Origin of the sequence: Streptomyces sp. CB01373 (assembly GCF_002803075.1) — a bacterium.
Lineage (GTDB): Bacteria > Actinomycetota > Actinomycetes > Streptomycetales > Streptomycetaceae > Streptomyces.
Window position 1 is genome coordinate 273,969 of sequence record NZ_NNBK01000005.1, and the last position, 55,595, is coordinate 329,563.

The 55,595-nt window shown below is 71.5% G+C and carries 57 protein-coding genes (2 of these 57 cut by a window edge); 23 read left to right on the top strand and 34 right to left on the bottom strand.

Annotation, left to right across the window (positions count from 1 at the left end):
• On the top strand, positions 1–736 hold the 3' portion of the coding sequence (locus CG719_RS10130; protein ID WP_199836584.1) for an alpha/beta fold hydrolase. The gene continues 152 nt to the left of window position 1, outside the view; 736 of the gene's 888 nt are visible here — the last part of the coding sequence; its start codon lies off the left edge, out of view; its stop codon occupies positions 734–736.
• Here CG719_RS10130 and CG719_RS10135 read toward each other — a convergent pair.
• Positions 733–1,629: an NYN domain-containing protein gene (locus CG719_RS10135; RefSeq protein WP_100568198.1), complete on the bottom strand. Its 897-nt coding sequence runs from the start codon at positions 1,627–1,629 to the stop codon at positions 733–735. The genes CG719_RS10130 and CG719_RS10135 overlap by 4 nt on opposite strands.
• A 196-nt stretch (positions 1,630–1,825) precedes the next feature.
• Between CG719_RS10135 and CG719_RS10140 the strand changes: the two genes are divergently transcribed.
• Complete coding sequence (locus CG719_RS10140) at positions 1,826–1,978, top strand: hypothetical protein (RefSeq protein ID WP_100568199.1); 153 nt, start codon at positions 1,826–1,828, stop codon at positions 1,976–1,978.
• A 73-nt stretch (positions 1,979–2,051) separates the two neighbouring features.
• On the opposite strand, the gene CG719_RS10145 is transcribed toward CG719_RS10140, so the two are convergent.
• From CG719_RS10145 to CG719_RS10155, 3 genes are all read right to left on the bottom strand, one after another.
• The gene (locus CG719_RS10145) at positions 2,052–2,657 is read right to left on the bottom strand and encodes a MarC family protein (RefSeq protein WP_100568200.1); all 606 of its coding nucleotides are present in this window, start codon (positions 2,655–2,657) and stop codon (positions 2,052–2,054) included.
• A gap of 52 nt (positions 2,658–2,709) precedes the next feature.
• Positions 2,710–3,567: a PHP domain-containing protein gene (locus CG719_RS10150; RefSeq protein ID WP_100568201.1), complete on the bottom strand. Its 858-nt coding sequence runs from the start codon at positions 3,565–3,567 to the stop codon at positions 2,710–2,712.
• Between the two features lie 172 nt (positions 3,568–3,739).
• Positions 3,740–4,381: a DUF6758 family protein gene (locus tag CG719_RS10155; RefSeq protein WP_100568202.1), complete on the bottom strand. Its 642-nt coding sequence runs from the start codon at positions 4,379–4,381 to the stop codon at positions 3,740–3,742.
• 149 nt (positions 4,382–4,530) lie between these two features.
• On the opposite strand from CG719_RS10155, the gene CG719_RS10160 reads away from it, so the two are divergent.
• Positions 4,531–5,787, top strand: a complete 1,257-nt coding sequence (locus CG719_RS10160; protein WP_100568203.1) for an MFS transporter — start codon at positions 4,531–4,533, stop codon at positions 5,785–5,787.
• 40 nt (positions 5,788–5,827) lie between these two features.
• Here CG719_RS10160 and CG719_RS10165 read toward each other — a convergent pair whose 3' ends face one another.
• Positions 5,828–6,412 carry a suppressor of fused domain protein gene (locus CG719_RS10165; RefSeq protein WP_100568204.1) on the bottom strand — a complete coding sequence of 195 codons (585 nt, stop codon included), beginning with the start codon at positions 6,410–6,412 and terminating at the stop codon, positions 5,828–5,830.
• Positions 6,413–6,899: 487 nt separating this feature from the next.
• Here CG719_RS10165 and CG719_RS10170 point away from each other — a divergent pair, with 487 nt between their 5' ends.
• On the top strand, positions 6,900–8,015 hold the full coding sequence (locus tag CG719_RS10170) for a magnesium and cobalt transport protein CorA (RefSeq protein WP_100568205.1): 1,116 nt from the start codon (positions 6,900–6,902) through the stop codon (positions 8,013–8,015).
• Positions 8,016–8,037: 22 nt separating this feature from the next.
• A complete protein-coding gene (locus tag CG719_RS10175) occupies positions 8,038–8,550 on the top strand; it encodes a hypothetical protein (protein WP_100568206.1) in 513 nt (170 codons plus the stop codon).
• A gap of 23 nt (positions 8,551–8,573) precedes the next feature.
• Here CG719_RS10175 and CG719_RS10180 read toward each other — a convergent pair whose 3' ends face one another.
• Positions 8,574–9,317, bottom strand: a complete 744-nt coding sequence (locus tag CG719_RS10180; protein ID WP_199836585.1) for a hypothetical protein — start codon at positions 9,315–9,317, stop codon at positions 8,574–8,576.
• A gap of 220 nt (positions 9,318–9,537) precedes the next feature.
• On the opposite strand from CG719_RS10180, the gene CG719_RS10185 reads away from it, so the two are divergent.
• Genes CG719_RS10185 through CG719_RS10195 form a run of 3 tightly spaced genes read left to right on the top strand, consistent with a single transcriptional unit; the run spans position 9,538 to position 12,585 of the window.
• A complete protein-coding gene (locus CG719_RS10185) occupies positions 9,538–10,821 on the top strand; it encodes a magnesium transporter MgtE N-terminal domain-containing protein (RefSeq protein ID WP_100568207.1) in 1,284 nt (427 codons plus the stop codon).
• Positions 10,811–11,410, top strand: coding sequence for a DUF1003 domain-containing protein (locus tag CG719_RS10190; protein ID WP_100568208.1), 600 nt, complete (start codon positions 10,811–10,813; stop codon positions 11,408–11,410). Before CG719_RS10185 ends, CG719_RS10190 begins: the two co-directional genes overlap by 11 nt.
• A 41-nt stretch (positions 11,411–11,451) precedes the next feature.
• Entirely contained in the window at positions 11,452–12,585 is a 1,134-nt protein-coding gene (locus CG719_RS10195; protein WP_100568209.1) for an Mrp/NBP35 family ATP-binding protein, read from the top strand.
• Positions 12,586–12,690: 105 nt separating this feature from the next.
• Here the strand turns inward: CG719_RS10195 and CG719_RS10200 are convergent, their stop codons facing one another.
• The 5 genes from CG719_RS10200 to sigE form a co-directional block, all read right to left on the bottom strand.
• Positions 12,691–13,362: a hypothetical protein gene (locus CG719_RS10200; protein WP_100568210.1), complete on the bottom strand. Its 672-nt coding sequence runs from the start codon at positions 13,360–13,362 to the stop codon at positions 12,691–12,693.
• A gap of 204 nt (positions 13,363–13,566) precedes the next feature.
• Positions 13,567–14,034, bottom strand: a complete 468-nt coding sequence (locus tag CG719_RS10205) for a sec-independent translocase (RefSeq protein ID WP_100568211.1) — start codon at positions 14,032–14,034, stop codon at positions 13,567–13,569.
• A 177-nt stretch (positions 14,035–14,211) separates the two neighbouring features.
• Complete coding sequence (locus CG719_RS10210; RefSeq protein ID WP_100568212.1) at positions 14,212–16,509, bottom strand: trypsin-like peptidase domain-containing protein; 2,298 nt, start codon at positions 16,507–16,509, stop codon at positions 14,212–14,214.
• Between the two features lie 111 nt (positions 16,510–16,620).
• Positions 16,621–17,568 (bottom strand): anti-sigma factor family protein, encoded by a 948-nt coding sequence (locus CG719_RS10215; protein WP_100568213.1) that lies wholly within the window; start codon positions 17,566–17,568, stop codon positions 16,621–16,623.
• Positions 17,565–18,338 (bottom strand): RNA polymerase sigma factor SigE, encoded by a 774-nt coding sequence (gene sigE, locus CG719_RS10220; protein ID WP_199836586.1) that lies wholly within the window; start codon positions 18,336–18,338, stop codon positions 17,565–17,567. The genes CG719_RS10215 and sigE overlap by 4 nt, the downstream gene beginning before the upstream one ends.
• 176 nt (positions 18,339–18,514) lie before the next feature.
• Here sigE and CG719_RS10225 point away from each other — a divergent pair, with 176 nt between their 5' ends.
• A complete protein-coding gene (locus tag CG719_RS10225) occupies positions 18,515–19,210 on the top strand; it encodes an O-methyltransferase (RefSeq protein WP_100568287.1) in 696 nt (231 codons plus the stop codon).
• Between the two features lie 99 nt (positions 19,211–19,309).
• On the opposite strand, the gene CG719_RS10230 is transcribed toward CG719_RS10225, so the two are convergent.
• Entirely contained in the window at positions 19,310–19,477 is a 168-nt protein-coding gene (locus CG719_RS10230) for a DUF3117 domain-containing protein (RefSeq protein WP_003966491.1), read from the bottom strand.
• Between the two features lie 401 nt (positions 19,478–19,878).
• On the opposite strand from CG719_RS10230, the gene CG719_RS10235 reads away from it, so the two are divergent.
• Positions 19,879–20,682 (top strand): enoyl-CoA hydratase/isomerase family protein, encoded by an 804-nt coding sequence (locus CG719_RS10235; protein ID WP_100568215.1) that lies wholly within the window; start codon positions 19,879–19,881, stop codon positions 20,680–20,682.
• A 36-nt stretch (positions 20,683–20,718) separates the two neighbouring features.
• On the opposite strand, the gene CG719_RS10240 is transcribed toward CG719_RS10235, so the two are convergent.
• Positions 20,719–21,303: a DNA-3-methyladenine glycosylase I gene (locus tag CG719_RS10240; RefSeq protein ID WP_100568288.1), complete on the bottom strand. Its 585-nt coding sequence runs from the start codon at positions 21,301–21,303 to the stop codon at positions 20,719–20,721.
• Positions 21,304–21,314: 11 nt separating this feature from the next.
• Complete coding sequence (locus tag CG719_RS10245; protein ID WP_100568216.1) at positions 21,315–21,671, bottom strand: DivIVA domain-containing protein; 357 nt, start codon at positions 21,669–21,671, stop codon at positions 21,315–21,317.
• Positions 21,672–21,816: 145 nt separating this feature from the next.
• Between CG719_RS10245 and folP the strand changes: the two genes are divergently transcribed.
• On the top strand, positions 21,817–22,677 hold the full coding sequence (folP, locus tag CG719_RS10250) for a dihydropteroate synthase (protein ID WP_100568217.1): 861 nt from the start codon (positions 21,817–21,819) through the stop codon (positions 22,675–22,677).
• A gap of 518 nt (positions 22,678–23,195) precedes the next feature.
• Here folP and CG719_RS10255 read toward each other — a convergent pair.
• Both CG719_RS10255 and dapE read right to left on the bottom strand, forming a co-directional pair.
• Positions 23,196–23,954: a TIGR00730 family Rossman fold protein gene (locus tag CG719_RS10255; RefSeq protein ID WP_100568218.1), complete on the bottom strand. Its 759-nt coding sequence runs from the start codon at positions 23,952–23,954 to the stop codon at positions 23,196–23,198.
• A gap of 86 nt (positions 23,955–24,040) precedes the next feature.
• A complete protein-coding gene (gene dapE, locus CG719_RS10260) occupies positions 24,041–25,120 on the bottom strand; it encodes a succinyl-diaminopimelate desuccinylase (protein WP_100568219.1) in 1,080 nt (359 codons plus the stop codon).
• Between the two features lie 94 nt (positions 25,121–25,214).
• Between dapE and CG719_RS10265 the strand changes: the two genes are divergently transcribed.
• Together CG719_RS10265 and CG719_RS10270 are read left to right on the top strand one after the other, a co-directional pair.
• Positions 25,215–26,198 (top strand): heavy metal transporter, encoded by a 984-nt coding sequence (locus tag CG719_RS10265; protein ID WP_100568220.1) that lies wholly within the window; start codon positions 25,215–25,217, stop codon positions 26,196–26,198.
• A 147-nt stretch (positions 26,199–26,345) separates the two neighbouring features.
• Positions 26,346–26,717 carry an ATP-binding protein gene (locus tag CG719_RS10270; RefSeq protein WP_100568221.1) on the top strand — a complete coding sequence of 124 codons (372 nt, stop codon included), beginning with the start codon at positions 26,346–26,348 and terminating at the stop codon, positions 26,715–26,717.
• A 102-nt stretch (positions 26,718–26,819) separates the two neighbouring features.
• Here CG719_RS10270 and CG719_RS10275 read toward each other — a convergent pair whose 3' ends face one another.
• On the bottom strand, positions 26,820–27,941 hold the full coding sequence (locus CG719_RS10275; protein ID WP_100568289.1) for a bifunctional succinyldiaminopimelate transaminase/glutamate-prephenate aminotransferase: 1,122 nt from the start codon (positions 27,939–27,941) through the stop codon (positions 26,820–26,822).
• A gap of 113 nt (positions 27,942–28,054) precedes the next feature.
• The gene (gene fdxA, locus CG719_RS10280; protein WP_100568222.1) at positions 28,055–28,375 is read right to left on the bottom strand and encodes a ferredoxin; all 321 of its coding nucleotides are present in this window, start codon (positions 28,373–28,375) and stop codon (positions 28,055–28,057) included.
• A 140-nt stretch (positions 28,376–28,515) separates the two neighbouring features.
• Between fdxA and CG719_RS10285 the strand changes: the two genes are divergently transcribed.
• The gene (locus tag CG719_RS10285; RefSeq protein WP_100568223.1) at positions 28,516–29,589 is read left to right on the top strand and encodes a GNAT family N-acetyltransferase; all 1,074 of its coding nucleotides are present in this window, start codon (positions 28,516–28,518) and stop codon (positions 29,587–29,589) included.
• Between the two features lie 29 nt (positions 29,590–29,618).
• On the top strand, positions 29,619–30,470 hold the full coding sequence (locus tag CG719_RS10290; RefSeq protein WP_100568224.1) for a transglutaminase-like domain-containing protein: 852 nt from the start codon (positions 29,619–29,621) through the stop codon (positions 30,468–30,470).
• 46 nt (positions 30,471–30,516) lie between these two features.
• On the opposite strand, the gene CG719_RS10295 is transcribed toward CG719_RS10290, so the two are convergent.
• From CG719_RS10295 to CG719_RS10345, 10 genes are all read right to left on the bottom strand, one after another.
• Complete coding sequence (locus tag CG719_RS10295; protein WP_100568225.1) at positions 30,517–31,131, bottom strand: response regulator transcription factor; 615 nt, start codon at positions 31,129–31,131, stop codon at positions 30,517–30,519.
• Positions 31,128–32,330, bottom strand: a complete 1,203-nt coding sequence (locus CG719_RS10300; RefSeq protein WP_100568290.1) for a sensor histidine kinase — start codon at positions 32,328–32,330, stop codon at positions 31,128–31,130. Before CG719_RS10300 ends, CG719_RS10295 begins: the two co-directional genes overlap by 4 nt.
• Before the next feature lie 5 nt (positions 32,331–32,335).
• On the bottom strand, positions 32,336–33,076 hold the full coding sequence (locus CG719_RS10305; protein WP_100568226.1) for an ABC transporter permease: 741 nt from the start codon (positions 33,074–33,076) through the stop codon (positions 32,336–32,338).
• Positions 33,073–34,002 carry an ABC transporter ATP-binding protein gene (locus CG719_RS10310; protein ID WP_199836587.1) on the bottom strand — a complete coding sequence of 310 codons (930 nt, stop codon included), beginning with the start codon at positions 34,000–34,002 and terminating at the stop codon, positions 33,073–33,075. The genes CG719_RS10305 and CG719_RS10310 overlap by 4 nt, the downstream gene beginning before the upstream one ends.
• A 173-nt stretch (positions 34,003–34,175) precedes the next feature.
• The gene (locus CG719_RS10315; protein ID WP_199836588.1) at positions 34,176–36,314 is read right to left on the bottom strand and encodes a hypothetical protein; all 2,139 of its coding nucleotides are present in this window, start codon (positions 36,312–36,314) and stop codon (positions 34,176–34,178) included.
• A 159-nt stretch (positions 36,315–36,473) separates the two neighbouring features.
• A complete protein-coding gene (locus CG719_RS10325) occupies positions 36,474–36,890 on the bottom strand; it encodes a DUF6113 family protein (protein WP_100568229.1) in 417 nt (138 codons plus the stop codon).
• The gene (gene mshB, locus CG719_RS10330) at positions 36,887–37,783 is read right to left on the bottom strand and encodes an N-acetyl-1-D-myo-inositol-2-amino-2-deoxy-alpha-D-glucopyranoside deacetylase (protein WP_100568230.1); all 897 of its coding nucleotides are present in this window, start codon (positions 37,781–37,783) and stop codon (positions 36,887–36,889) included. The genes CG719_RS10325 and mshB overlap by 4 nt, the downstream gene beginning before the upstream one ends.
• Positions 37,784–37,868: 85 nt before the next feature.
• Complete coding sequence (locus tag CG719_RS10335; protein WP_100568231.1) at positions 37,869–38,486, bottom strand: Uma2 family endonuclease; 618 nt, start codon at positions 38,484–38,486, stop codon at positions 37,869–37,871.
• 52 nt (positions 38,487–38,538) lie between these two features.
• Positions 38,539–39,507, bottom strand: coding sequence for a helix-turn-helix domain-containing protein (locus tag CG719_RS10340; RefSeq protein WP_199836589.1), 969 nt, complete (start codon positions 39,505–39,507; stop codon positions 38,539–38,541).
• 227 nt (positions 39,508–39,734) lie between these two features.
• On the bottom strand, positions 39,735–40,202 hold the full coding sequence (locus tag CG719_RS10345) for an ATP-binding protein (RefSeq protein ID WP_100568233.1): 468 nt from the start codon (positions 40,200–40,202) through the stop codon (positions 39,735–39,737).
• A gap of 142 nt (positions 40,203–40,344) precedes the next feature.
• On the opposite strand from CG719_RS10345, the gene CG719_RS10350 reads away from it, so the two are divergent.
• Positions 40,345–41,229, top strand: coding sequence for a helix-turn-helix domain-containing protein (locus CG719_RS10350; RefSeq protein ID WP_100568234.1), 885 nt, complete (start codon positions 40,345–40,347; stop codon positions 41,227–41,229).
• The gene (locus CG719_RS10355) at positions 41,226–41,435 is read left to right on the top strand and encodes a DUF397 domain-containing protein (RefSeq protein WP_100568235.1); all 210 of its coding nucleotides are present in this window, start codon (positions 41,226–41,228) and stop codon (positions 41,433–41,435) included. Before CG719_RS10350 ends, CG719_RS10355 begins: the two co-directional genes overlap by 4 nt.
• A 64-nt stretch (positions 41,436–41,499) precedes the next feature.
• Here the strand turns inward: CG719_RS10355 and CG719_RS10360 are convergent, their stop codons facing one another.
• Positions 41,500–41,694: a hypothetical protein gene (locus CG719_RS10360; protein ID WP_100568236.1), complete on the bottom strand. Its 195-nt coding sequence runs from the start codon at positions 41,692–41,694 to the stop codon at positions 41,500–41,502.
• A gap of 197 nt (positions 41,695–41,891) precedes the next feature.
• On the opposite strand from CG719_RS10360, the gene CG719_RS10365 reads away from it, so the two are divergent.
• Complete coding sequence (locus CG719_RS10365; RefSeq protein WP_100568237.1) at positions 41,892–44,021, top strand: S9 family peptidase; 2,130 nt, start codon at positions 41,892–41,894, stop codon at positions 44,019–44,021.
• A gap of 53 nt (positions 44,022–44,074) precedes the next feature.
• Here the strand turns inward: CG719_RS10365 and CG719_RS10370 are convergent, their stop codons facing one another.
• From CG719_RS10370 to CG719_RS10390, 5 genes are read right to left on the bottom strand one after another with little or no spacing between them, the layout of a single operon-like run.
• A complete protein-coding gene (locus CG719_RS10370; RefSeq protein ID WP_100568238.1) occupies positions 44,075–45,169 on the bottom strand; it encodes an ABC transporter ATP-binding protein in 1,095 nt (364 codons plus the stop codon).
• Complete coding sequence (locus CG719_RS10375; protein ID WP_100568239.1) at positions 45,150–46,136, bottom strand: ABC transporter ATP-binding protein; 987 nt, start codon at positions 46,134–46,136, stop codon at positions 45,150–45,152. The genes CG719_RS10370 and CG719_RS10375 overlap by 20 nt, the downstream gene beginning before the upstream one ends.
• A gap of 7 nt (positions 46,137–46,143) precedes the next feature.
• Positions 46,144–47,136 (bottom strand): ABC transporter permease, encoded by a 993-nt coding sequence (locus CG719_RS10380; RefSeq protein WP_100568240.1) that lies wholly within the window; start codon positions 47,134–47,136, stop codon positions 46,144–46,146.
• The gene (locus CG719_RS10385; RefSeq protein WP_100568241.1) at positions 47,129–48,052 is read right to left on the bottom strand and encodes an ABC transporter permease; all 924 of its coding nucleotides are present in this window, start codon (positions 48,050–48,052) and stop codon (positions 47,129–47,131) included. The genes CG719_RS10380 and CG719_RS10385 overlap by 8 nt, the downstream gene beginning before the upstream one ends.
• Before the next feature lie 5 nt (positions 48,053–48,057).
• Positions 48,058–49,677, bottom strand: coding sequence for a peptide ABC transporter substrate-binding protein (locus CG719_RS10390; RefSeq protein WP_100568242.1), 1,620 nt, complete (start codon positions 49,675–49,677; stop codon positions 48,058–48,060).
• Between the two features lie 352 nt (positions 49,678–50,029).
• On the opposite strand from CG719_RS10390, the gene CG719_RS10395 reads away from it, so the two are divergent.
• The 5 genes from CG719_RS10395 to CG719_RS10415 form a co-directional block, all read left to right on the top strand.
• Entirely contained in the window at positions 50,030–51,052 is a 1,023-nt protein-coding gene (locus CG719_RS10395; RefSeq protein WP_100568243.1) for an ABC transporter permease, read from the top strand.
• Between the two features lie 64 nt (positions 51,053–51,116).
• Complete coding sequence (locus tag CG719_RS10400) at positions 51,117–52,901, top strand: ABC transporter substrate-binding protein (protein WP_100568244.1); 1,785 nt, start codon at positions 51,117–51,119, stop codon at positions 52,899–52,901.
• A gap of 84 nt (positions 52,902–52,985) precedes the next feature.
• Positions 52,986–53,966: an ABC transporter permease gene (locus CG719_RS10405; RefSeq protein WP_100568245.1), complete on the top strand. Its 981-nt coding sequence runs from the start codon at positions 52,986–52,988 to the stop codon at positions 53,964–53,966.
• A 9-nt stretch (positions 53,967–53,975) separates the two neighbouring features.
• On the top strand, positions 53,976–55,007 hold the full coding sequence (locus CG719_RS10410; protein ID WP_100568246.1) for an ABC transporter ATP-binding protein: 1,032 nt from the start codon (positions 53,976–53,978) through the stop codon (positions 55,005–55,007).
• 26 nt (positions 55,008–55,033) lie between these two features.
• Positions 55,034–55,595: the 5' portion of an ABC transporter ATP-binding protein gene (locus CG719_RS10415; protein WP_100568247.1), read on the top strand. It continues 449 nt past the right edge of the window; only the first 562 of its 1,011 coding nucleotides appear in the window; the start codon lies at positions 55,034–55,036; its stop codon lies off the right edge, out of view.

Sequence of the window (55,595 nt, forward strand, 5' to 3'; positions counted from 1 at the left end):
CAAGGAGGACTTCAACCCGCTGCACGAGCCGCTCGCGGCGCGCGGGTACCGCACCGTGGCCGTGGACGGCCGCGGGCAGTTCGAGTCGGACGGACCGGTGGACGACGAGTCCGCGTACGCGCAGGAAGAACTCGCGCGGGACGTCCTCGCGCAGGCGGACGCGCTCGGCACGCCGGTGCATCTGCTGGGGCACTCGCTCGGCGGGCAGATCGCCCGCGCGGCCGTGCTCCTCGACCACTCCCCCTTCGCCTCGCTCACCCTGATGGCCTCCGGCCCGGCGCAGATCTCCGTCTCCCAGCAGCAGCGGGTGAAACTGCTGCGGGACGCGCTCGGCGTGATGTCGATGGCCGAGGTGTGGGAGGTCATCCAGGCGACGGAACCGCCCGAGGAGACCGACACCGGCGCCGGACTCGACGCGGGCCTCGCCGACCAGGCGGACCTGCGCCACCGCTGGCTGGGCCACAAGCCCGCACAACTCCTCGCAACGGGGCTCCAGTTGTGCACCGAGCCGGACCGCGTCGCCGAACTCGCCGCCAGGCCGCTGCCGTTCCACGTGCTCTCCGGCGCGCGGGACGACACCTGGCCCGTGCCCCTCCTGGACGACATGGCCCGGCAACTGGGCGCCCTGCGTACGGTCGTCGAAGGGGCCGAGCACTCCCCCAACTGCGACCAGCCGCTCGCCACCGCCCGTGCCCTCGCCGCCTTCTGGGACAGCCCCACCGGGGCGGCCGGCTAGAACTGCGCCTGAAGGTGCTCCCAGAAGCCGTCGCGCAGCGAGCGCCGCAGGTCGGCCTGGCCGCGCAGGGAGTACTGGAGGATGCCCTCGGCCTCGACCAGCAGGTCCTGGTCCACCGAACCGGGCAGATACGGATGGCCGGGGAGCAGTTCCCCCACGGATTCACGGCCGCGCGCCGCCAGCCACTTGGCGGCGATCTGCGCGCCCACGAAGCGGACGTTCTCGCGGGTCGGGCGGGCCGTCTGGGCGGGGTCGTAGGCGGGGGCGGTGCGCCGGGAGACGTACGGCTTGAAGAACTCCAGCTCGAGGGTGCGCTGGCTGTCGACCTCCCAGAGCAGCGGCTCGGCCTGGTTGCGGGCCTCGGGGGCCTCGATGCCCCACAGGTGCACCCGGGCGCCGTAGCCCTGGGCGGCCTCCACCGCCGAGACCAGGTCCTCGTCGCCGCCGAGCAGCGCCGCGTCGCTGATGGCGCGGTGCCGGGCCAGTGACTCCAGATCCGTGCGGATGAGGGAGTCGACGCCCTTCTGCTGGTTGTTGGCGTTGAGGTTGCCCAGGCGGACCTTGACGTCCGGCAGCTCGGCGATGGACTGCTGCTCCGCGGTGTGGATGCGGCGGCGGGCGCCGTCGTACCAGTAGACGCGCAGCAGCCGGCTGTCGGCGAAGGCCGTACGCGCCCGGTCGATGAGCGCGTCGATCAGCCCCTCGGCGTCCAGGTCGAAGGCGCGGCGGTCCTCCGTCCCGGCCACCAGCCGCCCCGCCGCCGCGTAGAGGTACCCGGCGTCCACGAAGATCGCGTGGGTAGAGGGCGTCTTCGCCACCTCGGCGAGCATGCGTTGCAGCAACTCGTTGGTGCGGTCGATGCGGGCGCTCAGCGCCCCGAGGTCACCGTTCATCGTCCTCCATTGTCCCGGCGGTCACGCTGTGAACACAACCGGTCCCAGTCGGTCAATTGAAGCTGCCTTACCGGTCACTCATTAGACACTCGAAAAATTTCTTTAGCGTAGGGAATGTTTGCACCGTGCAGTCCGTTGTACCCGAGTGAAGCCAAGTAGTTCTCCTCAGGAGGATGACCAGACGAAGGGAGAGGCAATGCGCTTCGAAATCATGCGACTCGACGAGGTCGACGGTACGCCCGTGGACTGCACTGTCGTGGACGCCGCCTCCGTCAACCGGATCGTTCAGCAGGCCGCCGCTGTGGGACAGCGGCTGTGGATCCGCCCGGCCGAGACCACGGCCTCATAACAGGAACGGATCACCGCGGAAACTTCGAAGCCCCCGTACGGCAGCCGTACGGGGGCTTCGCGCATGCGCGCGGTCAGGCGCCCCGGATCACCTGCGTGACCCCGTTGATGATCTGCTGCACGGCGATCGCGGAGAGCATCATGCCCGCGAGCCGCGTCACCAGGACCACGCCGCCGTCCTTGATGACCCGGATGATCAGCAGCGAGTAGCGCATGACCAGCCACAGCACCACGTGGATGGCGAGGATCGCCGACCACACCGATATCTGGCCCGCCACGCCGCCGGCCTTCTGCACGGCGAGGATGACGGACACGATCGCGCCGGGACCGGCGAGCAGCGGCATGCCGAGCGGGACCAGCGCGACGTTGACGTCCTTGGTCTGCTTGGGTTCGTCCGTCTTGCCGGTGAGCAGGTCGAGCGCGATCAGAAGCAGGAGCAGTCCGCCGGCGATCATCAGCGCCGGGACGGACACGTGCAGGTAACCCAGGATCTGGTTGCCGAGCACACCGAAGACGGCTATGACCCCGCCGGCCACGCAGACGGCCTGGAAGGCCATCCGCTTCTGCGTCTTGGCGGGTCGTCCGGCGGTCAGCGCGAGGAAGATCGGGGTGATCCCGGGGGGATCCATGATGACAAAAAGGGTGAGGAACAGGGAGCCGAAAACGGCAGCGTCGAACATCGGTGAGAGGCCTTGCGGAAGAGAAGTGACGTGAGAGCGGGAGAGGCGGGCCTCAGACCCCGCCGGCCCCCGGCACCGGGAACGCCCCGGTGGCCCGCCGCGTGATCTCCCCGTACACGTCGGGATGCGTCGTGAACTCACCGAGCGAGACGGTCTTGCGGCTGCCGTGGTAGTCGCTGGAGCCGGTCGTGAGCAGCCCCAGTTCGCCGGCCAGGCCGCGCAGCCGTGTCCGGGTGTCGGGGTCGTGGTCCATGTGGTCGACCTCGATGCCGTCCAGCCCGGCCGCGGCCAGCTCCGCGATACGGGACTCCGGCACCGTACGGCCGCGCTTGACCGCAGCCGGGTGGGCGAAGACGCACACTCCGCCCGCGCCCTTGACCAGCCGGATCGCCTCGAAGGGGTCCGTCTCGTGCTTCGCGACCCAGGCGCGGCCGCTGTCGGCCAGCCACTCCTGGGTGAAGGCGTCGCTCACGGTGGGTACGAGGCCGAGCTCGACCAGCGCGGTCGCGATGTGCGGCCGACCGACCGAACCGTCGCCCGCGATCCGTGCGACCTGCTCCCAGGTGACCGGCACGCCCAGCGCGTTCAGCTTGGCGATCATGGCCTTGGCCCGGGGCACCCGGTCGTCGCGGACCAGCTCGCGCTCGGCGAGCAGCGCGGGCTCCGCGGGGTCGAAGAGGTAGGCCAGCAGATGCATGCTGATGCCGTCGACCCGGCAGGAGAGTTCGGCGCCGGTGACCAGGGTGAGCCCCTCGGGGAGCGCGGCGATCGCCTCGGCGTGCCCGCGGGTGGTGTCGTGGTCGGTCAGGGCGACGACGTCCAGACCCGCCGCGGCGGCATTGCGCACCAGCTCGGCCGGGGTGTCCGTGCCGTCGGACGCGCTGGAGTGGGTGTGCAGGTCGATGCGCACGACACGGACTCCAGGCTCTGACGGGACGGAAGGGGACACCCCAGGATAACGGGCGCCGACGGGTGTCCTGTCACACCCGCGACCGCCGAGCGCCCCCTACGGCTCGCGCAGCCCGCGCGGCTCGCTCTCCCCACGGAGTCCCGCGCGGCCCCCACGGCGCCCCGCGCACGCCCTACGGATGCAGCAGTCGCGGCGACAGGGCCCCGCACGGGACCAGTTCGAGTTCGGGGCCCGCGTCCCGCAGGTCGGCCAGCACCAGTTCGTCGTACATCAGCAGCCCGGACTGCTCGGGCCACACCACCGCCCACAGCCACAGCCCGAGCGCCTCGCCGGCGAAGACGGCCCGGTCGTCCGGGGCGCCGGAGACGTGCCACAGCGGGGTGGGGCGGCCGCCGGCCAGGAGCTTGGCGTCGGGCGGCTTCTCCACATCCAGATAGGTGCCGGGGTCCGGGCCGTCGATGCCTGCGTAGCGCGCGCCGAGGCCGACGCCGAGTTCCTCGGCGACCAGGATGAGTTCGCCCATGCCGCCGAGCGGCCCGGGCCCCGAACAGGCCACCGCGGTGGCACGGCCGCCGCTGCGCTCGTCCCCGGCGTAGGTCACGCCGGTGAACAGCCAGCCGACAGGCAGCGGCCACGGCATCCACACCGGCACCTGGGTCCGCTGCACCACGACACCGAGGGCTTCGACGCTGGGCGGGATCACGGGCTGCAGCGGATACACGGTCCCGTGCACATCGCACTGCCAGGAATCGCTGAATAGTCCGGGAGCCCTGACCCGGCCACCGCACTTCGGGCAACTGGGTTCGCCCCTCATAGGGCCCCACGGTCCTACCCCGGCAGCGCCACGTCAAGGACGATCACCCGTCCGGCCCGGCCGCCCGGCCACGACGAACTAGATGCATGTTGCACCAATTAGGGTGGCTAACTTATTGTGTGTAAATAGCAACGATCGGAGGAGGCGGCATGCACAGCAGCACAGGGGGTCCCGCGGAGGGCGACGACCCGTTCGACGCGGGCGCGGGAAGCATCCTGCGGCAGCCCAGGGCGGTCTGGGCGACGGCCGGCGCGTCCGTCGTCGCCTTCATGGGCATCGGGCTCGTCGACCCGATCCTGCCCTCCATCGCCAAGGGCCTGAACGCCACCGCGAGCCAGGTCTCCCTGCTCTTCACCTCGTACTTCCTGATCACCGCCGTCGCGATGCTGGTGACCGGCTTCGTCTCCAGCCGCATCGGCGGCCGCAAGACCCTGCTGCTCGGCCTCGCCCTCGTGGTGGTCTTCGCCGGACTCGCCGGCACCTCGGGCTCCGTCGCCCAGCTCGTCGGCTTCCGGGCCGGCTGGGGCCTCGGCAACGCGCTCTTCGTCTCTACCGCCCTCGCGGTCATCGTCGGAGCTGCGGCAGGCGGCAGCGCGGCGGCGATCCTGCTCTACGAGTCGGCGCTCGGCCTCGGCATGGCCTGTGGCCCACTGGTCGGCGCGCTGCTCGGCAACGCGAGCTGGCGCTATCCGTTCTTCGGCACCGCGTTCCTGATGGCCGTCGGCTTCCTGTGCATCACGGCCTTCCTGAAGGAGCAGCCGAGGCCCGCCCGCAAGACCTCCCTGCTGGACCCGGTCAGGGCGCTCGGCCACGGCGGTCTCGCCTCGGCGGCGGTCTCGGCGTTCTTCTACAACTACACGTTCTTCACGGTGCTGGCCTTCACGCCGTTCGTGCTGAACATGACCCCGTACAAGTCGGGTGCGGTGTTCTTCGCCTGGGGTGTTCTGCTCGCGCTGTTCTCGGTGGTGGTGGCGCCGCGCATGCAGGCGCGGTTCGGCTCGCTGAAGGTGCTCGGCGGCTCGCTGGTGCTGCTGGCCGCCGACGTCGTCGTGCTCGGCTACGGCGACCACACCACCGCCGTCGTCTGCACCATCCTGTCGGGCGCGTTCATCGGCGTGAACAACACCGTCTACACCGAGCTGGCCCTCGGGGTGTCGGACGCCCCCCGTCCGGTGGCGAGCGCGGGCTACAACTTCGTGCGCTGGTTCGCCGCGGCCGCCGCACCCTTCCTCGCGCCGAAGATCGCGGAGTGGACCGACCTCCGCGTGCCGTTCGCGGTCGCGGGGGCGACCGCGGTGGCGGGCGCGCTGGTGGTCGCCGTCCGGCGCCGGGCCCTCACCTCCGACGCGGAGGAGCTGCAGCCGCGGCACGCCACCGAGGACAGCGTCACGATCTTCGCCAACTGACGTGGGCCGACGGCCTGTTGGTGAGCTTGCTCACTCCGGCTCACTCCAGCGGGACGGAACCGCGGGCCGGGTCCCGCAGGTCCGTCCCATGGCTCAGCCAGCGCTCCCGCAGGGCCTGCGCGCCGTGTACCCGCTTCCAGGCGGCCTCGTTCGGGGTCATCGGCAGCAGCGGCAGGAACCGTACGGGGTCCCGCGGCTCGTCGAGTTCCAGGTCCTCCACCAGGCCGCCCGGCTCGGCCACCAGGACCGAGGTGAAGGGCGCGCCGGGCCACAGCGGCTCGCCCACGTCGAGCGAGGCGTCCGGCGCCACGACCACGCCCTCGACCTGCGGAGACGCCCCCAGTACGGCGAGCGGGCGGAGCACCTTGTCGGTGTCGGCGAGGCCGGCGCGGACGGAGAGGACCAGCTCGGCGCGCGGCCCCTCGACCGGATCCGCGACCAGCGCGGTGGGATCGGTCATGGGCCGGGCGGACATGCCGAGGGTGGCGTACCGGACGATGTCCCCCTCGTGGAAGCGCAGCACCTCGAGCCGGTCCGTGCCGAGGAAGGTGACCGCGGCGCGGGCGTCCGGTTCGCCCAGCGCGGAACGCAACCGGGCCTCGACCAGAGGAAGAACATCAGCCATGCGGCGAGCATAGAACTCGTCAGCGGCAGGCAAAGCGGCGCCTTGACACACCGGGCTGCTGATACTCTTGGCCGGTCGTCCGGGGCAGCGCGCAACGAGGTGCCCCCCAGGTGTTCAACCCTGGGGAGGCCCTGATCCGGCCACGACGCCGATGGGACTCCCTTACGAGGGACCGGCCGGAGGAGGTGGGGCTGTCATGGATCGAAGTCGACCGTGCAGTAGCACCCGCTCTTCCCGCCGCTGATGTCGTCGCTCTGACTCCGGTCGGTCGCCACCTCTCGCGTTCGTGCCTTCGCGCACGTCATACGGAAGAGCACTTCGTTTCGTTTTGATCTGTCTGATCTGTCAGTGACGAAGCTCGCCACCGTGACGGTGCGGTGCTCCCCGCTTTGTGGACGTGCCAAACATCCCTGAGGCCACCACGTCCTCATTCCGGGCAGTTCCGACCGCCCTCGGCCGCTCGTCGCTCGCTGCGAAGGAGCCCGCCATGTCGATGATCCGCGACCTGCGTTCCGTGGTCCGCACCTCCCGCCCGGCCCCGCGCCGGGACGACGGGGCGTACGACACCACGCGCGACCCGGCGGCCCCCTCGGCCATCGTGGACTGCGCCGTCTACCGCGACGGCTCCCGGGTCCCGACCGACCGGCCGCTCACCCCTCCGGAGGCGATGCGCCAGGTGCGGCGCGACGGGGGCTTCGTGTGGATCGGCCTGCACGAGCCGAACGAAGCCGAATTCGCCGGTATCGCCGCGGAGTTCGGGCTGCACCCGCTGGCCGTGGAGGACGCGGTCACGGCCCACCAGCGGCCCAAGCTGGAGCGCTACGACGACACGCTCTTCACGGTGTTCAAGACCATCCACTACGTCGACCACGACGAGCTCACGCCCAACAGCGAGATCGTGGAGACCGGCGAGGTGATGTGCTTCACCGGCCGGGACTTCTTCATCACCGTCCGGCACGGCGGCCAGGGCTCCCTGCGCGCGCTGCGGCACCGTCTGCAGGACGACCCCGAGCTGCTGGCCAAGGGCCCCTCCGCGGTGCTGCACGCCATCGCGGACCACGTCGTCGACGGGTACATGGCGGTCGCGGACGCGTTGCAGGAGGACGTCGACGAGGTCGAGACGGAGGTGTTCTCGCCGGGCCGTGGCGGCACCCCGCGCGGCACCGACGCCGGCCGGATCTACCAACTCAAGCGCGAGGTACTGGCGTTCAAGCGGGCGGTGTCGCCGCTGCTGCGGCCCATGCAGCTGCTGAGCGAGCGTCCGATGCGGCTGATCGACCCGGACATCCAGAAGTACTTCCGGGACGTGGCCGACCACGTGGCCCGCGTACAGGAGCAGGTCGTCGGCTTCGACGAGCTGCTCAACTCCATCCTCCAGGCCAACCTGGCGCAGGCGTCCGTCGCACAGAACGAGGACATGCGGAAGATCACGGCCTGGGCCGCGATCATCGCCGTGCCGACGATGGTCTGCGGTGTGTACGGCATGAACTTCAAGTACATGCCCGAGCTGCACCTGAAGTACGGCTACCCGCTGATCCTGGGGCTCACGGCCGTGATCTGCCTGGGCATCCACCGCACGCTCAAGCGCAACGGCTGGCTGTGAGCGGGCTCGTTACTCTTCTGCCATGAACACCGAGCTGCTCGACCAGGCCCTCGTCGAGGAGGCCACCAAGAAGTCCGGCCTCGTCTGGGTCAAGGGCCCCGGCGTCCCGGCCCGCGCCCTGTGGCACGTCTGGCACGAGGGCGCGGCATGCGTGGTGGGCGACGGGCCCGGCGAGCAGCCGCTGCCCGGGCTGGCCGACGGAGCCGGCGCCGAGGTGACGGTCCGCAGCAAGGACAAGGGCGGCCGCCTGGTCACCTGGGCCGCGCGGGTCGTCGAGGTCGCGCCGGACTCCCCGCGGTGGCAGGAGGCGGTGGCCGAGCTGAAGGGGAAGCGGCTCAACGCACCCGACGGCGAGGCGATGACCGCGCGCTGGGCCCGCGAGTGCCGGGTGCTGCGCCTGGAGCCCACCGGGACGACCGCGCCGCTGCCGGAGGACTCGCTGGCCGAGGCACCGCTGCCCACCCCGGCGACGACCCGTCGGCCGGCCCCGGAGGGGCTGCCGCGGCTGCTGGTGAAGCGGAAGCGGCGGAAGTAGCCCCCCTTTCCGGGGAGCGGGAGTCAGGACGTCGGCAGCTTGCCGTAGTCGACCGTCTCGCTCTTCTCCGGCTGGGCCAGCGCGAAGTCCTTGCCCCAGTCCGAGAAGCTCAGCGTTCCCGCGTCGCCCGCGCGCACCAGGCGCAGCGGGTAGGGGGTGCCCTCCAGGGAGACGTCCAGGGTGCCGCCGGAGCCCTTGCCGCCGGTGATGCGGATCGTGCGGACGCCCGCCTGCTCGTGGTGCCCGTCGGTCGCCAGCGTGCCGTGCAGCGTCAGCAGCCCGTCGAGGAGGACCTCCTTGTCCGTGAAGCCGCTGAACCGCTGGTACGAGGGATCGCCCTGCGGCACCTTCACATATTTGCCGTCCAGCTTGTCGGCGGCCCCGGTGGCCTTGCCGCTGCCGTCGACCTGGCCCCAGAACCCGGCGTCCGCCTTCAGGTAGAGCTGTTCCCCGATCCGCAGCAGCCCGAAGGTCGACCCCTGCGAGGTGACCGAGCCGGTGCCGCCCTCGTCCTTCAGACGCATGTCGAGCCGGTACGTACGGCCGTTGCTGACCACGTTCCCGGACAGGTGCACGGTGTCCGCGGTGGCGGCCGCCGCCCTCGTCTTCGCCTGGATCTTCTCGGCCGGCAGCTTGCCCACCCCGTTGGTGCCCGCGTCCGGATCGTCCCCGGAACACCCCGTCAGACCCGCGCCCGCGACGACCAGGGCACACAACGCGCTCGTCAGCGTGGTCCGGCGGGTACGGCCCTGGGGAATCACGGTCACAGGTGGAGCTGCCTTTCCGACGGGTGTCCTCAAACGGCGTACGGCAGCGTACCGGGGCCGCGCACGCCCGGCGGAACCGGCTCGTCCGGACGCTCACCAGGGCGTATCCGAGGTGGACGGGCTAGCCTGAAGCGCACCTGAGCGGGCAATTGGGAAAAGAAACCCGGCACACACGACACGCACCACACGCACCACACAGCCGCGCAAAGGAGGCGCAGCCATGGCAGCGGGCGCCCCCCGGATCTTCGTCTCGCACCTCTCCGGAGTCGCCGTCTTCGACCCGGCGGGCGACCAGGTGGGACGCGTACGCGATCTGGTCGTCATGCTGCGCGTCGGGCGCCGGCCGCCCCGTCTGCTCGGGCTGGTCGTCGAACTCGCCACCCGGCGGCGCATCTTCCTGCCCATGACCCGGGTGACCGGGATCGAGTCCGGCCAGGTCATCACCACGGGCGTGCTCAACGTCCGCCGCTTCGAGCAGCGGCCCACCGAACGCCTCGTCTTCGGCGAGCTGCTGGACCGGCGGGTGACGCTCGTGGAGACCGGCGAGGAGGTCACGGTCCTGGACATGTCGGTGCAGCAGCTCCCCGCGCGCCGGGACTGGGAGGTCGACCGCGTCTTCGTCCGCAAGGGCAAAAAGGGCGGCGCGTTCCGGCGCAACCGGGGGGAGGCCCTGACCGTGGAGTGGTCCGCGGTCACCGGCTTCTCGCTGGAGGAGCAGGGGCAGGGCGCGGAGAGCCTGCTCGCCACCTTCGAGCAGCTGCGCCCCGCCGACCTGGCCAACGTGCTGCACCACCTGTCCGCCAAGCGGCGCGCCGAGGTCGCCGCCGCGCTGGACGACGACCGGCTCGCCGACGTCCTCGAGGAGCTCCCGGAGGACGACCAGATCGAGATCCTCGGCAAGCTGAAGGGCGAGCGCGCGGCCGACGTGCTGGAGGCGATGGACCCGGACGACGCCGCCGACCTGCTCGCCGAGCTGCCGGCGGAGGAGCAGGAGCGGCTGCTGGGACTGATGGAACCCGCCGACGCGGCCGACATGCGCCGGCTGATGTCGTACGAGGAGCACACCGCGGGCGGTCTGATGACGACCGAGCCGATCATCCTGCGCCCGGACGCGACCGTCGCCGACGCCCTGGCCCGGGTCCGCAACCGCGACCTGTCCCCCGCGCTGGCCGCCCAGGTCTACGTCTGCCGCCCGCCCGACGACACCCCGACCGGGAAGTACCTGGGCACGGTGCACTTCCAGCGGTTGCTGCGCGACCCGCCCTACACCCTCGTCGGCTCGATCCTCGACGACGATCTGCAGCCCCTCCCGCCCGACGCCACGCTGCCGGTCGTCGCCGGGTTCTTCGCGACCTACGACATGGTGGCGGCGCCCGTCGTGGACGAGGCCGGAGCGCTGCTCGGCGCCGTCACCGTGGACGACGTCCTGGACCACATGCTGCCGGACGACTGGCGGGAGACGGAGTACGACCTGGAGGAGGGGGCGGCGGCGCATGGCGGCTGAGCGAGAGAGCACCCGCGAGCGGCTCCCGGTGGGGGCCACCGCCGCCGGACGGCCGCGGTCCGGCCGGCTGGACCAGCCGCGCCCGCCCCGGCGCCGGCTGCTGCCGGAGTGGGACCCGGACGCCTTCGGGCGGCTGTCCGAGCGCATCGCGCGGTTCCTGGGCACCGGGCGGTTCATCGTCTGGATGACGGTGATGATCGTCGTGTGGGTGCTGTGGAACGTGGCAGCGCCCCGGCATCTGCGGTTCGACGAGTACCCGTTCATCTTCCTGACCCTGGCCCTGTCCCTCCAGGCCTCCTACGCCGCCCCGCTGATCCTGCTGGCGCAGAACCGGCAGGACGACCGGGACCGGGTCAACCTCGAACAGGACCGCAAGCAGGACGAGCGGTCGATCGCCGACACCGAGTACCTGACCCGTGAGATCGCCGCGCTGCGCATGGGCCTGGGCGAGGTGGCCACCCGCGACTGGATGCGCTCGGAGCTCCAGGACCTGGTGAAGGAACTGGAGGAACGCACCGTCGACGGGCACCGCCGGCACGGGGTATTCCCGGCGGATCACCCGCGCGCGGGTGACATGGACGACCGCTGACGGGGTCCCGGGGGCCGCACGGGGCGCCGTACCATCGTCCTATGGCTACGGAAGACGCGGTGCGCGCAGCTCTGGCGACGGTTGACGATCCCGAGATCCACCGGCCCATCACCGAGCTCGGCATGGTCAAATCGGTGGAGATCGGCGCGGACGGAGCGGTCGCGGTCACCGTCTACCTGACGGTCTCCGGCTGCCCGATGCGCGAGACGATCACCCAGCGGGTGACCGACGCCGTCTCCCGCGTCGAGGGGGTCACCCGGGTCGACGTCACGCTCGACGTGATGAGCGACGAGCAGCGCCGGGAGCTGGCGACCGCGCTGCGCGGCGGCCAGGCCGAGCGCGAGGTCCCCTTCGCCAAGCCCGGCAGCCTCACCCGCGTCTACGCCGTCGCCTCGGGCAAGGGCGGCGTCGGCAAGTCCTCGGTGACGGTGAACCTGGCGGCGGCGATGGCCGCCGACGGCCTGAAGGTGGGCGTGGTCGACGCCGACATCTACGGCCACAGCGTGCCGCGGATGCTGGGCGTGGACGGCCGCCCGACCCAGGTCGAGAACATGATCATGCCGCCGTCGGCGAACGGCGTGAAGGTCATCTCCATCGGCATGTTCACCCCGGGCAACGCGCCCGTCGTCTGGCGCGGCCCGATGCTGCACCGCGCGCTCCAGCAGTTCCTGGCGGACGTGTACTGGGGCGACCTGGACGTCCTCCTGCTGGATCTGCCGCCCGGCACCGGCGACATCGCGATCTCCGTGGCCCAGCTGGTGCCCAACGCCGAGATCCTGGTGGTGACGACGCCTCAGCAGGCGGCGGCCGAGGTGGCCGAGCGGGCGGGCTCCATCGCCGTCCAGACCCACCAGAAGATCGTCGGCGTGGTCGAGAACATGTCCGGCCTGCCCTGCCCGCACTGCGACGAGATGGTCGACGTCTTCGGCACGGGCGGCGGCCGGATGGTCGCCGAGGGCCTGACCCGCACCACGGGCGCCACGGTCCCGGTGCTCGGCTCCATCCCGATCGACGTCCGCCTGCGCGAGGGCGGCGACGAGGGCAAGCCGGTCGTCATCACCGACCCGGACTCTCCCGCGGGATCGGCCCTGCGGGACATCGCCGACAAGCTCGCCGGCCGGCAGCGGGGCCTCGCGGGGCTGTCGCTGGGAATCACCCCGAAGAACAAGTTCTAGGCCGTACGGGGCCCTCCGCGGCCCGTACCGCCCTTACGGCGGCAGGGGCGCCGTCCCTCGTGGACGGCGCCCCTTCGTGTCGTTTCCGCCCTGTGCCGCGGGGCGTCAGGCGTACGCGCCGATGTCCTTGATCACGGCGAAGCCGAGCCCGTACGCGCTCATGCCCCTGCCGTACGCCCCCAGGTGGACCCCCTGGGAGGTCGAACCGGCGAGCACCCAGCCGAACTCCGACTCCCGGTAGTGGAACGGCGTCGGGACGCCGTCCACGGGCAGCGAGAGCATCGACCACGCCGGCCCTGACAGATCGTCGGCCAGCTCCCACGCGGTCTCCGTCTGCTGCTCCAGCCAGTCGTCCCGCAGGGTGTGGTCCACCTGCCCGGGCCAGGTGAAGGAGAGCAGGCCCACCGCGGCCAGCCAGGCCGCCGAGGAGACCGAGGTGGCCTCCAGCTGGCCCGTGCCGTCGGCGAGGCGCCGTTCGGGGTGGGCGGCGACGGTGACGACGACCGCGAACCTCTCCTTGGGCTCGTCCGGCGACCCGGACACGAACTCGTTGCGTACGGACGGCTCGTCACCGTGCCCGGTCGAACCGTGTTCCACGGCACCGTCGGCCGAGGTCCCGACCTGCATCAGCCAGCGCGGCCCCGTGAAGGCCTCGTCGAGGCCGTACCAGGGGAAGGGCGCCAGCAGGTAGCCGTCGGCCGTACGCCGGGCGAAGGGGGACTGTGGGCCACCCTCCGCGGCAGACGCCTGCGCGCCTGCCCGACTTGTCGTCTCCATGTGCCGGACGCCTCCTCGCTCTCGTCGAACCGGGGCGGCCCGCCCCCCTTCGGGCGTACTCGTCCGGTCCGCACAACAACTCGGCAGCATATCCATCCCGCTCCGGGCCGCCGGGAAACCGCTCGGCGCGTGGGGCGCGGGTAGAGCCGTTTCGCGCCGCGCACGGACCGCGCGCGGCGTGAAACGCGTCACACGGGACGCGGCTCAGGTGGCGTCCGCGTCGAAGGGCGGACGCTCGTCCTGGCCGATGCCCTCGGGCTTCTTGGTCATGTCGATCCGGCCGCCGGACAGACCCGGGGAGCCCGCGGAGCCCGAGGAGGCGGAGCCGGAGGACGCGGCGGAGTCGTGCTCGTTGCCGTTGACCGCGTCCGTGATCTCGGCCATCTCCTTCTTCAGGTCGAAGCCGTTGCGGATCTCCTTCAGCCCCAGCTCGTCGCTTTCCAGCTGCTTGCGGATGAACGTCTTGGGGTTGAGGTCCTCGAACTCGAAGTCCTTGAACTCCGGGCCGAGTTCGCTGCGGATGTCCTGCTTGGCGCTCTCCGAGAACTCGCGGATCTTCCGGATCGTGCGTGTGACGTCCTGGATGACCTTCGGGAGCTTCTCGGGGCCGAACACGAGCACGGCCACGATGATGATCGTCAGCAGCTCGAGCGGTCCTATGTCATTGAACACCTGAAGCTCCTTGCGATGTCCTCGGTCCTCGGCCCTCGGGTGGTCCGGTCTGTGTGGGGCTGTCCGTGGTCCGGGCCGGGTCCACGGTACCCGTCCCACGTGCCGGACCGGTACCGCCTCGAGGTGTCGGACTGCGTGTACACGGCGAGATTTCCGGCCGGTTCCACATGCTTTGTGTCAGTTGTTGTTCGAAGACCCGAGTATCAGGGACACCTTCCGTGCCTTTCCTTCGCGTTCGACGGTCAGCTCCAGGCGGTCGCCGGGGCGGTGGGCGCGGGTCTTGACTATCAGTTCCTCGCCCGAGTGGACGCGCTGGCCGTCCACCGCGGTGATGACGTCTCCGGCCCCGATGCCAGCCTTGGCGCCGGGACCGCCGGGGGTGACCGGGGGGCCGCCGTCCCGGCCCTTGGTGCCGACCCTGGCTCCGTCGCCGGGGTAGTTCATGTCCAGGGTCACCCCGATGACCGGGTGGCTGGCCCTGCCGTGGTTGATCAGCTCCTCGGCGACGCGCCTGGCCTGGTTGACGGGGATGGCGAAGCCCAGGCCGATGGAGCCCGCCTGGCCGGTCTGCAGGTCGGAGCCGGTGTCCGCGGAGCGGATCGCGGAGTTGATGCCGACGACCCGGCCCCGGGAGTCGAGAAGGGGGCCGCCGGAGTTGCCGGGGTTGATCGGGGCGTCGGTCTGGAGGGCGTCGACATAGGACACGTCGCTGCCGTCGCCCTTCTCGCCGCCGGCCGTGATGGGCCGCTCCTTGGCGCTGATGATGCCGGAGGTGACGGTGTTGGCGAGGTCGAAGGGCGCGCCGATGGCCACGACCGGGTCACCCACCTGCACGTTGTCGGAGTTGCCGAGGGGGATGGGGGTCAGGCCGCGCACACCGCGGACCTGGACGACGGCGAGGTCGTAGCCGGAGTCCCGGCCGACGATCCTGGCCTTGGCGGTCTGGCCGCCGCTGAAGGTCACCGATATGTCGCCACCGGATGCGGCGTTCTCGACGACGTGGTTGTTGGTGAGGACGTGGCCGAGGCCGTCGAGCACGAACCCGGTGCCGGTGCCCTGCTCGCCGGAGCCGCTGACGTGCAGCGTCACCACACTGGGCAGGGCCCGCGCGGCGATCCCGGCGACGCTGTCCGGGGCGCGCCCGGCGGGCTCCTTCCCGGCCTGCGGCAGCTCCACGGTGCCGAGGCCGCCGTTGCGCTCGATGTACGCCCCGGCCAGCCCGCCGAGCGTTCCGGAAACCAGCGCGAGCACCACGGCCCCGCCCACGAGCGCCCGCGTGACCCGCCGGTGCCGCTGCTCGGCGCTGAGCACGCCGCTCCCGCTCTGCTGCAACGGCGCGGCACCCCAGGGGTCGTAACGCCCCCAGGGACCGGCGGAGACACCGGCACCGGGGTGGGCCCCACCGGCACCGGGAGCGGGCACGCCGTGCCCGTCACCACCCACCGCCTGAGCGGGCGCGCCGTGCGTCGGGTCGCCCGCGAGCGGCACCCCTCGCTGTGGGCCCGCCGGCACGGCGTCCTCGGGGGGTGCCCACTGCGATGCGGCGCCGGCCGTGGCTGCGTCGACCGGCGCCTGCGGCGGCGAGGGCGTGCCGGAAGGCACGGGCGCCGGACCGTACGGCGGGGCGTCCGGGGCCGCCGTGCCCTGGGGCGCCGCGGCCGGCGCCTGCGGCGACGAGGGCGGGCCGGGCGGCGCCGGAGGCGTGGGAGCCGGGGCACCCGGCTGAGCCGCCACGGGCGCCCGACCGTACAGCTCGGCGTCCACGGCGGGCGTGCCCTGGGGCGCCGCGGCCGGCGCCTGCGGCGACGAGGGCGGGCCGGGCGGCGCCGGAGACGTGGGAGCCGGGGCACCCGGCTGAGCCGCCACGGGCGCCCGACCGTACGGCTGGGCGTCCACGGCAGGCGAGCCGTGGGGCGCGGCGGCCGGTGTGCCGGAGGAGTGCGCGGGTGTCACCGTCGGGTGCTGAACAGGTGGGGCGGGCGCCCAGGGGCCCGGCTCGCCGTACGGAGGGGTGCTGTAGGGGTCGGGGTCGTGCAGGGGGCTGGGACGCTCGCCGGAGCCGCCGGAGGAGCCGACGGGCCCGGAGGGGCCCTCCACGGGCCGGTCGGCGCCCGTCTCGGCGAAGACGGCGGGGGCACCGGGACCGGCCGGGGCCGCCGGCGCGGCGGGTGCGGCAGGCTCGCCGGGCACCGCCGGCGCCGCCGGTGCGTCCGCCGCCCCAAGGTGGGTGTCCTCCACCCCGGCGAACGGCGGACGGGGCTGAGCGAGTTCGAAGTCGCCGGAAGCCACTGTCTGTACGGGGTCCGAGCCCGGGTCCGAGCCCGGGGTGGAGGGCCCACCCGCTGCCATGCCGCCGTCGGAAGCCTCGTCGGCCGACGCGTCCGGCGCCGGCGTGCCCTCCGGCCGGGCGTCCGGAGGGACCGAGCGGCTCCACCACCTCGGGCGGGCGGACTTCGTGGGCTTGCCCTCGTTCATGTTCTCCCCACAGCGGGACGCGGCACGGCGTCGACTCCGCGCCCCGACCGGTGTCATGGGCGCGACCACCGTGGATTCAACCAGGTTCCCGGACCGCTGCGCAGGGACCTGTCAGTGCGTGGTACGGGAGGAGACGGAGGGAGAGGGCGCCCTGAGCAGGCTTGGGGCCATGTAGTCCGGGTCGGCGGACCACGAGGTCAGGGAGATGGGCGGGGTCGTGGTGAGCGGACGTATCAGCGGGGACATCACGGCCGCTCCGGCGACCACCGGGGTGGTCAGCGGATGCATCACGTCCTGCGCCTGCCCGCCGGGAGGCACGGCCCCCGGCAGCAGCGGTGCGGCCAGCGGCGTCGAGGCCGCCTGCGCCGAGCCCGACCGCTGCCCCTGTGCCGACTGCGGCGTGGCCGACTGGCGGCGTCGCGCGGTGTCGGAGCCCGATGCGGCGCCCGTGCCCGCCGTGCGCGCCGGAGTCACATTGCTGCCGTTCCCGGAGCCTCCGCGCGCCTCCACGGCGTCACCCGTCGAACCGGTGGTCATCCCGCCCAGGGCGAGAGCGGCCAGCGACACCGCCCCGGCGGCGACGAACGCGAACCGCAGCCCCCGCGAGGCGGACCGCTCGCTGTCGGCACGGCCCACGGGGTGGATCCGGAAGCCGTGGTCCTCCGCGGGGTCGGTGGGATGCGGGCGGACCGGCACATAGCCGAACTCGAACTGCTCGCCGCGGTTCACCCCGAACACTCCGGAGCGGGAGGACAACCCTCCGGGCAGCCCTCCCCCGCCCAGCGGTGAACCGCCACCGCCGTCGGTGCCACCCCCCGGGAGGCCCTGGAGGCGGGCCAGGAAGCTCTCGGAGGGAGGCGGCGGGGCCGCCTGGGCGAAGACGTTCTTCAGACGGCGCTGCGCGTCGACCTCCGCCTTGCACTTCGGGCAGGTGGCCACGTGCGCCAGGGCACGGTCGCGCATGTCGTGACCGAGCTCGCCGTCCACGAGGGCGGCGAGCCGGTCTCCCAGGTGCTGTTCCGCGAGACGCCCCGCGGGGTCAGGTCGTGATCCACTCACGCGGGCGCGCCCCCTCCCCCCAGCGCGGGGACCGTGGCCACGAAGCCGCGGCGTCCCGCCCGGGCCTGCGGCGAGCGGTGCGCAAGCGCCTTGCGCAGCTGCGAACGGCCGCGGTGGATGCGGGAGCGCACCGTGCCGAGCTTGACGCCCAGGGTCGCGGCGATCTCCTCGTACGACAGTCCTTCGATGTCGCACAGGACGACCGCGGCACGGAACTCGGGCGCGAGGGTGTCCAGGGCCTGCTGGACGTCCGCGTCGAAGTGCGCGTCGTTGAAGAGCTGCTGCGGGGTGGGCTCCTTGCTGGCCAGCCGCTCGGCCGCGTCGTCGCCCAGCGCGTCGAAGCGGATGCGCTGCTTGCGGCGGACCATGTCCAGGAAGAGGTTCGTGGTGATGCGGTGCAGCCAGCCCTCGAAGGTGCCCGGCGTGTAGGTCGACAGCGAGCGGAAGACGCGGACGAAGACCTCCTGGGTGAGGTCCTCGGCGTCGTGCTGGTTGCCGGTGAGGCGGTAGGCCAGGCGGTAGACGCGGCCACTGTGCGTGCTGACGATCTCCTCCCAGGTGGGCGGAGTCCACGCCTGCCCGTCCGCGTCGGTCGAGAAGGTCGCGGTCTGGGCGGATTCGGTGGCGTGGGTCACGTCGGCAGCGGTGTTGGTCACGGATTTCGGCCTGCCTGCCGATCCGAGAAAGCGCCGCAGCACTCCTCTCCGATCCACAGGTGCAGCCGCACCTCCCCTGTCGGCTCTGGTGGTGTCCAGTGGAGCCCCTACCATAGCCACCTCGCCCGTTAGCTCCGGATAAGCAGTTTTACGAGAATTTGACACGTGCTGGTCCGGCTGGTGCGGCTGCGTCAGCACTTGCTCCGTGTCCCGATCCATCCCATACCCCCCGTCCACACCGCCGTCGCGCCCGGTGTCGCTTCCTCACCCCTTCAAACGACCGGTCCCATCTGCGGGTTCCCGGCCCCAGCGGATACAGTCACGCCCAGGCAACCACGGGACAGGAGAGGGTCATTACCGGCAACCGGCAGACGAGCTGGGCGTTCGCCGACGCCTATGTCGCCGAGGACGACGCACTGCGCTGGGCCCGTGAGCGGGCCCGTGACGCAGGGCTGCGCTCGGTGTCGCCCGGCGCGGGCGCCGCGCTGCGGTTGCTGGCCGCCACCGTGGACGCGAAGGCGGTCGCGGAGATCGGCACCGGCACCGGGGTCTCCGGGATCCACCTGCTGCACGGCATGCGTCCCGACGGGGTGCTGACCACCGTCGATCCCGAGCCGGAGCACCAGCAGTTCGCCCGCCAGGCCTTCCGCGCCGCCGGCTTCGCGGGCAACCGCGCCCGCTTCATCCCCGGCCGCGCCCTGGACGTGCTGCCCCGCCTCGCGGACGCCGGATACGACCTCGTGTTCTGTGACGGCGACCGGCTGGAGTTCCCCGAGTACCTCGCTGAATCGTTGCGCCTGCTGAGACCGGGAGGCCTCGTCGCCTTCGAGGGTGTCTTCGCGCACGGGCGGACGGTGGACTCGGGACCGCAGCCGACGGAGGTCGTGCGGCTGCGGGAACTGCTGCGCACGGTGCGCGAGAGCCCCGATCTGACGCCGTCGCTGCTGCCGGTGGGCGACGGACTGCTGTGCGCCGTCAAGCGCTGAGCGCCCCCATCACTCGCGCGTCGCGCACCCCTGGAAAGACAGCGACCCCGACACCGCGTACGATGCCGGGGCAACTGAAAGGGTATGGTCGCTTGCGCGTCAGCCGACGACCTTCTTGAGGGCGTCACCGAGCGCATCCGCCTCGTCAGGGGTCAACTCGACGACGAGCCGACCGCCGCCTTCGAGCGGAACGCGCATGACGATGCCCCGCCCCTCCTTGGTCACCTCGAGCGGGCCATCACCCGTCCGCGGCTTCATGGCCGCCATGCTCGTTCCCCTTCCTGAAACCCAGCTCATCGTCAAAGCCGACGGCCCACCGAAAGGGCACGCGCACGGTCCCTGCCCGGAACGGCACAGGACACGCGACACCGGCGTCGAACACATTGCTTCCAGGCCATTATCCCGCATCCCAGGACCCGATGACCAACATCAGTTGGCATCGCTTGGGCAACGCGCGCGAGCAAAACCACCCAATTCGGCGATGTGGCTGCGATACTGCGCTCCCACGCGTCCGCCCGCCGGCCGCGGGCGCGCCGGAATTCTTTGACGCAGGTCACATGCCGGGTCCGCACCCGGCCCGGTGATCTCCGTCATGCTGTCCTCGGACCGCGACGGACCACGACGTACCGAGCGGTACGTCGACGAGGCGACACCGGAGGGGATGCCCCATGGCCGACACCGTGCTCTACGAGGTGAGCGACGGACTCGCGACGATCACGCTGAACCGCCCCGAGGCGATGAACGCGCTGAACGTCGATGCCAAGGTCGCCCTCCGGGACGCGGCCTGGGAGGCGGCGGACGACGGCACCGTGCGGGCGGTGCTGCTGACCGCCGCCGGGGACCGGGCGTTCTGCGTGGGCCAGGACCTCAAGGAGCACATCGGGCTGCTGGCCGCCGACCGGGAGACCGGGTCCGGGCAGGTCATGAGCACCGTGCGGGAGCACTACAGCCCGATCGTGCGGGCGCTGGCGGGGGCACGGAAGCCGGTGGTCGCCGCGGTGAACGGGGTCGCCGCCGGGGCGGGCTTCGGCTTCGCGCTCGCCGCCGACTACCGGATCGTGGCGGACACGGCGTCCTTCAACACCTCGTTCGCGGGCGTCGCGCTCGCCGGGGACTCGGGGATCTCGTGGACGCTGCCGCGGGTGGTGGGACCGTCCCGCGCCACCGACCTGCTGCTCTTCCCGCGTCGTATCACCGCCCAGGAGGCCCTCGACCTGGGCATCGCCAACCGGGTCGTGCCGGCCGCCGAACTGCGGGCCGAGGCGGAGCGGACGGCGCGGGCGCTGGCCGAGGGCCCGACGGTGGCGTACGCGGCGCTGAAGGAGGCGGTGGCCCACGGGCTGACGCACTCCCTGGAGGAGACCCTCCTCAAGGAGGAGGAGCTCCAGACCAGGGCCGGGCAGTCCGAGGACCACGCGATCGCCGTGCGGGCGTTCGTGAACAAGGAGAAGCCGGCGTATCTGGGCCGCTGACCGCGCTGCGGGTCGGTGCCGCCCCCGGCCGGCCGGTCAGGGGCGGCGCGCCACGCAGTCCGCGAGGTGGTCGTCGACCAGGCCGCACGCCTGCATCAGGGCGTACGCCGTCGTCGGGCCGACGAAGCGCAGACCGCGCTTCTTCAGGGCCTTCGACAGGGCCGTGGACTCGGGAGTGACCGCCGGAACGTCGGAGAGGGTCCTCGGCACCGGGCGGGTGGCGGGGTCGGGGGCGTGGGACCAGATGAAGGCGTCCAGTTCGCCCGGGGCCCAGTCGACAAGCACGCGCGCGTTGGCGATCGTCGCGTCGATCTTGGCGCGGTTGCGGATGATGCCCGGGTCGGCGAGCAGCCGCTCCCGGTCGTCGTCGGTGAAGTCCGCCACCGCCGCGATCTTGAAGTCGGCGAAGGCTGCGCGGAAGCCGGCGCGGCGGCGCAGGATGGTGATCCAGGACAGGCCGGACTGGAAGGCCTCCAGGCAGAGACGTTCGTAGAGCGCGTCGTCACCGTGGACCGGGCGGCCCCACTCCTCGTCGTGGTAGGCCACGTACTCCGCCGCGGAAAGCGCCCACGGGCAGCGCGGGGCGCCGTCGGGGCCGGCGATCGCGGCGCCCGGCGTCAGGGTGTCGTCCGTCACCGCTGGTCCTCCTGCTCGGGCTTGGTCAGGTGGACGTGGGCGGCCGCGGCCCGGGCGCCGGCCAGTGCGGACTCCAGGTCGGTGATCCGCGCGTCGCGCTCGGCGAGTTCGGCGCCGATCCGACTGAGGGCGTCGTCCACGTCCGCCATGCGGTAGCCCCGGACGGTCATCGGGAAGCGGAGGCTCTCCACGTCCTGGCGGTCCACGGGACGGTCCGGCGGCAGCGGGTCCAGGAGCCGCTCGGGCGCCGCTTCGGGCAGCGGCCCGGTTCCCTCGCCGCCGCCCACCACCGCCAGGGTCACCGCGGCGACCACGACGGCGAGCGCGACGACCAGGAAGAAGAACATAACCATCGCTCGGTCCCCACGGAGTCTGTCGTATCTGTCAGGGTCCGATCGTGCCATGCGACGCTGACAGTTAGGGTCGCAGACGGCCGATGGCCGGGAAAGACCGGGCACGGCCGGGCAGGACCGGGAAGAAGAGGAGAGGTCACAGGGGATGCTCAGGCTGGGCAGGCGCGAATTCGACGCGCACGAGCCGGTGATCATGGCGATCGTCAACCGGACCCCGGACTCCTTCTACGACCAGGGGTCGACGTTCCGTGACGAGCCGGCCCTCGCGCGCGTGGAGCAGGCGGTCGCCGAGGGGGCCGCGATCATCGACATCGGCGGGGTGAAGGCCGGGCCGGGTGACGAGGTGAGCGCCGAGGAGGAGGCCCGGCGGACGGTCGGCTTCGTGGCCGAGGTGCGGCGGCGGTTCCCGGACGTGGTCATCAGCGTCGACACCTGGCGGGCCGATGTCGGCGAGGCCGTGTGCGAGGCGGGTGCGGACCTGCTGAACGACGCGTGGGGCGGGGTGGACCCGCGGCTCGCCGAGGTCGCGGCGCGCTACGGGACCGGCCTGGTGTGCACGCACGCGGGCGGCGCGGAGCCGCGGACCCGGCCGCACCGGGTGACGTACGACGACGTCATGGCCGACATCCTCCGGGTGACCGTGGGGCTGGCCGAGCGGGCGGTGGCGTTCGGCGTGCCGCGGGAGTCGGTGATGATCGATCCGGGGCACGACTTCGGCAAGAACACGCGGCACAGTCTGGAGGCGACGCGGCGGCTGGGCGAGATGGTCGCGACCGGGTGGCCGGTGCTGGTGTCGCTGTCCAACAAGGACTTCGTGGGCGAGACGCTGGACAAGCCGGTGAAGGAGCGGCTGGTGGGGACACTGGCGACGACGGCCGTCTCGGCGTGGCTGGGGGCCCAGGTGTACCGGGTGCACGAGGTGGCCGAGACCCGGCAGGTACTGGACATGGTGGCGACCATCGCGGGCCACCGGCCACCGGCGGTGGCCCGCCGGGGACTGGCGTAGAACCGGGAGCCCAGTCCCTCGCCCCACGGACTCCGGAGCCCCGCCACGCGGGTCACGAGCCCTGCCGTACGGACGGCACTGGCCCCGCCGCACGGGCGCCAGTGCCGCACCGCGCGAAGTGCCGAAGCCCTGTCGTCCCGGCCCCGGGGCCGCGCCGTTCCGACGCGCAGAAGCGCCGTGCAGGCGCCAGTGCCGCACCGTACGAGCACCAGAGCCGCACCGTGCAGGCGCCGGCGACCCGTCGCACGGAGCCAGTGCCGCGCCATGCGAAGTGCCGAAGCCCTGTCGTCCCGGCCCCGGGGCCGCGCCGTGCCGACACTCGGAAGCACCGTACGGGCGCCAGTGCCCCGCCCTACCGTCGCCACTGGCGCCGGTCCTGCGGGCGCCAGTAGCCCCGGCCGTGCGGGCGCAAACTGCCCGCCGTGCGAGTTCTGGCCGCCCGCAGGACGGGGACCAGCGGCCCGCAGGACAGGGCCGGCGGCGGCCCACAGGATGAGCCGGCGGCCCGTAGGAGGGGGCTAGCGGCCCGCCTCCTTGGACATCAGGGCCACCGCCTCGCTCACATCGTCCGTGACGTGGAACAGGGTGAGGTCCGCCTGGGCCGCCTTGCCCTGGGCGATCAGGGTGTTCTCCAGCCAGTCGACCAGGCCGCCCCAGTACGCGCTGCCGAAGAGGACGATCGGGAAGCGGGTGACCTTCTGGGTCTGCACCAGGGTCAGGGCTTCGAAGAGCTCGTCCAGGGTGCCGAGGCCGCCGGGCAGGACGACGAAGCCCTGCGCGTACTTGACGAACATCATCTTGCGGACGAAGAAGTACCGGAAGTTGAGGCCGATGTCGACATAGGCGTTCAGGCCCTGCTCGAAGGGCAGCTCGATGCCCAGGCCCACCGAGACGCCTCCGGCCTCGAGAGCGCCCTTGTTCGCCGCCTCCATCGCGCCCGGGCCGCCGCCCGTGATCACCGCGAAGCCCGCCTCGACCAGGCCCCGCCCGAGCTTCACCCCCGCGTCGTACTCCGGCGAGTCCACCGCCGTCCGCGCGGAGCCGAACACGCTGATGGCGGGCGGGAGTTCGGCGAGCGTGCCGAAGCCCTCGATGAACTCCGACTGGATGCGCAGCACGCGCCAGGGGTCGGTGTGGACCCAGTCCGTGGGGGCGCGCTCGTCCAGCAGCCGCTGGTCCGTGGTGCTCGCCTGGACCTGACCGCGCCGCCGGAGGACCGGTCCCAGTCGCTGCTCGTCCGGTGGCTGCTTCTTGCCCTCGGGATTCCCTGTTGGCATGTACGCTCCCTCCGCTTGCGTGACGTTCCACCTCAGCGTAGATCCGCGGGGGTCAGGAGAGGGGGACGTCGGTATGTCCGCGATGGTCAGTCCGTGAGCCAGGCCCGCAGACGCTCCTCGCCCGCGAGGATCTTGGCCGTCTCCACCCGCTCGTCGCGCTTGTGCGCCAAGTGTGGGTTGCCGGGGCCGTAGTTGACGGCGGGGATGCCCAGCGCCGAGAAGCGTGAGACGTCCGTCCAGCCGTACTTAGGGCGCGGGGTGCCGCCGACCGCCTCGATGAACGCCGCCGCGGCCGGGTGGTTCAGACCCGGCAGGGCGCCGCCGCTGTGGTCGTCGATCACGAACTCCTCCACCCCGCAGTCCGCGAACACCTCGCGGACGTGGGCGACGGCCTCCTCCTCGGTGCGGTCCGGGGCGTACCGGAAGTTGACCGTGACCACGCACTCGTCGGGGATGACGTTGCCCGCCACCCCGCCCAGGACGCCGACCGCGTTGAGGCCCTCGCGGTACTCCAGGCCGTCGATGACCGGATGGCGCGGCTGGTACTCGGCGAGCCGCCGCAGGATCGGCGCGGCGGCGTGGATGGCGTTGGAGCCCATCCAGCCGCGCGCCGAGTGGGCCCGCTCGCCCGTGGTCCTCAGCAGCACCCGCAGCGTGCCCTGGCAGCCGCCCTCGACCTCCCCGTCGGAGGGTTCGAGCAGCACGGCGAAGTCGCCGGCCAGCCACTCCGGGCGCGCCTCGGCGACGTGCTTGAGCCCGTTCAGCTCGGCGGCGACCTCCTCGTTGTCGTAGAAGACGAAGGTCAGGTCGCGGTTGGGGGCGGGGACCGTGGCCGCGATGCGCAGCTGGACCGCCACTCCGGACTTCATGTCGCAGGTGCCGCAGCCCCACAGGACGCCGTCCTCGTCGAGCCGCGAGGGGACGTTCCCGGCGATCGGGACCGTGTCGATGTGGCCGGCCAGGATCACCCGCTGCGCGCGCCCGAGGTCGGTGCGGGCGACGACGTTGTTGCCGAGACGGTCGACCGTCAGGTGCGGCAGGGCCCGCAGTGCGGCCTCGATCGCGTCGGCGAGCGGCTTCTCGGTGCCGCTCTCCGAGGGGAAGTCGACGAGTCGCGCGGTCAGGCGCGCGGCGTCCAGCGTGAGATCAAGCGGGTTATCGGCCATGCGATCGACCCTAACCCGGCGAACCGCCGCACTGCCGCCGCGCATTGTCCACACCTGCCTCACCAGTCCCGCCTGCCTCCAGTACCTTGTAGGCGTGCCGCACCCTCCCCCCTCTTCCAAGCGTCGTGGCCGCCTCCTCCGGTTCGGGGCGGCCTTCGTGGTCCTGCTCGGGCTCGCGGGCTACCTCTCGGTGCAGTACCTCACCGGAGGCACCTCGGGTCCGGGCTGCGAGGTCGTCTCCGGCAAGGGCGACGGAGCGTCGTACCGGTTCACGCCGGAGCAGGCGGTGAACGCGGCGACGATCGCGGCCGTCGGCACCGGGCGCGGCATGCCCGAGCGGGCGGTGACCATCGCGCTGGCCACCGCGCTCCAGGAGTCCGCGCTGCGCAACATCGACTTCGGCGACCGGGACTCCCTCGGCCTCTTCCAGCAACGGCCCTCGCAGGGCTGGGGCACACCGGAGGAGATCATGGACCCCTCCTACTCGGCGGGGATCTTCTACGACCATCTGAACAAGGTGCCCGGCTACACGCGGCTGCCGCTGACCGTGGCCGCGCAGCGCGTGCAGCGCAGCGGCTTCCCGCAGGCGTACGCCAAGCACGAGCCGGACGCGACGCTGCTCGCCGCCGCGCTCACCGGCCGCTCCGGGGCCACGCTGGCCTGCCAGGGCCGCCCCGGCCCGACCCGGTCCAGCGGGCCCGACGCGGTGCGTGCCGCGCTCGTTCGGGACTTCGGCCGGGACGTGGTGCAGGAGGCGGGCGCGGAGGTCGGCGGCACCGCTTCGCCAACGCCCTCGCCCACGCCGACCCCGGTCACGGGCGGGGACGGGCGGACCGTGACGGTGCCCGTGCCCGACGACACGGCCGCCGCCGGGCGCAGCGCGCGGCAGCGCGGCTGGCAGCTCGCGCACTGGGCGGTGGCCAACGCCTCCGCGCTGCACATCGAGCAGGTCTCCTACGGCGGCTGGCAGTGGAAGGCCGGGATGACGGACAGCCGGTGGCGGGCGGCGCAGACGCGGGGTGCCGCGGGAGCGGAGCGGGCGGCGGGCTCGGTGCACATCACCACGACCGGGCGTTAGTACGACCCGTCACCCTGCGGCGTGAGTGAAGCTTTTCCGCGTACCTGATAATGCGACGCGTTACCAACTCTTTACGTTGGCCCGCCGCAACCTTCGCGGACTTCGAGCGGTAGTCAGAGCGTCCGTTCCCTCCGTCGAAGGAGCAACATGTCCCTCCCCCTGACCCGCCGGATCGCCCGTGCCGCGCTGCTCGTCGCTGCGGGAGCGGCCGCCGGGGTCGGTGCGGCCGGTGCCGCCAGCGCTGCCCCCGAGCTGCCCGCCGCCCCGAACCTCGGCGGGCTGACCGCCCTGGACGCGGCGAGCGTCGGCAACACCGTGGACGGTGCCGCGCAGCACGTCACCGGGGTCGCGGGCGACTCCGGCGGCAAGGTCGTGAAGCAGGCGGCGCCGGCGGCCCAGAAGGCGGCGGGCGGCGCGGCGGGGTCCGCGGGCGGGCTGCTCGGCGGCGCCGCGCAGACGGCGAAGAAGGGCGGGCTGCCGACGCCGTCCCTGCCGGTCTCCGGCCTGCCGATCGGCTGAGCACCGCGCGCACGACCCGACGGGGTCCGGGGGTTTCCAAACCCCCGGACCCCGTCGTCGTAAGGCTCCGTCGCCGTGCCGGCGCGGGTGAGCCGTCGCCGGCTACCCGGCCAGGCGCTCCACCGCCGCGCGGACCCGCTCGTCCGTCGCCGTCAGCGCGACGCGTACGAAGTCCGCGCCCGCCGGGCCGTAGAAGTCGCCCGGGGCGACCAGGATGCCCCGCTCGGCGAGGTCGGCGACCGTGGTCCAGCAGGACTCGTCGCGCGTGGCCCACAGGTAGAGGCTCGCCTCGCTGTGCTCTATGCGGAAGCCGTGGGAGAGCAGGGCCCCGCGCAGGGTTTCGCGGCGGGCGGCGTAGCGCTCGCGCTGCTCGCGGACGTGGATGTCGTCGCCGAGGGCGGCCACCACCGCCGCCTGCGTCGGCGCCGGGGTCATCATGCCGCCGTGCTTGCGGATCTCCAGCAGCGGGCCGAGGACGGCCGGGTCACCGGCCAGGAAGGCGGCGCGGTAGCCGGCCAGGTTCGAGCGCTTGGACAGCGAGTGGACCGCGACGACGCCCTCGTACGAGCCGCCGTTCACGTCCGGGTGCAGGACCGAGACCGGGTCGGCCTCCCAGCCCAGCTCCAGGTAGCACTCGTCGGAGACGACCAGCACGCCGTGCTCGCGGGCCCAGGCGACGATCCTGCGCAGCTCCTCCTTGGGCAGCACCTGACCCGTGGGGTTGGAGGGCGAGTTCAGCCACAGCAGCCGCAGGCCCGCCGGGTCCAGCTCCGTGGGGCCCGGCACGCCGGCGCCCGGTGTCGTCGAGTAGACGAGGTGGTCCGCGCGGGCCAGGCGGGCGCCGACCTCGTAGGTCGGGTAGGCCAGGCGCGGGTACGCGACCTTGTCGCCGGGGCCGAGGCCGAGCTGGGTGGGGAGCCAGGCGACCAGTTCCTTGGAGCCGACGATCGGCAGGACGTGCCGGTGGGTGACGTCCCGCGCGCCGAGCCGGCGCTCGACCCAGCCGGTGAGCGCGTCACGCAGTTCGGGCGTGCCCCACACGGTCGGGTAGCCCGGGGAGTCCGCGGCCGCGATCAGCGCCTTCTGGATCAGATCGGGGACCGGATCCACCGGAGTGCCGACCGACAGGTCGACGATGCCGTCCGGATGGGCTGCGGCCGTCTTCTTGTACGGCTCGAGCTTGTCCCAGGGAAAGGCGGGGAGCCGGTCGGAGAGTGCGGACACGGGGATCAGGCTCACTTTCTGGTCCGGAAAACGCCTCGGTCCCGTGCGGCGGGCGGAGCGCTGGAGTGCGATCAGGCCGTACGGGACCGAGGCGGCGCGAAGACGGGCCGCTGTTACTGGTTCTGCGGCGGCAGCGCGGCGATGATGGGGTGGTCGCGCTCGATCAGCCCCAGCTTGCTGGCGCCACCGGGAGAGCCGAGCTCGTCGAAGAACTCGACGTTGGCCTTGTAGTAGTCCTTCCACTCCTCGGGAGTGTCGTCCTCGTAGAAGATCGCCTCGACCGGGCAGACCGGTTCGCAGGCTCCACAGTCGACGCATTCGTCCGGGTGGATGTACAAGGACCGCTGGCCCTCGTAGATGCAGTCGACCGGGCACTCCTCGATGCACGCCTTGTCCTTGACGTCGACACAAGGCTGCGCGATGACGTAGGTCACGCTGTCGTTCCTCCTCGATAGGGCGCCGGCGGGCCTCCACAGGCTCCGCCGCCTGGCGCGCGGGAGCGCGGCGTCGTCGATGCCCGCCCCTAGTATCTCCGTTCCGGGGCATGATCCGAACAGGAGGGGTGAACAGACCTGTGGAAATATCGGCGACAGGACGCCTCGAGGTCCGTATCACCGCTGCTGATGTGGGCAAACGGGTCTCAATTCGGCGCTTGAGCGAACCTGGCGCGCCGGGTGAGAAGTTCACCGACACGGTCGGAGTTCTCACATCATGGGACCACGGTGTGCTGCTGATCACACGGAAGAGTGGCGAGACCGTACAGATCGCCGAATCCTCCCTGGTCGCGGGCAAGGTGGTACCGGCCGCACCGGCCAGGCGGCGGGGTCCGGCGGCCACGTACGAGGAGCTGGCACGTGTGGCGGCGCGGGCCTGGCGGCCGGTGGAGAGCGAGCGGCTGGGCGACTGGGAGCTGCGGGCGGCCGCGGGATTCACCCGGCGGGCCAACTCGGTGCTGCCGCTCGGCGATCCCGGGCTTCCGCTCGACGCGGCGCTGGATGCCGTACGACGCTGGTACGGCGAGCGCGGCCTGCCCGCGTACATCCAGACGGCCACCGGCGCCGAGGGCACGCAGGAAACGCTGTGCGCGGAGCTGGAGCGGCGGGGCTGGGTGCGCGAGGTGAGCGCGGAGCTGTGGATCGGGGCGCTCGCGCCGGTCGCCGACCGGGCCGAGGGCTCCGGGGTCGTGCTCTCCCGCACGGCCGACGAGGCGTGGCTTGCGCGGTATCAGCGCAAGGGGGTGAGCGAGGTGGCCCTGAAGGTGCTCGGCAGCGGGCCGTCGGTGTGGTTCGCGACGGTTCCCGGCGAGGGCGGTGTTCCGGCGGCGATCGGACGGTGTGTCGTCGACGGCCGCTGGGCGTCCTTCGCCGCCGTCGAGGTCGATCCGGCGCTGCGGCGTCGCGGCCTGGCCACCACCGTGCTCGCCGCGCTCGCCGGCCGCGCTCTCGACGAGGGCGCCTCGGCGGCCTGGCTCCAGGTCGAGACCGGGAACGACGCGGCTCGGGCGCTGTACGCCGGGATGGGCTTCGGCCCACACCATGCGTACCACCACTACCGCGCCCCGGAGCCCGGCGACGGCGGACACCCGCGGCCGTCGCCGGCGGAACCGGAGCCTCGGTCCCCGCGGAACTCCGGCGCTGGTCCGTCGTAGGGATCGTCGTGAAAGGGCACGAGCCTGCTATGAGTCCCCCGCATCCGCCGTCTCCGGAACGGGCCGCCGCGGTGCGCCGGCAGTTCGGCGAGGAGGTGCGGTCCGAGCGGCCGGACCTCGCGGCGCTGTGCCTGCTGATGGGTGCGGCGGCCGACGGGACGCTGGACGACGCCGGCATGGACGCGGCGCAGCAGGAGCTGGACCGGCTCGCCGGGGAGCTGCCGTACCGGCCGGGCGGGCCGCGGGAGTGGGCGCGGGCCCTGTGCCGGCTGCTCGGCGAGCGGTACGGGTTCCACGGCGCGGCGGCGGACTACCAGCGGCTGGAGTCCTCCCTGCTGCACGAGGTGCTGGTGCGGCGGCGCGGGCTGCCCATCCTGCTGTCGGTGGTGTGGATGGAGGTCGCGCGGCGGGCCGGGGCCCCGGTGTGCGGGGTCGCGCTGCCCGGGCACTTCGTCGTGGGGTTCGGGGCGGCGGGGGAACTGGTGCTCGCGGACCCGTTCGACGGGGGCCGGGTGCTCACGGGGGCGGACGCCGACCTGCTGGTGGCCGGGGCGACGGGCGCGCCGCTGGACCCGTCGATGCTGGTGCCCGCGACTCCGTTGGAGGTCGTGTCCCGGATCCTGAACAACATCCGCGCCTGGGCGGCCGTGCGGCCCGAGCGGTCGGACGTGGCGCTGTGGGCGGTGGAGCTGTCGCTGCTGCTGCCGTCGCATCCGGCGCGGTTGCGGTACGAGCGGGCGCAGCTGCTCGTACAGCGGGGCGACTTCGTGGACGGGGCCCGGGAGCTGGAAGCGTACGCCGAGGTGCTGGGCACGGTGGACGAGCCCGCGGCCGAGCGGGTGCGGGGACAGGCGCGGGCGGCGCGGGCCCTGCTGAACTGAACCTCGCGGGCCTGGTGAACCGAACCCGCCGGAAAGCGGCGCCGGCCTACAGCCAGCCCTTCTCCCGCGCGATGCGCACCGCCTCCGTCCTGTTGCGCACGGCGAGCTTCTGGATCGCGGTCGACAGGTAGTTGCGGACCGTGCCCTGGGACAGGTGGAGGGTGGCGGCCAGCTCGGCGTTGGTGGAGCCGTCGGCCGCGGCGCGCAGGACCTCGCGCTCCCGGTCGGTCAGCGGGTTGGCGCCCTCGGCGAGGGCCGCCGCGGCCAGCGTGGGGTCGATGACCCGCTCGCCCGCGAGCACCTTGCGTATCGCCGCGGCGAGCTGCGCGGCCGGGGCGTCCTTGACCAGGAAGGCGTCCGCGCCCGCCTCCATGGCGCTGCGCAGATAGCCGGGGCGGCCGAAGGTGGTGAGCACGACCAGTTTCACCGCGGGCAGTTCCTTGTGGAGCCGGGCGGCGGCCTCGATGCCGGTGCAGCCGGGCATCTCGATGTCGAGCAGGGCCACGTCGACGCCGTGGGCGTGCGCCGCCGCCACGACCTCGTCGCCGCGCGGCACCTGGGCGACGACCTCGATGTCGTCCTCCAGGCCGAGCAGGGCGGCCAGTGCCTCGCGGACCATCGACTGGTCCTCGGCCAGGAGGACCTTGATCGTTCGGCTCATGCCGGGGATCCTACGTCCGCGCGGGAGGCCAGAGGCACCCGGGCGACGAGCCGGAAGCCGCGCCTGACGCGCCCCGCCTCCAGCTGCCCGCTCACCTTCTCCAGACGCTCGGCCAGGCCCGTCAGACCGTTGCCGGGGCCCTTGGCGACGCCGGTGGTGCCGCCCGAGCCGTTGTCCTCGACGCACAGTTCGAGGAACGGCCCGTCCAGGGTCTGGCGGCGCACCAGGCCGACGGCGCACCGGGTGGCGCCGCTGTGCCGTACGACGTTGGTGATCGCCTCGCGCAGCGCCCAGGCGAGCGCGGACTCGCTCTCCTCCGTGACGCCGTGCAGGTCGGGCTCGGCGGGCACGTCGGCGATGACGTCGGCGGCCGTGAGCGCCACCTGGGCGCCCGCGAGTTCGGCGTGCAGACGGGGGCGCCGGTAGCCGGTGACGGCCTCGCGGACGTCGACCAGGGCCTGGCGGCTGACCTGTTCGATGTCGGCGACCTGCTGGGCCGCCTTGCCGGGGTGGTCGGGCAGCATCCGGCCGGCCAGCTCGCTCTTCAGCGTGATCAGCGACAGGGAGTGGCCGAGCAGGTCGTGCAGGTCGCGGGCGAGCCGCAGCCGTTCCTCGTTGGCGGCGAGCTGCGCCACGGTGGCGCGGGCCTTGCGCAGGTCGACCGTGGTGCGTACCAGTTGCCGTACGCCGGTCATCGCGAAGCCGACGAGCGTCACCAGCAGGAACAGGGTCCACTCGCCCTGTGCGCCGGTGTGCTGGGCGACGAGCAGCATCACGGTCGTGGTCAGCGGGATCGTCCAGTAGGCCATCCGCAGCGGGTTCGTCGCGCCGCAGGCCACGGAGACGTACACGAACAGGCCGATCCACTGCGAGCCGAGGGTCAGGCACAGCACGACGGCGAGGACGCCGAGCGCGGCGACGAGGCAGCCGACGACGCGCCCGGAGAACGGTCGCCCCATGTTCCGGTAGACCAGCGCCAGATAGGTCCCGGTGAAGGCCGTGAGGCCCGCCCAGCCGGCCGCGGTGGCGGCGGTCGTGTGGGCGCCGGAGACCAGGTCCCGCACCGGCGAGCTGAGGAAGATCAGCCAGGGCAGGATCCACACCAGTTTGCGCAGCGCCTCGCCCCTGTTCCGGGGCGGCTCCCCCATGCGCATCAGCCGGTCCGCCCGTGCTTCGCCGGGCCGCGGGTCTTCCGTCATGACGCTCACGCCTTCAGCGTGTCCTTCCGGTACAGCCAGGCCGCGCCGCCCGCGAACAGGGCGAAGAAGACGACGAGGATGGCGAGGTCCTTCGCGTGCGGGGCCTGGCTCTCCTCGATCGCGCGCCCCAGTGCAGCGTACGCGTGCGTCGGCAGCCACTCGGCGATGTTCTGCAGCCACCGCGGGAAGGTGGTCGAGGGCATCCACAGACCGCCGAGCATGGACAGGCCGAAGTAGATGATCATCGTGATCGGGCGGACCGCGTCCCCGCTGGCGAGGTAGCCGATGGCGACGCCGAGCGCGGCGAAGACCAGGCTGCCGGCCCAGATCGCGCCGGTGAGGGCGAGCCACTGCCAGGCCTCCAGACGGACCTGCTTGACGGCGGCGGCGACCACGAAGACGACGACGATGGACGGCAGGCTGACCACGGCGGCGCCGGCGGTCTTGGCGAGGACGTAGCCCCGCCCGGGCAGTGAGGTCAGCCGCAGCTGCCGTACCCAGCCGCTCTCGCGCTCCTTGGCGATGCGCTCGCTGTTACCCATGAGCACGGCGGTGAGGGCGCCGAAGGAGGCCATGGAGACCATCATGTACGTCGGGACGGTCAGGCCGGTGCCGTCGACCTTGGTGACGCCGTCCGCCTTGCCCGCGATGATCAGGAAGAGGATCGAGGGGTAGAGCACCGAGAAGAACAGGAACTTGCGGTTGCGCAGGGCGCGGGTGAGTTCCAGCCTGATCAGACTGTTCACGACTGCTTGGCCTCCTCGGCCTCGGTGATGGCGACGAAGGCCTGCTCGAGTCCGAGCCCGGCGACTTCGAGGTTGCGGGGGTAGGCGCCGAGCCCGTACAGGGCGTGCACGGTCGCGTCGGCGTCGGAGGACTGGATGCGGACGGTCTGACCGCTCACGGCCATCGAGGTCAGGAAGGGCAGAGCGCGCAGCGCGGCCTCGTCGATGTCGCCCTCCAGGTCGAAGGCGACCCGCCGGGCCCCCGCCTTCGCCTTGATCTCGGCGGCGGTGCCGTCGGCCAGCAGCCGTCCCCGGTGCAGGACGAGCACCCGGTCGGCGATGGCGTCGGCCTCCTCCAGGTAATGCGTGGCGAACAGGACCGTACGGCCCTGGTCGGCCTGTTCGCGCATGGTGGCCCAGAAGGCCTGGCGGGCGGAGACGTCCATGCCGGTGGTCGGCTCGTCCAGGACGATCAGGTCGCTGTCGCCGGCGGTGGCCAGGGCGAAGCGGACGCGCTGGGCCTGGCCGCCGGAGAGCTTGTTCACCTTGCGGTCGGCGATCTGGGAGATGCCCGCCCGGGCCAGCACGTCGGCGGTCCTGAACCGCTTGGGGTGCAGGTCGCAGGCGAGCCGCACCAGTTCTGCGACGGTGACGTCCTCCATCAGCCCGCCGCTCTGCAGCATGGCGCCCACGCGGCCCGCGACGATCGCCTCGCGCGCGGTGGTGCCGAAGACGCTGACGGTGCCGCTGTCGGCCTGCCTGAGGCCGAGCAGCAGGTCGAGGGTGGTCGACTTGCCGGCGCCGTTCGGGCCGAGCAGGGCGACGGTCTCGCCCGGATGCAGGGCGAGGGTCAGCCCGTCCACGGCCCGTACGTTCCCGTAGGTCTTGGTCACCTGGTCGAACCCCACCACCGTGGTGGTACCGGCTCGCTCCGCTGTTGTCGTCATGCCGGACATGCTGGCCGACGGGCGGGGGTGCCGGGCAGTGTCGCGGGTCCTGACTGCCGGATGACAGATGTCATGTTCGCGAGGTGACAGGGCGGGAGGGGGGCGGGCCACGAAGACGAGAGGGCACCCGGGGTCCGTGCCGGACCGGGTGCCCTCTGCCGCTGCTGCGGTGTCTAGCTGGGGTCGGTGTCGATGACTCCCACGCGGTTGGTCTTGCTCATCAACGCCGGGCGCAGGGCGCCGATCACGTCCTGGACCGTGACGGGGGTCTTGTCACCGGTGGCCCTGGCGATCGTGATCCCGTCGAAGGTGTTGCCGTACAGCTCCTTGAGCGCCGCCTCGTCGTAGGAGTCGACGAGCTTGCCGTCCACGGCCTTGACCCTCAGGAACTTCCACAGCGAGTTCTCCGGGCTGAACGGCACCGAGTGCACGGCGTCCGTCTGCACCTTCACGAGGCCCGACATCGCCGGCTCCGCGAACGCCTTCATCATCCGGTCGACCTCGGCGTTGGGGACCGTCGGCTGCTGGGTGACCGTGGGCAGCTGGACCGGTGTGGCCGTACCCGTCTCCACCTGGGCGCGGTACGCCTGCTGGACGAGCTGGATCGAGCCGCCGACGTCGATGCCCTTGCCCGGCTTGCCGTACACGGGAACGGCCTTGCCGGACTGGAACTTGATTCCGCCCTCGGTCACCGACCCGGCGCCGCCCGAGACGCTCTGCAGGGCGACCTGGAGCTTCTCCTCGTCGACCGGCATCTGCGGCTGGATCACCCGGTGGTTGCCGAACAGCGAGCCGATCACCGACACGGGGTTGTAGTCGCTCGTCGCGGCCGCGCTGGCGGTGGCCTGGGTGTCGAACTGGAGCCCGGCCTGGTCCGGCTTGAGGGTCACGGACTTGCCCTCGACCGACAGCTTCAGCGGCTGGTTCACACGGCTGCCGAAGGCGTCGTCGAGCTTCTTGACCGCGTCGTCGCGCGTGCCGCCGCCGATGTCGACGCCGAGCACGGTGGTGCCCTTGGGCACGTCGGAGTGGTTCATCAGCAGCCCGGCGCCGTAGGCGACACCGGCGACGACGATCACGGCACCGCAGAGCAGGACGAGCTTGTTGCGGCCCTTCTTCTTGGCCTTGGGCGCGCCGGCCGCGGCGGCGCTCTGCGGCGCGGGCTCGGACAGCCCCGGCGGCGTCTGCGTCTGCGGCCCGCTCCAGTCGGCCTCCGGCCCGAACGGGTCGAGCCCCGGCTGTATGACGGGCATGCCGCTGGTGACGGTGTTCCCGGAGACGTTGTCCGGCCGGGCGCCGTAACCGGGGGTGCCCGGCTGGGAAACCTGCTGCTGCGGGGTGAGGACGGCGGTGTCGTCGCTGAAACCGCTGCCGGGGTGCCCCGTGCGCGCGCCGGGGACTCCGCCCGGGCGTCCCGCGCCGCCGGGTGCGCCGCCCGCGGGCGGCCGCAGCGACGCGTCGCCGGTGACGGGGCCGCTCGTCGGGCCCTTGGGGCCCTGCGGGCCGCCCGGCGCACCGGGGACGCCCTGGCCGTTGTCGGAGAAGTACGCCAGGTCTTCACGGCGCGGCCCGCCGTCGGTGTGCGGGCCCGCGCCCAACGCCTCGGTGACGTCGAAGGACCCGGTGCCGCCGCCGTGGCCCGGGGCGACGGGGCCGCCGGTGACCCCGGGCAGGCCGGCGCCGGAGGAGCCGGGCCGGGAGCCGGCCCCAGCGCCGGGCAGGTTCATGGCGCCGGTCATGCCGCCGGGGCGGCCCCCGCCGGACGAGCCCGGCCCGGAGGAGCCGGCGCCCACGGGCCGGGGCACGGAGCTTCCCGGGCCGGAGGCACCGGGGCCGGGCCCGATCGCCGCGCGTGCGCCCGAACCACCCGGCAGTGCCGCGCCGTTGGTGGATCCGCCGCCCTGACCGCCTTTGCCGGCCTGGGGCTTGCGGGGGGCGAACCAGTCGCTGGTCACCTTCTCCGCCGCGGGCGCCGCGGGCTCGACGGGCGGTTCCGGGGCGACCTCGGGCGCCGGGGCGGCCGGCTGCTCGGCCTCGCCACCGGTGTCCTCGGCGTCGCTCTCGGACCCTTCCGAGGAGACGGGCGTCCGCACGACGACCGGCGGAATCGGCCGGGATCCGGGGATGTTGATCCGGATCCGCGTCGTCAGCGTGGTCTCGGTCTTGCGTTCCTCGGGCTGCGCGGCCGAACGGCCCGTGTCCGCTCGGTCGTCGGAGACCGCCGGGATTCCGTACGGCGGGGTTCCCGAGGGGTAGGCGGCTCCGCCGCGCCCATTGGGCCCGGACGACGGAGTGTCAGTTTCACGACTCAAGGCAGGTTCTCCCGATTGGCTCCGCCGCACGTTACGACCTCAGCGCGGGCGGCTCGGCGGCGCGCGCACCACCATACTGGCCGCTCGGGGCCCTTATCCCGGGACCGCTGGGTAAACCCCTAGTGGACCCCTACCGGCACCCCGGGAAGAAGTGGTACGTCACTTGCCAAGTCGGGCGTCGTCGTCGTGCGGTTGCCGTCTCGGAGCCAAGGTGGCACAGATCACAGCGACGGCCATGCCGCCGAGCAGGAAGAGATAGGAGCCGCTGTCGGCCGCGAAGAAGAAGTCGCCTTCGGGCCGGCTGGCGGTGAGCACGAACACGGTGACGACCCAGCCGGCCGCGCCCGCCACGGCCCCGCCCCGGCTGCGCGCGGCCCGCGCCCCGCCCAGGAACAGCCCGGCGGCACCCGCGAGCGCGAGCAGCAGCCCGCCGGGGAACCAGGCGGCCTGCACCAGGGCACCGGCGACCGCGACCACCGCGCCGAGCAGGAAGAGTCCCAGATACGCGGCGACCCGCCCGGCGGAGGGCGGCTTGAGGGGCTGCGCGAGCATGGAGCCCCCTCCCCCTGAACTCATGACGCCTCCTTCTCGGTGCCGGCGAACAGATCGGTCTCCGGCTCCCCCGGCGCGGCGACGGGTTCCCCGCGCACCAGCTCGTAGAACTCGGTGGTGAAGACCGGCTGGGCGAGCCGGTTGGACAGGGCGAAGTACGGCTCGGCCATCTCGATCTGGGTGGCGTGCGCGCGCATCGCGGCGGCCTTCGCCGCGGCGTACGCGCCGCCGTCGATCGCCGTGGTGACGCGCTCGTCGCCGACGACTCCGGGAACGTCGTCGATCGCCGCCGGCTCGTCGAACGGCAGCCCGGGCAGATCGTCCTTCAGCCGCGCGAAGGCGGCCTCGGCGACCGGGCGCGGGACGCGGTTCCAGTACACCTTGGCGATCCGCCAGGGCTCACCGAGGTCGGGGCGCACGGCGGGGTCTGCGGCCAGGTCCACGGCGAGCATGGCGACGCGGTGGGCCTGGATGTGGTCGGGGTGGCCGTAGCCGCCGTTGTCGTCGTAGGTGACGAGGACCTGCGGGCGCACCTCGCGGATCACGGCGACGAGGTGCTCGGCGGCGGTGTCGAGGCCGGCCTGCCACAGGCAGCCCGGATCGTCGTTGTCGGGGAGCCCCATCATCCCGGAGTCCCGGTACCGCCCGGCCCCGCCGAGCAGCCGGAAGTCCGTGACTCCCAGCTCCCGCATCGCCGCGGCCAGCTCCTGCCCCCGGTACGGGCCGAGCCCGGCCGCTCCCTCCAGATGCCGCAGCTCGTCCGGGATGACCTCGCCCAGCTCCCCGAGCGTGCAGGTCACCAGCGTCACCAGGGCGCCCTCGGCCGCGTAGCGCGCCATGGTCGCACCGTTGTTGATCGACTCGTCGTCGGGATGCGCGTGCACCAGCATCAGCCGCCGAGCGGCCCGTTCCGTCATGGGCCCACCCTACGAGGCCCCCGAACCCGCCTGGCCATCTCCCCGTGCCGGGGCAGGCGCATCGGAGACGGCACGGGGAGCGCGTTCAGGACTCGGCTTCCTCAGCGCTGTCCCCCCGATAGCGCGGCAGCCCGTCCGTCGTGATGGTCCAGTCGCCGATGGTGACGTCCTCGCCGTAGACGAAGTCCTTGCGGGTCGCATAGCGCGGACCGTCCGGAGTGGGGTGGATGTCGGTGAAGACCGCGCCTTCGCCGGTGCGCGGGTCGAAGACGGCGTAGACGGGGATGCCGAGCAGCGGATAGTCCCGCACTTTGCCCACCCAGTCGTTGCCCGGGTTCGAACGGGAGACGACCTCGATGGCGGCGACGATCGTTCGGGGATCGATGGACCCTTCGGTGTCCATGTCCTCTTCGGCGATCACCATCACGTCCGGGCGGCGCATGACGCCTTCGGGCTCGTTCTCCACGTCGGGCTCGCCGGTGTGGGCGACGATCTCTTCCGGCATCACCCTCTCCAGGCGCTTCCGGAGCCGCAGCGCGGTCAGCTCGTGGCGGCCGCTCGGCGACATCATGTCGAGGACGATCCCTTCCCTGGTGATCTCGAATTTGCCCGGCAGCGTGTCGTCCGCGGACCGAACGAAGTCGCGCATGGCCCGGTACAGGTGGGAGCCGCCCTGCTTCGCGTGGTCCGGTACGACGGCCATGGCGCTCGCTCCTCGTCGTCTGTGCCCAGGGGCAAGGATCGTCACGTTCATGCTAGGCGTCCTCCTGGAGGTCGGTTCGGCAGTCGCGGCAGCGGCCGGGTTCGGGGGCGCGGAAGGCGCGGTCGCAGCCCTCGCAGGTCTGGAGCGGGTGCCGCACGGGCGGCGGGACGGCCGGGGCGCGGAACGGCAGCGGCGGTGGGAGCTGGGCGGTCAGGCGGTGAGCCAGCACGGCGGCGGGCCGCCGTAGCTCCTCGGGCGGGAGATCGGCGGTCAGGGCTTGGCGTACGGCGGCGGGGCCCACCTCGCGTTCCAGCCAGGCGGCGACTCCCGGGGCCAGGTGGGCCGTGTCGCAGGCGGAGAGCAGGAGGCGGGAGTCATGGCGGCGGAGGTCCGCGAGGAGGTCGGTGGCCGCCTTGAGGAGTGCGGGGGCGGAGCACGCGGGGCGCGGGACGGCGGGGAGCGGCTTGCGGGGCGGCCGCTTCCCGCGCGGCCTGCCTGTCTCGCACGTCGCCTGCTTCTCGCCGCCGCTCTCGCGTTCCTCACGGCTCCCGCGGTTCTCGGTCTGCGTCGGAGCCGTCACCGGTCGGGCGGGTCGGTCGGGAGCGGGGTCGGGTGCGTCGGCGTGGTGGTGGCGGGCCGCGGCCGGCTGGTTGCAGGAGATCGTGCGGGTGACGATACGGCCGCCGGGGGCGCGTTCGCGGGGTCGGCGGAGGTAGCCGTGGGACTCCAACTCCCGCAGGGCGGCGGCGATACGAGTGGCTCCCTCGGGGAAGCGCACGGTGAGGGTCTTGATGTCGACGCGGGCGCCCTTCGGCAGCGACTGGAGGTGCACGCCGAGGCCGATGGCGAGCAGCGACAGCTCGCGGTGCTGGGCAAGGTGGTTGCCAATCACCGTGAAGCGGGTGGTGTGGCGGGTGTTGTCGTGGACCAGGCCGCCTGTGTGGTGGCCTCGGTTCGGGTGCTTGTCGCCCGCAATACGGGACTGGGCGTGCGGGGGCACGCTAGGGTTCGGGGTACCCATCGGGAAGCTCTCTCTTCCTCGGTGGTCAGGCCCTCGCACTGGGATTGCCGTCCCGGCGGGGGCCGTCGCATGTCTGCGGTTGTCGTGCTGCCTTGGGCTGAGCGTAGAGCCGCTGGGGGCCACGAAATCCAGCCGAGCCGGGGATGTTCACCCGCCCGAGTGAGCGCGTGCCACGGGCGGGAGGGGTGGGGCTTGGTGGAGGTTCTTTCTCCCTCGTTTCTTTGCTTTCAGTCGTCGGCGGCACCGGAACTCGTGGGGGCGGGTTCCGGTGGCGACAGGCGCAGTTCGGCCCAGATCGTCTTGCGCGGGAAGCGTTCCTCGGCGACGCCCCAGCGGTCGGCGAGGGCGTCCACCAGCAACAGGCCACGGCCCGACTCAGCATCCGCATCCGGCTCTTGGAGCTTCGGGCGCCGGTCACCGCGTGTGTCGGTGACTTCGATACGGAGCGTGCTGCCGACCACGTAGAGCGTCAGGCGGAAGCTGCGGCCGGGGAGCCGGCCGTGGGTGGCCGCGTTCGCCGCCAACTCGGCCACGACGTGGCTCGCCGCCTCGGCCGGGAGCTCCCACTTACGGAGCTGGTCGGCGGCGAGCAGCCGGGCCAGGCGGGCGCCTCGCGGGGTGGACGACAGAAGGACGCTGAAGCTGTGGACATGGGCGTGGAGTTGGACAGTGGGCTCGGCAATTTCCTGATTCACGTCACTCAGCGTGGCCGAGCAGGCTTACCGTGGCGAGTGATCAAGCTGTTGCGTAGGGTCACCGTCCACTGCTTGTCCGGTGCTGTCCAAGCTGTCGATGGCGTTCTTACGAGTACGACACGCACTACGGAAGGGCGCGCACATGTCGGTGGACGGTGAGGCGGTACGGACCCGGGTCGACTCGGAGACGCTGGACGAGCCGGGGTGGGAAGTGGACCCGGACGACGACTGGGCGCTCGCCGTGGTCGCCACGGTGGGGCGGCAGTTGAAACTCCGGAGAGAGGCGGCGGGGATGCGCGTCCCCGAGTTCGCCACGGCGGTCGGGTACGGCGACGATCTCGTGTACAAGATCGAGAGCGGTAAGCGGATCCCGCGGCCCGAGTATCTGGACGCGGCGGACGCGGTACTGAACGCGGGGGGACTCGTCTCGGAGATGAAGGAGGACCTGAAGAAGGTCCGGTATCCGAAGAAGGTTCGGGATCTCGCGCAGTTGGAGGCGCGGGCGGTTGAGCTTCAGCTCTACGACCCCCTGACCGTCCATGGGTTGCTCCAGACGCCCGATTACACGCGAGCGCTGTTCCATATGAGGCGCCCCGCCTATGCGGCAGACGATGTGGAGCGAGGTGTGGCCGCGCGCATGGCCCGCAAGGCCGTATTCGAGCGAGACCCTGCGCCTGAACTCAGCTTCATTCAGGACGAGTGGACGCTCCGGCGACGCCTCGGGGGCAGAATGGTCGTGCGCCGACAGCTCGAACACCTGCTTGAGGTCGGGCAGTTGCGGAACGTCGAAATCCAGGTCATGCCGTTGGACCACGAAGAGCACGCCGGGGTGGACGGAGGGATCGAGGTGCTGAAGTTCGAGGACGGCACGGCAGTGGGGCGCTCACCGGGAGTCGCCAACGGCCGGCCAGTCAGTGACCTGAGGCAGCTTCGTCTCCTGGAACTGCGGTATGGCATCATCCGGGCGCAGGCCCTCACACCCCGTGAGTCGACTGCCTTCATCGAGCAACTGCTGGGGGAGACATGAGCCACAAGGCCTCGGCAAAGGGCACCTCTGACCTGGTGTGGTTCAAGAGCAGCTACAGCAGCGGCGCGGAAACCGACTCCTGCGTCGAGATCGCCGCCGAGCCCAGCACCGTCCACGTCCGCGACTCGAAGCACGTCGACGGGCCCCGGCTCGCGATGACGCCGGGAGCCTGGGTCCACTTCGTTTCGTACGCCTCCGAAGACTGACGGCGAACGCCCGTGTGTGGTGGGGCTGACCTCGCCCCACCACCAAGGGTCACGACCCGCGGGGTCAGAACTTGAAGCCGCTGATCATCCCCGCGATGTTAGTGGTGAGTTCGCTGATCGTGGGGGCTACCGTGGACGACGCCAGGTAGAAGCCCAGGAGCATGCACACGATCGCGTGACCCGCCTTGAGGCCCGACTTCTTGATCAACAAGAAGACGATGATCACCAGCAGCAGCACCGCCGAAATCGAAAGTGCCACGGCGGCTCACCTCCAAAGTTCCCGGGACGCGGGGGGTGTCGGGGGTATCGGGGGTCGTCGGACGATGGGGGCAGATAAATCCACACAGCGGGCAGCAGGTTCATACCCACTATGCGCTAACGATCATAACTTTCCGCACGCGCGCATCGGTCGGCGCACAGCCGCACAAGGGGGCGCATGGCCAATATGGTCATGGCATGACGACCGAGCCTGTCTCCTTCCCCCGACGGCACGCGCGCACCCAGCGGTTCACGCTCGGCGCGCCGCGTGCGTTCACCGTCGCTCCCGACGCCTCCCGTGTCGTGTTCCTGCGTTCCGGATCCGGTACAGACCGGGCCAACTCCCTCTGGGTGCTCGACCTTGGCAACGGTGCGGAGCGCGTGGCCGCCGACCCGCGCGCCCTCCTCGCCGGTGCCTCCGAGGACCTCTCGGCCGAGGAACGGGCACGCCGTGAACGCAGTCGCGAGGGTGGTGCCGGCATCGTCGGCTACGCCACCGACACCGCCGCGGAGTTGGCGTCTTTTGCCTTGTCAGGGCGGCTTTTCACCGCCGAGTTGCGGGCGGGTACGGCACGTGAACTGCCCGTTCCCGGACCCGTGATCGACCCCCGCCCGTCCCCCGACGGACGGCACGTCGCCTACGTCACCGCCGGGTCCCTTCGGGTGGTCGGCGCCGAGGGCGACGGTGACCGGGCGCTCGCCGAACCGGAGTCCGAGGGTGTCGTCTACGGCCTCGCGGAGTTCATCGCGGCCGAGGAGATGCAGCGTTCGCGCGGCTTCTGGTGGGCGCCGGAGTCGGACCGGCTGCTCGTGGCGCGCGCGGACGACACGCCGGTGCGGCGGTGGTGGATCTCCGACCCGGCGCATCCGGAGCGGGAGCCGGGCCGCGTCGCCTACCCGGCCGCCGGCACCCCCAACGCGGACGTACAGTTGTTCGTGTTCGGTCTGGACGGGACCCGCACGGAGGTCCTCTGGGACCGGTCCCGCTACCCGTATCTGGCTCATGTGCACTGGTCAGCGGCGGGGGCGCCACTGCTCCTCGTACAGGCGCGCGACCAGCGAAGCCAGCTGTACCTGGCGGTGGACCCGGAGTCCGGGGCGACCCGCATGGTGCACGCCGACGAAGATCAAGATTGGCTTGATCTTTTCCCTGGGGTGCCGTGCTGGTCCCCCTCGGGGCAGCTCGTGCGTGTCGCCGACGAGGGCGGCGCGCGGGTGCTGGCGGTCGGCGAACGACCGCTCACCGGGGCACAGTTGCATGTGCGGGCGGTACTGGACGTGGCGGACGACGACGTGCTGGTCTCCGCCTCGGCGGGCGAGGAGGCGGCCGAGCCGGAGACCGGCGAGACGCACGTCTACCGCGTCAACGAACTCGGCGTGGAACGCGTGAGCCAGGAGCCCGGTGTGCACAGCGCGGTGCGCGCCGGAGGCGTGGCCGTCCTCGTCTCCGCCACGCTCGACCGGCCGGGCGCCCGGGTACGGGTGGTGCGCGAGGGCCGGACGGTGGCCACCATCCGCTCCCATGCCGAAGACCCCGGTTTGTCCCCGCGCGTGACCCTCACCCAGGGGGGCGCACGCCGAATCCCGTGCGCCGTGCTTATGCCTACGGACTACCCCCGTGACACTGCCGGCTCCGCTCCCCTGCCCGTCCTCCTCGACCCCTACGGCGGCCCGCACGGCTCCCGCGTGGTGGCCGCGCACAACGCGCACCTCACCTCCCAGTGGTTCGCCGACCAGGGCTTCGCGGTGGTCGTCGCCGACGGCCGCGGCACCCCGGGCCGCTCCCCCGCCTGGGAGAAGGCCGTCCACCACGACTTCACGGTCACCCTCGACGACCAGATCGAGGCCCTGCGGGACCTCGCCAGGACGTATCCGCTCGACCTCGGCCGGGTCGCGATCCGCGGCTGGTCCTACGGCGGCTACCTGGCCGCCCTGGCCGTGCTGCGCCGCCCGGACGTCTTCCACGCGGGCATCGCGGGCGCCCCGGTCACCGACTGGCGCCTGTACGACACCCACTACACCGAGCGGTACCTGGGCCACCCGGACCAGGTTCCGCAGGTGTACGCCCACAGCTCCCTGGTCACCGACGACGGGCTGTCCTCGCCCGCCGAGCCGCACCGGCCGCTGATGATCGTGCACGGCCTGGCCGACGACAACGTGGTGGTCGCCCACGCCCTGCGGCTGTCCTCCGCCCTGCTCGCCGCCGGGCGCCCGCACGAGGTGCTGCCGCTGTCCGGGGTCACCCACATGACTCCGCAGGAGCAGGTCGCCGAGAACCTGCTGCTGCTCCAGGTGGACTTCCTCAAGCGCTCCCTGGGACTCGGCTGAGCACGGGGCCGGGGCGGCACACGGCACGCCGCCCCGGCCCCACAGCGCTGCGGTCACGGCGCCCTGGTGCCGCTGCCCCGTCCGTCGGTGTCCCGCTCCTCCGGCGGCACCACCTGGAGCTCCGCCGCGTAGTGGCACGCCGAGTCGTGCACGGCCGGCCCGGTGTCGTGCCGGAACTCCTCGGGCACCGCGAGCTCCGGCACCTCCAGCGTGCAGCGTTCCCGCGCCTTCCAGCAGCGGGTGCGGAAGCGGCAGCCGGAGGGGATGGCCGTCGGCGACGGCACGTCCCCCGAGAGGATGATCCGCTCCCGGCGCTCCCGTGCCCCCGGGTCCGGCACGGGCACGGCGGACAGCAGCGCCTGGGTGTAGGGGTGCGTGGGGTGGTCGTAGATCTGCTCGTCGGTGCCGATCTCGACGATCCGCCCGAGGTACATCACCCCCACCCGGTCGGAGATGTGCCGCACGATCGACAGGTCGTGCGCGATGAAGACGTACGACAGGTCGAACTCGTGCTGAAGCCGCTCCATCAGGTTGATCACCTGGGCCTGCACCGAGACGTCGAGCGCGGAGACCGGCTCGTCGGCGACGATGATCTCGGGCCGCAGCGCCAACCCCCGTGCGATGCCGATGCGCTGGCGCTGACCGCCGGAGAACTGGTGCGGATAGCGGTTGACGTACTCCGGGTTGAGGCCGACGACGTCCAGCAGCTCCTGGACCCTCCTTCTCCGGTCGCCCTTGGGCACCGCCTCGGGGTGGATCTCGTACGGCTCCCCGATGATGTCGCCCACCGTCATACGGGGGTTGAGCGAGGTGTACGGGTCCTGGAACACCATCTGGATGTTGCGGCGCACCGCCTTCAGCGCCCGGCCGGACAGCCGGGTGATGTCCTCGCCCCGGTAGCGGATCTCGCCCGCGGTGGGCCGCTCCAGGTTGCACAGCAGCTTCGCGACCGTCGACTTGCCGCAGCCGGACTCGCCCACGATGCCGAGCGTTTCGCCCCGGCCCAGGGTGAAGTCGACGCCGTCGACCGCCTTGACCGACCCGACCTGCTTCCTGAACAGCACGCCCCGGGTGAGCGGGTAGTGCTTGACGAGTCCGCTGACCTCCAGGATCGGCTCGGCGGTCCGCTCAGCCGTCTGCTCTGCCATCCAGGCACTCCCCCCAGAAGTGGCAGGCGCTGACGCGGCTTTCGGAGACCTCGTACAGGGGCGGTACGTCCGTGCGGCACACGTCCCGGGCCATGGGGCAGCGCGGGTGGAAGGCGCAACCGGGCGGGATCGCCAGAAGGCTGGGCGGCAGGCCCTTGATGGCGTAGAGCTCCCGGCCCTTGTGGTCCAGGCGCGGGATCGAGTCCAGCAGACCCCTGGTGTACGGGTGGGCGGGCGCCTTGTAGATGTCGTGCACCGGCGCGGACTCCACGATCCGGCCCGCGTACATCACCGCGATCCGGTCGGCGACGTCCGCGACCACGCCCAGGTCGTGGGTGATGAGCACGAGCCCCATGCGGTACTCGCGCCGGAGTTCGGCGAGCAGGTCCATCACCTGGGCCTGGACGGTCACGTCGAGGGCCGTGGTCGGCTCGTCGGCGATGATGAGCGCCGGTTCCAGGGCCAGCGCCATCGCGATCATGATGCGCTGGCGCATGCCGCCGGAGAACTGGTGCGGGTAGTCGCCGACGCGCTGCCGGGCGGCCGGGATGCGCACCCGGTCCATCAATTCCACGGCCCTGGCGCGGGCGTCCTTGCGGGACATGCCCCGGTGCACGACGAACATCTCGCCGAGCTGGTCGCCGACGGTCAGCACCGGGTTCAGCGCGGACAGCGCGTCCTGGAAGATCATCGCCATCTCGGCGCCCCGGATCCGCCGCCGTTCGTCCTCCTTCAGTTCCAGCAGGTCCCTGCCGCGGAAGAGGATCCGCCCGCCGCTGATCCGGCCGGGCGGCACGTCGAGGATGCCCATGACCGCCTGCGCGGTCACGGACTTGCCGGAGCCGGACTCCCCGAGCACGGCGAGCGTCTCGCCCGCCTCCACCTCGTAGCCGACTCCGTTGACGGCGTGGACGATTCCGTCCCGGGTCCGGAACTCCACGTGCAGATCGCGGACTTCGAGCAGCATGGCGCCGTCACCTCAGCTTCGGGTCGAGGGCGTCGCGCACCGCGTCGCCGAGCATGATGAAGGCCAGGACCGTGATCGCCAGCGCCCCGGCGGGCCACAGCAGCGCGTGCGGGGCGTTGCGGACGTAGGGCGAGGCGGCGGAGATGTCGATGCCCCAGGAGACGCTGGGCGGCTTCAGCCCGACCCCGAGGTAGGACAGGGTGGCCTCGAGGGCGATGTACGTGCCGAGCGCGATGGTGGCGACGACGATCACCGGGGCGACGGCGTTGGGCGCGATGTGCCGCAGCAGGATGCGGGAGTTGGACGCGCCCAGGGCGCGGGCCGCCTGGACGTAGTCGAGCTGTTTGGCGGTGATGACGGAGCCGCGCGCGATCCGGGCGACCTGCGGCCAGCCGAGCAGCACGATGAACCCGACGACCGGCCAGACGGTGCTGCTCGGGACGACGGACAGCAGGACGAGACCGCCGAGGACGACGGGGATGGCGAAGAAGACGTCGGTGGCCCGCGACAGCACGGCGTCCCCGGCGCCGCCGAAGAATCCGGCGAGCGCGCCCAGCACCGAGCCGAGGAGCGCCACCCCGAGCGTGGCGCACACACCGACCGTGACGGACGCGCGGGCCCCGTAGACGGTGCGTGTGTAGACGTCGCAGCCCTGGCCGTCGAAGCCGAAGGGGTGGCCGGGCGCGGACCCGTCCTGGGCGCGGGCCAGGTCGCAGGTGAGCGGATTGCCGGAGGTGATCAGGGACGGCCAGAGCGCGATGAGGACCAGGAAGCAGATCACCAGCGCGGAGAGCAGGAAGACCGGGTTGCGGCGCAGGTCGCGCCAGGCGTCGGACCACAGGGAGCGGGCCCGTCCGCCGGAGGCGGCCGATGGATGCGGCCCCGCAGGCCCGCCCGGACCCCGCTCCAGTGTCGTCGCCTCGCTCGCCGCGAGGTCCATCGCGCCGCCCATGCCGGTCCCGGCGATGGGGCGCTCAGGCTCCCGCGCCTGCTCAGGCATAGCGGATCCTCGGGTCGAGTACGGCGTAGAGCAGGTCCACGAGCAGGTTGGCGACCAGGAAGACCAGGACGAGGACCGTCACGAAGCCGACGACGGTCTGGGTGTTCTGCCGCAGGATGCCCTGGTAGAGCTGGTAGCCGACGCCGTGGATGTTGAAGATCCGCTCGGTGACGATGGCGCCGCCCATCAGCGCGCCGATGTCGGTGCCGATGAAGGTGACCACGGGGATCAGGGAGTTGCGCAGCAGGTGCCGGACGACGACCCGGCGCCGGGGCACTCCCTTGGCGACGGCCGTGCGCACATAGTCCGCGCGCCGGTTCTCGGCGATGGAGGTACGGGTCAGCCGGGTGACGTAGGCGAGGGAGACGGAGGCGAGGACCAGGCCGGGCACGATCAGCTCGCCGAAGGCCGCCGCCGGGGACACCGAGGGCCTGATCCAGCCCCACTTGACGCCGAACAGCAGTTGCAGCAGCAGGCCGGTGACGAAGGTGGGGACGGAGATGACGACCAGGGTGAGGACCAGGACCGAGGTGTCGACGGGCCGGCCGCGGCGCAGCCCGGTCAGCACGCCCAGGGTGATGCCGACGACGATCTCGAAGAGGATCGCGACGATGGTCAGCCGGATGGTGACGGGGAACGCCGACGCCATCAGCTGTGTGACGGGCTGTCCGTTGAAGGCGGTGCCGAAGTCACCGGTGAAGACGTTGCCCATGTAGGTCGCGTACTGCTGCCACAGCGGCTTGTCGAGGCCGAACTCCCGTCTGAGCTGGGCGGCGGTCGCGGTGTCGCAGGCGCGCTCCCCGCACAGTCCGGCGATGGGGTCGCCCATCACGTTCACCATCAGGAAGATCAGCATGGTGGCCCCGAAGAACACCGGGATCATCTGGAGCAGCCGTCTGGCGACATAGCGTCCCATGCGGATCAGCCGACCCTGATCTCGTCGTAGACGGGGACGCTGAACGGGTTGAGCGTCACGTCGTGCAGCCGGTCGGAGTAGCCTGCGCTGCCGTTCTGGTACCAGAGCGGGATGGCGGCCATGTTGTCCCGTACGACGCCCTCGGCCTGCTGGAAGAGCCGGATCGCCCGGGGCCGGTCGGTCTCGGCGTTCGCCTGGTCGACGAGGTGGTCGAATCGCTGGTTGGACCACTTGCCGTCGTTGGAGGACGCGCCCGTGTAGTACAGCGGCTGGAGGAAGTTCTGGATCAGCGGGTAGTCCATCTGCCAGCCGGCCCGGAAGGGTCCGGTCATCCGGTGCCCGCTGATCTGGTTGCGGAAGTCGGCGAAGGTGCCGACCGGGTTGCCCACGCACGCCCGGTCGTTGCCGAGCACGTTGTTGATGGAGTTGCACACGGCGTCCACCCACTGCTTGTGCGAGCCCGTGTCCGCGTTGTACGTGATCCTCACCTGGCCGCCGGGGAGTCCGCCGCCCTCCTGGACCAGCTTCCGGGCCCCGGCGGGGTCGTAGTCGCAGGCGTGGCCGCACAGGCCCGGCTTGAAGCCGCCGTCCGTGCCGAGGACGGGTGAGGTCCAGTCGGTGGCCGGGGTGCGGGTGCGCCGGAAGATGGTCTCGGTGATCTGCTTGCGGTTGATCGCCATGGACAGGCCGGTGCGGACCTTGCGCGCCCCGCCGGTGTTCCACTTCGGGTCGTAGAACGGGAAGGCGATCGTCTGCAGGATGCCGGCCGGGCTGTTGATGTAGCGGCCGGCCAGGTCGGTCCGCACGTTCTTCAGCTGCCCGGCGGGGATGTCGTCGACCAGGTCGAGATTGCCGCCCAGCACGTCGGTGTACGCGGTGTTGCTGTCGGTGTAGACCACCAGGGTCACGCCGTCGTTGCGCGCCTTGTCCGGCCCCGGGTAGCCGTCCCACTTCTTGAGCGTCATCTGCGCGCCCCTGGTGTACGACTCGATGGTGTACGGGCCGTTGCCGACGGGCGTCTCCAGCCAGGCGGCGTGGTGCGTGAAGAAGGTGCGGGGCAGCGGGACGAAGGCGGCGTAGCCGAGGGTGTCGGGGAAGGTGGAGAACTTCTGGCCGAGGGTGACGGTGAAGGTGCGCGGGCCGGTGACCTTAAGGCCGGAGAGGGTGTCGGCGCTCTGCCTGCCGCTCTCGGGGTGGACCCTGTCGTAGCCCTCGATGTAGCCGAAGAAGTAGGCGTTCTTCTGGTTGTTCCGCAGGCTCGCGCCGTAGTTCCAGGCGTCGACGAAGGAACGGGCGGTGACGGGTTCGCCGTTGCTGAACTTCCAGCCGTTCTTGACGGTGATGGTGAAGTGCCGCGAATCGGTGGTGTCGATGCGCTCGGCGAGCATGTTCTCGGCCTTGGCGGTCATCGGGTTGTACCGCTTCAGCCCGCGGAAGATCATGTCGAGCACCTTGCCGCCCTGCACCTCGTTGGTGTTGGACGGCTCCAGCGGGTTCTGCGGGTCACCCCAGGACGCGGTCAGCGCCTTGGCGCCGACGCCGGTTCCCCCGCCGCCGCAGCCGGCGAGGACGAGCAGGGCCACCGCCGCGCCCGCGGCCCACCGGGCGTGCGCGACTCCACGCATGGGTGCCTCCTCCTGATGCGGTGACCTCATGACATATCAGCACATGAACCACATATCGCATGGCCGCCGCACCGATCGGCCCCGCCGGTCGGATGTACGGATTCCGAGATGGCGGCGACGGATATCGGACCCATTACCAGATTCGTTCGAGAGGTGCCGAAATATCCTCTCGCCCAGGTCACGAAATGGTGAGGCGGGTCTCTCCTGACGGTCATGTCCTGGTCAAGAATCCAAAGAGAAAGCCAACGCCGAGATGGATACATTGACGCTGCATGAATGGCGTTGAAAAGGTCCGCCTAGCCCGTGGGTGCGTCCTGCGGAGAACCACGACTTTCTCCGGGCCAGGAGCGACATGACCTCCCCAACTCCACTCGCCAAAACTTCACTTGAGGTGGCGGAAGAGAGCACCACGAAGGCGGGGCCCTCGGCTCCGAAGGGACAGGGACGCTCACCGGGACAGCTCGCTTGGCAGCGCTTCAAGCGCGACCGCTCCGGTGTCGTCTCGGCCTATGTGGTGATCTTCTTCTTCGTGGTGGCGCTCTGCGCGCCGCTCATCGCGAAGCTGTACGGAAAGGATCCGTACACGACGTACGGCCAGGACCAGCCGGGGCTGCTGAACGACTTCGGTTCACCCATCAGGCCCAACGGCGGTATCAGCGGCGACTTCTGGTTCGGTGTCGAGCCCGGCCTCGGCCGTGACGTCTTCACCTTCCTGCTCTACGGGATGCGCAACTCGCTGCTGATCGCGTCGGCCGCGACCCTGCTGGTGACCATGCTGGGCGTCGTCGTCGGTATCACCGCGGGCTACCTGGGCGGCAGGACCGACTACCTCGTCGGCCGGGTCATCGACATCCTGCTGGCCTTCCCGTCCACCCTGTTCTTCATCGCCTTCTGGCCGGTGATGATCAGCATCCTGGTTCCGCCGGACGAGAACACCCCGGTCTGGCTGACCGTCACCAGCCTGATCGCCGTCCTCACGGCCTTCGGCTGGGCCTCCCTCGCCCGCCTGCTGCGCGGTGAGGTACTGGCCCTGCGGGAAAGGGAGTTCGTGGAGGCCGCCAAGGTGACCGGCGCCTCCCCGGCGCGGATCGTCTTCAAGGAGCTGCTGCCCAACCTGTGGACGCCGATCCTGATCCAGACCACCCTCGCGCTGCCCGTCTTCGTCACCGCCGAAGCGGCCCTGGCCTTCCTCGGCGTCGGGCTGACCTCGCCGACACCCGACTGGGGCGTGATGATCCAGCGCGGCTCGGAGGTCTACCAGAACGACATCACCTTCATGCTCTTCCCGGGCGCGTCGATGGTGATCTTCGTGATCGCCTTCAACCTGCTCGGTGACTCGGTGCGCGACGCGCTGGACCCCAAGACCAAGCGCTGATTCAGAACTGACGCCGGGCGACGGGCCCGGCGGATCACCACCTCCCCCGACCAGAGCAGGAGCCATGTCCCTTTCCCGGAGAAACTTCATCATCGCCACGTCGGTCGCGGCCGGCGGCTCCCTCGTCCTGTCCGCGTGCAGCAGCGGCGACGCGGGCGGTGGAGACGGCGGCACGGGCGGGCACGGAGGTGCCGACACGTACACGGGCACCGTGACGGTCGGCACGAAGGAGGACTCCACGGGACCGGCGCCCGAGATCGAGGGCGCGCGCAAGGGCGGCACGATCCGCGGCATCTCGCCCGACGACTTCTCCCACCTCGACCCGCAGCGCATCTACTACGCGTGGAACTCCGCGGGCGGCAACCTCTTCATCCGGGGGCTCACCGGGTACAAGATCGCCCAGGACGGCTCCATGAAGCTGGTCGGCGACCTGGCCACCGACGCAGGCACCATGTCGGACGGCGGCAAGACCTGGAGCTTCACCCTGAAGGACGGGCTGAAGTGGGAGGACGGCAGCGAGCTGACCGTCGAGGACGTGCGTCACGGCATCGAGCGCGGCTTCGCCGCCTTCACCACCGAGGGTGCGAGCTACGTCCAGGCGGCCCTCACGGGCGAGAGCGACTTCCGGAAGGTCTACAAGGGCCCGTACGACGGCAAGCACCTCGACTCCATCGTCCTCGACACGGCGAAGAAGAGCATCACCTTCAAGCTGAAGGAAGCCCGCCCGGACCTCAACTTCACACTGGCGATGACCTCCTACGGCGCCGTGCCGGTCAAGCACGACACCAAGGAGAAGTACGACAAGGACCCGGTCTCCGCAGGTCCCTACCGGATCAGCAAGCACACCGTCGACAAGTCGATGACCATGGTGCGCAACGAGCACTGGGACCCGGCGACCGACTCGATCCGCAACGCCTATCCGGACAGTTTCGTCTTCGAGTTCGGCCCCGAGGCCCTCCAGTCGACCGACCGGATGATCGCCGACTCCGGCGACGACCAGTACGCGCTCCAGGTCTACAGCGGCGTACCCGCGGACCGCATCCAGAAGGTGCTCACCACCCCCGACCTCAAGGCACGTTCCTACAACGGCCTGTTGAGCAGCACGTACTACTACGCGATCAACACCAGGCGGATCAAGGACGTGAAGGTCCGCCAGGCACTCAACCACGCCTGGCCGCTGGAGCAGATCCGCACGATCTACGGCGGCCCCTCCGCGGGCGACTACGCCACCACCATCCTCAGCCCCGACATCATGGGCCGCGAGAAGTTCGACGTCTACGGCAAGCTGAAGAAGCCGCAGGGCGACCCGGAGGCGGCGAAGAAGCTGCTGAAGGAGGCAGGCAAGCTCGGCCAGAAGATCGTCTATGCCTTCCCGCAGTCCCCGACGTACGACAGGACGAAGGTCGTCATCGAGAACGCGCTGAAGAAGGCGGGCTTCGAGCCGGTTCTCAAGCCGCTCGAGTCCAGCAGCTACTACGACCAGGCCCAGCAGATCGACAACCAGTTCGACGTGATGTGGTTCGGCTGGGGCGCGGACTGGCCGACCGGCTACACCATGATGCAGCCCCTGTTCGACGGGGGGACCATCGGCAACGGCAGCAACAACGTCTCCCAGCTGAACGTCGACTGGGTCAATGAGGCGATCAAGAAGAACGTCACCATCGGCGACCCGAAGGAAGCCGGCAAGGCCTGGGCCGAGCTGGACCGGCGGATCATGGAGGAACTGGCGCCGATCATTCCGGAAACGTACCAGCGCCGCTTCCACATGTACGGCTCCAAGGTCGGCAACACGGTCTTCGACCCGCTGTACTCCGCCGCCATCCTCTACAAGCTGTACGTCAAGGCCTGACGCCTGCTCACGGGTGGGGTGCCGGGACCGGCGCCCCACCCCCCTTCCCCCCCTCGTCGGCGTCTGCCAGGGAACCCCATCGCCATGCTCCGCTTCCTCGTCCGCCGGACAGTCGGCGCGCTCGTGATCCTGCTGATCATCAGCGCCATCACCTTCGTCCTCTTCTACGTCGCGCCCCGCGACCCCGCTCGCGTCGCCTGCGGCAAGATCTGCACGCCCGAGACGCTGAAGCTGGTCCGGCACAACCTGGGCATCGACGATCCGCTGCCGGTGCAGTACTGGCACTGGTTGAAGGCCGTTTTCGCGGGCCGGGAGTACACCTCCTTCGGCCACTGTCCCGCGCCCTGTCTCGGCTACTCGTTCCACAACCACGAGCCGGTTCTGGGCACCATCCTGGACCGCTTCCCCGTCACACTCTCGCTCTCGCTCGGCAGCGCGGTGGTCTTCGTCCTTTTCGGCGTCGGCACCGGCATGATCGCCGCGGTCAAGCAGGGAAAGGCCCTCGACAAGATCGCGTCGTCGGCCTCGCTGATCTTCTCCTCACTCCAGATCTACATCGTCGGCGTGGTCGCGATGTACTACCTGTGCGATCAGTGGCACGTCCTCAGCCGTCCCCGGGACGTACCGCTCACCGAGGACCCCGCGGGCTGGTTCCAGGGCCTGCTGCTGCCCTGGCTCGTACTGGCACTGATCTTCACCGCCAACTACACCCGTATGAGCCGGTCCCAGCTCGTGGAGACCCTGAGCGAGGACTACGTCCGCACGGCACGGGCCAAGGGGCTCTCCCGCCGCACCGTGTTCTTCCGCTTCGCCTGGCGCGGCGCCATGGGACCCATCGTCACACTCTTCGGGCTCGACCTGGGCTATCTGCTGGGAGGGGCGATCATCACCGAGCAGACGTTCAGCCTGCACGGCATCGGCGCGCTGTCGGTCAAGGCGGTCCGGGACAACGACCTCCCCATGCTCCTGGGCGTGGTGCTGGTCGCGGCCGCCGCCATCGTCGTCTTCAACATCGTCGTCGACGCCGTCTACGCCGTCATCGACCCCCGCGTCCGCCTCGCCTAGGAGAGCACCATGAGCGGCACCCCCTTCCTCTCCGTGCGGGACCTGCACGTCCACTTCCCCACCGCGGACGGCACGGTCAGGGCCGTCGACGGGCTCTCCTTCGACGTGGAACGCGGCAGGACGCTCGGCATCGTCGGTGAGTCCGGCTCCGGGAAGTCGGTCACCAACCTCGCCGTCCTCGGCCTGCACCACCCCGACCACACCGAGATCAGCGGGGAGATCCTGCTCGACGGGCAGGACCTGCTGACGGCGAGCGCGCGGGAACTCGAACGGCTGCGCGGCAACAAGATGTCCATGATCTTCCAGGACGCGCTGGCCTCCCTCTCGCCGTACCACACGATCGGACGGCAGATCGGCGAGACCTTCCGCAAGCACACCGGGGCCTCCCGGAAGGAGGCGCGGGAGCGGGCCGTGGAGATGCTCACCAGGGTCGGGATTCCGCAGCCCGACCTGCGGGTCGACGACTACCCGCACCAGTTCTCCGGCGGTATGCGACAGCGCGCGATGATCGCGATGGCCCTGGTCTGCGATCCGGAGCTGCTGATCGCGGACGAGCCGACCACGGCGCTGGACGTCACCGTGCAGGCCCAGATCATGGACCTGCTGAAGGATCTCCAGCAGGAGACCGGGACCTCCATCATCTTCATCACGCACGACCTCGGTGTCATCGCCGACATCGCGGACGAGGTGCTGGTGATGTACGGCGGGCGATGCGTGGAGCGGGGCACCAAGAAGGAGGTGCTGAGGACCCCCCAGCACCCCTACACGCTGGGCCTGCTGGGGTCGATGCCGACGCTCGACGGGCCCGTGGACGTACCGCTGTCGCCGATCCCCGGCACCCCGCCGAGCCTGCTCGACCCGCCGGGCGGCTGCCGGTTCCACCCCCGCTGCTCCTTCACCGAGGAGGTCGGCGGCGGCCGGTGTGCCACCGAGCAGCCGGCGCTTGAAGTGGTGGACGGACGGGGCAGCGCCTGCCACCTCAGCAGCGGGCAGCGTGCCCGGTGCTTCGCCGACCCAGCCGGAACCACACGGCCCAACTGACGTACAAGAGACGGGACTTCACCACCATGAGCAGCACCACTCCCCTCCTGGACGTCTCCGGACTCACCAAACACTTCCCGATCATGGGCGGCTTTCCGTTCCGGCGCAGGGTCGGCGCGGTCCGGGCCGTGGACGGGCTGGACTTCAGCGTCGCCGAGGGCGAGAGCCTGGGTCTGGTCGGCGAGTCCGGCTGCGGCAAGTCGACCACCGGACGGCTGATCACACGCCTGCTGGAACCCACGAGCGGCCGGATCGCGTACCGCGGCCAGGACATCACGCACGCCTCGCGGCGGGAACTGGCCCCGGTGCGCTCCGAGATCCAGATGATCTTCCAGGACCCGTACGCCTCGCTGAATCCGCGCCAGACCGTCGGCAAAATCATCTCGGGGCCGATGGAGATCAACGGCATCGAGCCGGCCGGTGGGCGCGAGAAGCGCGTCAGGGAGCTCCTGGAGACGGTGGGGCTCAACCCCGAGCACTACAACCGTTTCCCGCACGAGTTCTCCGGCGGGCAGCGGCAGCGCATCGGCGTGGCCCGGGCGCTGGCGCTCGAACCCAAGCTGATCGTGGCCGACGAACCCGTCTCGG

Bases quoted from the DNA above. Each gene is read 5' to 3' on its own strand.
- CG719_RS10410 (WP_100568246.1), top strand. From the start codon at position 53,976: ATGAGCGGCACCCCCTTCCTCTCCGTGCGGGACCTGCACGTCCACTTC.
- CG719_RS10170 (WP_100568205.1), top strand. From the start codon at position 6,900: ATGTCGATGATCCGCGACCTGCGTTCCGTGGTCCGCACCTCCCGCCCG.
- CG719_RS10135 (WP_100568198.1), bottom strand. From the start codon at position 1,629: ATGAACGGTGACCTCGGGGCGCTGAGCGCCCGCATCGACCGCACCAAC.
- CG719_RS10160 (WP_100568203.1), top strand. From the start codon at position 4,531: ATGCACAGCAGCACAGGGGGTCCCGCGGAGGGCGACGACCCGTTCGAC.
- CG719_RS10140 (WP_100568199.1), top strand. From the start codon at position 1,826: ATGCGCTTCGAAATCATGCGACTCGACGAGGTCGACGGTACGCCCGTG.
- CG719_RS10185 (WP_100568207.1), top strand. From the start codon at position 9,538: ATGGCAGCGGGCGCCCCCCGGATCTTCGTCTCGCACCTCTCCGGAGTC.
- CG719_RS10190 (WP_100568208.1), top strand. From the start codon at position 10,811: ATGGCGGCTGAGCGAGAGAGCACCCGCGAGCGGCTCCCGGTGGGGGCC.
- CG719_RS10290 (WP_100568224.1), top strand. From the start codon at position 29,619: ATGAGTCCCCCGCATCCGCCGTCTCCGGAACGGGCCGCCGCGGTGCGC.
- CG719_RS10255 (WP_100568218.1), bottom strand. From the start codon at position 23,954: ATGCCAACAGGGAATCCCGAGGGCAAGAAGCAGCCACCGGACGAGCAG.
- CG719_RS10390 (WP_100568242.1), bottom strand. From the start codon at position 49,677: ATGCGTGGAGTCGCGCACGCCCGGTGGGCCGCGGGCGCGGCGGTGGCC.
- CG719_RS10195 (WP_100568209.1), top strand. From the start codon at position 11,452: ATGGCTACGGAAGACGCGGTGCGCGCAGCTCTGGCGACGGTTGACGAT.
- CG719_RS10145 (WP_100568200.1), bottom strand. From the start codon at position 2,657: ATGTTCGACGCTGCCGTTTTCGGCTCCCTGTTCCTCACCCTTTTTGTC.
- dapE (WP_100568219.1), bottom strand. From the start codon at position 25,120: ATGGCCGATAACCCGCTTGATCTCACGCTGGACGCCGCGCGCCTGACC.
- sigE (WP_199836586.1), bottom strand. From the start codon at position 18,338: ATGGTAGGGGCTCCACTGGACACCACCAGAGCCGACAGGGGAGGTGCG.
- CG719_RS10400 (WP_100568244.1), top strand. From the start codon at position 51,117: ATGTCCCTTTCCCGGAGAAACTTCATCATCGCCACGTCGGTCGCGGCC.
- CG719_RS10340 (WP_199836589.1), bottom strand. From the start codon at position 39,507: ATGGGTACCCCGAACCCTAGCGTGCCCCCGCACGCCCAGTCCCGTATT.
- CG719_RS10200 (WP_100568210.1), bottom strand. From the start codon at position 13,362: ATGGAGACGACAAGTCGGGCAGGCGCGCAGGCGTCTGCCGCGGAGGGT.
- CG719_RS10175 (WP_100568206.1), top strand. From the start codon at position 8,038: ATGAACACCGAGCTGCTCGACCAGGCCCTCGTCGAGGAGGCCACCAAG.
- CG719_RS10370 (WP_100568238.1), bottom strand. From the start codon at position 45,169: ATGGCAGAGCAGACGGCTGAGCGGACCGCCGAGCCGATCCTGGAGGTC.
- CG719_RS10355 (WP_100568235.1), top strand. From the start codon at position 41,226: ATGAGCCACAAGGCCTCGGCAAAGGGCACCTCTGACCTGGTGTGGTTC.
- CG719_RS10365 (WP_100568237.1), top strand. From the start codon at position 41,892: ATGACGACCGAGCCTGTCTCCTTCCCCCGACGGCACGCGCGCACCCAG.
- CG719_RS10270 (WP_100568221.1), top strand. From the start codon at position 26,346: ATGTCCCTCCCCCTGACCCGCCGGATCGCCCGTGCCGCGCTGCTCGTC.
- CG719_RS10325 (WP_100568229.1), bottom strand. From the start codon at position 36,890: ATGAGTTCAGGGGGAGGGGGCTCCATGCTCGCGCAGCCCCTCAAGCCG.
- CG719_RS10300 (WP_100568290.1), bottom strand. From the start codon at position 32,330: ATGACGGAAGACCCGCGGCCCGGCGAAGCACGGGCGGACCGGCTGATG.
- CG719_RS10295 (WP_100568225.1), bottom strand. From the start codon at position 31,131: ATGAGCCGAACGATCAAGGTCCTCCTGGCCGAGGACCAGTCGATGGTC.
- CG719_RS10350 (WP_100568234.1), top strand. From the start codon at position 40,345: ATGTCGGTGGACGGTGAGGCGGTACGGACCCGGGTCGACTCGGAGACG.
- CG719_RS10405 (WP_100568245.1), top strand. From the start codon at position 52,986: ATGCTCCGCTTCCTCGTCCGCCGGACAGTCGGCGCGCTCGTGATCCTG.
- CG719_RS10380 (WP_100568240.1), bottom strand. From the start codon at position 47,136: ATGCCTGAGCAGGCGCGGGAGCCTGAGCGCCCCATCGCCGGGACCGGC.
- CG719_RS10335 (WP_100568231.1), bottom strand. From the start codon at position 38,486: ATGGCCGTCGTACCGGACCACGCGAAGCAGGGCGGCTCCCACCTGTAC.
- folP (WP_100568217.1), top strand. From the start codon at position 21,817: ATGCTCAGGCTGGGCAGGCGCGAATTCGACGCGCACGAGCCGGTGATC.
- CG719_RS10310 (WP_199836587.1), bottom strand. From the start codon at position 34,002: ATGACGACAACAGCGGAGCGAGCCGGTACCACCACGGTGGTGGGGTTC.
- CG719_RS10375 (WP_100568239.1), bottom strand. From the start codon at position 46,136: ATGCTGCTCGAAGTCCGCGATCTGCACGTGGAGTTCCGGACCCGGGAC.
- CG719_RS10235 (WP_100568215.1), top strand. From the start codon at position 19,879: ATGGCCGACACCGTGCTCTACGAGGTGAGCGACGGACTCGCGACGATC.
- CG719_RS10230 (WP_003966491.1), bottom strand. From the start codon at position 19,477: ATGGCGGCCATGAAGCCGCGGACGGGTGATGGCCCGCTCGAGGTGACC.
- CG719_RS10385 (WP_100568241.1), bottom strand. From the start codon at position 48,052: ATGGGACGCTATGTCGCCAGACGGCTGCTCCAGATGATCCCGGTGTTC.
- CG719_RS10155 (WP_100568202.1), bottom strand. From the start codon at position 4,381: ATGAGGGGCGAACCCAGTTGCCCGAAGTGCGGTGGCCGGGTCAGGGCT.
- mshB (WP_100568230.1), bottom strand. From the start codon at position 37,783: ATGACGGAACGGGCCGCTCGGCGGCTGATGCTGGTGCACGCGCATCCC.
- CG719_RS10245 (WP_100568216.1), bottom strand. From the start codon at position 21,671: ATGGTTATGTTCTTCTTCCTGGTCGTCGCGCTCGCCGTCGTGGTCGCC.
- CG719_RS10395 (WP_100568243.1), top strand. From the start codon at position 50,030: ATGACCTCCCCAACTCCACTCGCCAAAACTTCACTTGAGGTGGCGGAA.
- CG719_RS10210 (WP_100568212.1), bottom strand. From the start codon at position 16,509: ATGAACGAGGGCAAGCCCACGAAGTCCGCCCGCCCGAGGTGGTGGAGC.
- CG719_RS10165 (WP_100568204.1), bottom strand. From the start codon at position 6,412: ATGGCTGATGTTCTTCCTCTGGTCGAGGCCCGGTTGCGTTCCGCGCTG.